The sequence below is a fragment of the Rhodopirellula sp. UBA1907 genome, from assembly GCF_002337565.1.
Lineage (GTDB): Bacteria > Planctomycetota > Planctomycetia > Pirellulales > Pirellulaceae > Rhodopirellula > Rhodopirellula europaea.
In genome coordinates, this window is the sequence record NZ_DDGH01000066.1 from 48,130 (window position 1) to 103,476 (window position 55,347).

Consider the following 55,347-nt stretch of genomic DNA (forward strand, 5'->3'; position numbering starts at 1 on the left):
TCGCCGTACCATCGATCACACGCTTCGTCGCACCATTGGTCGGTTTTCGAAATCGCCTCCGCAACCTCTTCGTCGCCTTCCGAAGCTGCCAACAACCAATCTTGGTACAAGTCCAGCGACTCACGCTTGTCTGCCGAGATGTTCTCAAGCTGATCTTTCACATGGCAACTGCTACATGCATTCGGAGTTCCAATCGAAACCGACAAGTCCGGTCGCGGCACACGCAAGCTGTGATCGCGGCGTGGATCGACTTCCATGTATGTCGTGTGGGGCATGTGACAATTGACGCACTTCGCACCCTCGGAACCAACCGCATGGTGATGGTGCGATGGAACGTCGTACTTTCCTGCGGCATGCTGATGGCAAGACGTGCAGGTTTCGTTGCCCGGATGCTTCAGTTCCAGCGAATGCGGGTCGTGGCAGTCAGTGCAGCGGATGCCTTTATGAAACATCTTGCTCTGCACAAACGATCCATACACGTAAACTTCGTCTTTGATTTGTCCGTCGTCGTGGTACGTGTCGCCGCGAAGCAGTTCCAAGTTGAAGTGGCTGCAGAACGGATCGCCCGCTTGGTAATCCGCATCCATCAGGCTCCTGCGACTGTGACACGGCGCGCACGCTTCCAATTGTCCCGTGGCGTCTTCGCCTTTCAACTGAGCCAGCCCGTAACCGTGGTGTCGATCCCAGAAGAGCGAGTTCCCACGGGCCATCTCGATGTGCAAACTCGCGGGGCCGTGGCACGCTTCGCAACTGACGTCGATCTCTGAAAACGTTGTGTGATAGGTCAGTGTTTCAACATCGTGGTTTGTCTTCAAATTGGTCGAGTGACAATCCGCGCACATGGTTTGCCAACGCTGAGCAACACCGGTCCAGTGCAATGGATCGTCGGGCTCAAGCTTCTCGGGCACATCCGGCGGACGCAGATAGAACCATTCTTTGCGATGGGTGTCCCAACTGATCCTCAAGACTTGCAATCGTCCAATCTCGTCATCGCTCGATTCGGGGTCGCGATCGAACTCCACCATGTATTGCTGCAGTGGATCCACTCCGAAGACGTACTTCACCTCGAAGTCTTGCATCTCGCCATCGGGTCCCTCGGTATGAACCATGAACCGGTCACCGTCTCGAAACAGCCGGTTCTGCAATCCGTCATGCTCGAAGACGACATCGTTGAAATCGCCGATCACGCTTTCGTCGGTTGCCACATCCATGGCCAAATCATGGTGAGAACCTTTGAATGCCAACGATTCGGTTTGATGGCATTCGACGCATGCATCTCGCCCGACATAAGTGGCAACCGCGGATTTCGGCAGACCGGTGAAATAGTCCGCTGCAACGACGCCCGTGATCAACACGACCAGAGAGACGAAGACCAGCGTCAACGGTCGCTTGAGTTGATTTCGAAGGGCGAGAAGCATGAAGAGAAGACGGGGAAGGGAGGGGAGGACGGATCACGACCGATAGCGATCCGGTCCAAGGCGAGGCGGGATCCTCGAGTTTACTCTCTGGAGGCGTTCAGGCCACTCTGCATCAGTTGAACCGCACGCAACCGCATCTGATAAACAAGCGTCTCGACCGGAAGCATGTCCGCTCGAGGTTTCGCAAGATCATCGCCGCTAACGATTCGCGGGGCGCGATTTGTTTTCGAAAACTGACTCGCTTTCTCCAATCTTCGTGCGGTCGCCAACAATTGTTCAGCCAAACGGAACGTCTCGATTGGCCCGGACGATCGTTTGGAGACAGATTCGCCCGATTCTGGACTGGTCGAATTCTCGCCAGCGACATCGCCGAGAGGATCGATTTGAGAGTCCAAGACGGATCCATCCAGCACGCTGCCACGTCTTTTGATGACGCTCAGCACGTCGTCCAACATGCCATCACCGGTTGAATTGAGCGGATCACCATCAAGTGCTTGCTGAATCTTTTCTGCCGCTTTGTCGGGAGGTGCACCGCTGGGCGTCTTCACCGTCGGCAACTCAGCTTCTTTCCAATCGTCCGTTGGCGGCTGAGCGATTGCCGCCGTGGCAATCGACATCAACATCACGGCGGGAGTCATCCGGCCACCAAACCAACGACTTTTCTTCGCAGAGTGATCCATGGGTCCATCCGTTGGGAGTGTCATCGGGTTCCATCTTGTTCGGGACGCGGTGCTTTACGGCCTGGCATTTGAGCCGGCGGCACAGCAACGATTCGTCCACCGCCGGGCGTGCTCGCCGAAACCAATCGAGACGTTGCGGCTGCTCTTCGGCGAAGAGGAGCTAAAGCTCGATCCGCGTGCATTGTGACGTCTGACAACAACGCATCCACTCGGTTTCGCAAAACACCGGATGCGGCGAGAGCGGGAATCGCAACCAGCAGTCCACCGACCGTCGTGACCAACGCTTGATAGATACCCTCCGCGAGATCCCCGGCACCGGCGGCTCCGCGTGTGGCCGCGACCTGACGAAAAGCGAAAATCATTCCGGTCACCGTTCCGAGCAAACCGACCATCGGCGCCAAATTCGCGATCATCGCCAAGTAGTCGATCCGCCGAAGCATTCGAGAGGATTGGTCAACCAATGCATCTTCGACCGACTTTTCAACTTCTGGCCATCCATACTCGCGATGATTCAATCCAACTGCGATGATCCCCGCCAATACGCTGGGCTTCTGACGCAGCAACGTCTCAGCTTCCGTGACACGAGAAGACTGCAACGCAGCCGCCACGTCTTCACTCAGTTTCTCAGGAACCACATCCTGACGGCGCAAGGCCAAAGATTGGTCCACCACCAAGTAGACGGCCGCGACACTGAACGACAACAGAACAAACAGGATCATCAAACCGGGGATCCCACCGCTGGTCACGATCGACCAAATCGACTCCGGCTTTCCGGCTGGTACTTCTGTCTGCGAGAGCATTTGCGTCCATAGCATGTTGCTCGCCAGGTCTTGCAGCATGGTTGCAATCATCATTCTCCATCCACCGCTCGACCAACCGACAACAAAAACTCCGCATCGTCGAGCAACGGATCGCTCCATGCCAAACGCAGCACACCGTCCCGCTGCAATCTCTGAATCAATTGCTCGTGTTCTTCTCGCAACCGATTCTCGATGCGATCAACTCGCCCCTTCGCTTGCACCCACGATAGCACCAACATCGAAAAGATGGCCACCGGCAAAACGGACAAGAGCAAGCTGGTCAACATCATCGATACATCTGGCCGAGGAAACTTGCCCAGATCACCCGCCACGCCTTCGGCTTGCAACACATCTCGCATCGTCGAATAACTGGCGTCGAAGTAGCCCCGGTACAGTGCCACCAGCGGCCCGGTCATCAACAGCCAAAACAGCAGCGTTCCAGCCAGTCCCGCAACATTGGCGAACCAAGTCGTCGCGGAACCTTGGCTGATCGCGGTATCGAATGACTTCTGCGATGACTCTTGCAACGTCTCGATACCCGCCAACGACGCGACAGGTGCATCGGGCGATGACTCGATCTCCGTTTCGATCGTTCCGTGACGAAGCTTATTCAACTCGGCTCGAAAACGCCTTGCCATCGGCCCCAACCGATCCGCCACCGAGGCCGCAGTTCGTTGTCGCAATCCGGTTCGCAAGTCCATGTCAGCGGCTCGTTGATCACTCATGTTTCGAGCCCCCGCGTAGACAGCACCAATCAGCGAAGGCAGTGATCCCGACAATGACAACAACACACGATCCCATGCGCCGTGAGTCAAATTCAACAAGGACAGCAGTGTTCGATAGGGAAACCAAATCGCGGCAGTGTCGGCCATCAGCGAAAGGCGAAGCCGACTGCGAATCGCGGCTCGCAGCGGTGTTGTTCCACCGAGCAACGTTCCCGCCACCTCAGATGGCAAACGCGTTGCTTCCGCATTCAATCGATCGACGGCATTGGTCAATTCCGGCAACTGAGTCTGCAAGACAGATGCTACCGCTGCGGAGAATCGTGCGTCCAACGCTGACAGCCGAGTGCTCCGCCGCTGGTCACCTCCGCCCGATTCACTAATGGCTTCTTCAATTCGACGTCCCAAAGTTTCAGCCAGTCGAATACCGATCTCGTCTTCACCACGCTCATCAATTTCAAAATCGCTGACGATCACCGCGGGAGCGATCTGGCTTTGTGGTGCCGTCGATCGCAAACGTGCGACCAAAGCCTCCACGTCGGCATCCAACGAATCATCATTGACGTCGGCCATGTTCACGACGGGAATGACGACAGTGCCTTCGGAGGCGGCCGCCAATCCTGATACGCGCTGACTGCGCAATTGATCGCGGCGAATGACCATTACCAATACCGATGCGGTCGACAACGCTCGCTCGGCGACTCCCGCGATCGCGCGTCGGTCATCGGTTGCCCCCGGAGCGTCGACCAGCAAATAAGGTGACCCGATCGATCGCATTTTGGCTGCATCGCATGCCAGAAAACGTTCGTGGCGAGCATCCAAATCAGCGGGAGGCTTTGGTCCGATCCAAGTCAGTTTTTCAGTCGCCTCGTCAAGCGAGTTGCCGCTTCGAATGGCGTCCACCGGACCGCCTCGAATCATTTGGCGAACCAACCAAGACTTGCCTTGTCCGGTTGCTCCCACGACTGCAACGACAACCGAATTGGATGCTCGATCGGTCAAGATCATTTCGCGAGCTTCCGCATGATCGCGGCATAGCTCGCCAATCTCTCGCCCGGTTTGGCTGTTGCCCAGCACACGGTCCGCCGCGCGGTGAACACGTTGCAAGAAACGATCGCCCGAGTCATCCATCACAATTGCGTTCATCGCGTGACTCCTGATTCAGCGGGCGAGCCAGTGGCGCGTTTGCTCGCTGCGTTTGGCCGAGGCAACAATCGCTTCAGCTCAGCAATGAACTCATCCCGAAGCCGATACAGCGACACCATTCTTTCGGGAGGTTCACCACTGGCGATTCGCGACGGCGGTAAGGTGACGTCAGCGTTGCCAACCCGCACATCCATCGGCGGATCTGGTCGAGCCACACCGAGCTCATCACACAACACGGCGAGGAAGTCGGCAAGTTGCTGACGTGCGGCTTGTTGGCTGACGTCTTGTGTTCCCCGATTGGCCGCCCACATCGTCGACATGATTGTCAGACCGCCGGCCGCCAGCATCTCTGGAATCGACGCGGCCAGGATCGCATTGGCACCTAGATCAACCGGGATCATCAACACCGCACCAAAGGTCGCAAACAGTGCCGCGAGTGGAGTCAGTCCCGTCGCGATTTTTCGGTGCATGGGAACTTCCGACCACATCTGTCGAACCGCGGTATCCAAACGTCGCGGGTCCAACGTCGTGAAGTCGTCTTGTTCAAACCGCAAGACCGCTCGCTCGACCGGTTCACGAAACGCAGAGACACCGTCTTCCGACGCTGAACCGCCGTCCGAAGCCGCGGCAAGATGTGACAAAACCGACGTTCCACCATGACGTTCAATCTCGTTGATCAAACCGGTTGGCTCGATCAGCCCACCATATTCGCCGCTTCGGAATCGACCTTTGATGTCATCAGCAGCGCGACGTGACACGGCTGTCGGTGTCAGATTGCGGATAAAGTCCCCGGCTCCTCCGACCACGCGCCGAAGCGTCGCATTCAGGCGTACTCCCCAGCGAGCATACCAAGGTGCGGTGGCCGCAAACGATTCGCTGAGCTGGCGAATGATTCGTTCGCTTTGATGCAAACGCAGCTCGATCACTTCACCGCCAATCTTTCGATGAGCAAAATATTCCAACGCCGAGTCCAACAACACCTGTTGGCACTGACGCGTTTTTTCAAACGACTGATCTGCATCCCGTCGTATGGACTCCAAGCCTTGGTTCCAAACCGCATCTTCTAAGTTGATTCGAAGGGCTTGATGCAGTTGCGAAAACAAAACGCCGCGATCGAGCTTGGATGGCAACGCCTGCAACAATCGATCCTCGTCGATCGCTGCGGGTGGATTACTATCGGGATCTTCACTGACGGAAAAGAACACCGGCAAGGGATCGGGATCGTCTTCTCCTTGCAGATCAGATTCTGACGCGGAGATCGCATCGTGTTGCGGATGCTGATCGCCAAACACCGGAATAAATGGACGGCTCGAAGGAACGTCAAAGTCATAAGCGGCGTACAGCGTTCCCACACCGTACTTCTGAACCAACGGTGCAAACGTTTCGTGGACTTGATCCGGTGTTTGTCGCGGACGCACCTTGTTGACCGCCAACATTCGCGGCACACCGGGCATCAAGTCGGATGCGATGCGAAGCAAATCCGCCAGCGTCGTGTCGCGCGATGATTCAGCGCCGGTCACGATCAAGAACGCGGAACACAACGTCGCCGCGCGCCCCAACAATTCGCGACGTTGTTCGGGAGATCCCAGCCCGAACTCTTCGTCCGAAACGATGTCAGGACAATCCAGCAAACCGACACCAACTTCGTCGAGCCCGGGATCGGTGCCCAACAAAGGCACGGACAGCAACGACGCATCACCGTCCCGATTGTTGTATTGTTCGGCCGCGATCTCCGGATCAAGCGACAGTTCCTCAGGAGCGTTGCCCAGAGAGTCACCAATTCGCGTGATCAGCAAACTCCAAAGCTCGACATCGGATCGCCAACTCTGTGGCAACCACAAAACAAAACGATGGGTCCCGTGCCGATTGCTCGTTCCCCGCAGCGTTCGGCGTTGGCCAGCTTCCGATAGAAACGAACTGACCAGACTCGTCTTGCCGCTGTTCAGCATTCCTGAAACAGCGATCGTGGGTCGATCAATCAGTTTGGAGGCGGTGTGAAGCCGTCGCCCCGCTGCCAAGGTGGCCTGAGATTGTGCGGTTTCAATCCGCCGCAACGCAGTCAAATAGCTTTCGCGTCCTTCACTCGGCGCAATACGCGAAACCGCTGCCCGTCGATCATCGTCTTCCAACAAAGACAGCAACGCCGGCCAATCCACCGACGAGTCTTTTGAGGAACGTCGCAATGGAAACATGAACGATTCGACGCCAACGACTTAGCAATGAAACTGAACTTGGCGAACCGAACCCGCCGTGACCTCTATCATCATGATTCAATTCGACAACGACAACCAGTCGGAGGAGATCACGGGGCAACCCAACCCCACCGATTGGTACGTATTGTGACGAATTAGGATCGCCCGGTGAACTCGATTCTGACCTCAGCTCGATGGCGGAAACGGCCGCTCAAACGGTGTCGTAACCCTGGGGGTGCGTTTGATGCCAGTTCCAAGCCGTCTTCACGATGTCTTGGATGTCCGTGTATCGAGGCTTCCACCCCAGGACTTCTCCCGCCAACGTCGCATCAGCAATCAACTCAGCAGGATCGCCAGGGCGTCGCTGGCCCATGACTTCAGGGATGGGATGTCCAGTCACAGTCCGGCACGCATCGACAATCTCGCGGACGCTCGTTCCTCTGCCGGTGCCAAGATTGACCTGGATGCCTTCCCCCGGTTTCAGTCGATCGAGGGCTCGCAAGTGAGCGTCGCCTAAATCGTCGACGTGAATGTAATCACGAATGCAAGTTCCGTCCGGCGTCGGGTAATCGTCGCCGAAGATCGAGATCGATTCACGCTGCCCCAACGCGACCTGCAACACGATTGGGATCAGATGTGACTCAGGATCATGATGCTCGCCAATCGTTCCATCGGGACGAGCACCGGCTGCATTGAAGTATCGCAGTGCCGCGTAGGCGAAACCGTATGCATGGGCATAATCCGCCAACGCCTTCTCGATGACCAACTTAGAGAATCCGTAGGGATTGATCGGATTCTGTGGAGTGGTCTCGGGAATTGGCACGGTATCCGGTTGGCCGTACGTCGCGGTGGTGCTGCTGAAAACAATCTTCTTGACGTCCGCCGCACGCATCGCTTCCAGCAACGACAAAGTCGCGACAACATTGTTTTGGTAGTAGATCGCGGGGTCTCGAACGGACTCACCGACTTCCGCAAATGCGGCGAAGTGCATCACCGCATCGATCGAGTGCTCTTTCAACAACGATGTCAGTTTCGCCTGATCGTTCAGGTCGCCCTCGACCAGCAAACCCTCCGGAACCGATTTAGCATGCCCGCGAGACAGATTGTCGAACACGACGACTTCGTGACCGGCATCAAGCAACAAGGCGACCGCGTGTGATCCGATGTATCCGGCACCACCGACGACGAAAACTTTCATGGAAGAATCTTGAGAAGGAGATGGTTCGAGAAGAATTGACATTGGCGGCGACGAGCCTCCAAGACGATAACTCATTGGAATCGATCCAATGAAGAGCACATACGTTGTGCGTCCTTGAACGCCGTCGAGCACACCAGAGTGGCTAAACGACTCACAAAACTGCAGCAATTGAAGTCCGGACAGACAGAATCCGTGGCTCCTTCGGCCGGTCAAGCGGTTTGTGATGAATTTTTGGTTTATCTGAAACGCGAATGTCATCTCGCCGACAACACCGTTGCCGCCTACGGACGCGACATGAAGCGTTTCGTTACCTGGATGGACGGGCGCCGCCCCGCGGACCTGACAATCACTGAATTGTCTGATTTCGTCGCATCACTTCACGGCGAAGGCCTGGCCCCGGCGTCCATCTCGCGAGCAATTGTCGCGATCCGGACGTTCTTCAAATACCTGCAGCTCGAAGGCATCACGGTCGACAATCCGGCCGAACTGCTGGCAACCCAGAAGGCTTGGCAACGAATGCCGGGCGTCCTGTCGCCCAACGAAGTCGAGGCCTTTCTTTCAGCGGTCAAAAAGTCCGATTCGTTTTGGCAACGAGATCGTGCCCTTCTGGAAGTGCTCTACGCCACCGGATGTCGAGCTTCGGAAGTTTGCACCCTTCGCGTTCGCGACCTGACACTCGATGAGAAGACGCTTCGCTGCCACGGCAAAGGCGACAAGCAGCGGATGGTCCCGATCGGCGGTCGAGCGATCCAGGCGATTCAGCTCTACCTTGAAGAAAGCCGCCACCTTCTGGCCGATCGAAATCCGGGGCAGATCGACGAGCTGTTTCTATCCCGAGGCGGCAAAGCACTCGACCGAATTCAGTTGTGGCGTCTCGTAAAACGCTATGCCAAGAGAGCGGGGATCTCTGACGAGATCAGCCCACACAGTTTGCGGCACAGTTTCGCAACTCACTTGCTGGCCGGCGGAGCTGACCTTCGGCAGGTTCAAGAGATGCTTGGACACGCCAGCATTCAGACGACCCAGATCTACACGCACGTCGAACACTCTCGCCTGCAACGCGTGCACCGGGACTTTCACCCGCGAGCGTGAGCGTCCCTGAGTTCGCTACCAACGCAACAAAGCGGTGCCCCAGGCCAAGCCCGCACCAAAGCCGCAAAGCAACAACAGGTCGCCTTCTTTCAAGCGGCCGGCACGTGCGGCTTCGTCCAATGCGAGCGGAATGCTGGCTCCGGATGTGTTGCCGTACTTGTCGAGATTGACGAACACCTTTTCAGGCGGCACGTTCAGATCGGAAACCGCTGAATCAATGATTCGCTGGTTCGCTTGGTGCAAAACAACCAAGCTCAGTTGATCCGATGAAACGTTGGCCGCTCGCAAAACGTCCTTGGCACTCTCGTCGAAGACTCGTACAGCCCACTTGAAGACACCACGGCCATCCATCTGCAGATAGCGACTGACAGAGTCTTCGCCATCGGTGGTGATCGGCGATCGGGATCCACCGGCGGGTATGCACAGCATTTCACCACCGCATCCTTCACTGCCCAACTGATAAGCCAACAGTCCATCGGACTGGACCGTCGAATCAGCCGCTGCCCCATTGCAATCAGATGACTGGCATTCGTCTTTGGTCGATGGAACCAACAGAGCAGCACCGGCGGCATCACCAAACAACGGATAGGTTTTCTTGTCCTCAGGATCAACCGTGCGACTCATCAAGTCAGCACCAATGACCAACACGTTGCGAGCGTTTCCGTTGGAAACAAATTGGGCACCAGTGACCAACGCGTACATGAACCCGGCACATGCGGCGCCAATGTCCATCGCGGGTGCAACCGCACCGAGACGGCGTTGCAAGTGACAAGCGGTCGATGGGGTAGGGTGATCGGGTGTGATCGTGGCAACCAGAATCAAGTCAATTTCGTCGACCGAAACACTCGCGTTCTCAAGACAACGAAGGGCGGCCTCATAGCAAAGATCGCTGGTCGCTTGACCAGGCTCCGCGTGCCGACGTTGCAGGATACCGGTTCGGCGAACGATCCAGTCGCTGTCGCAACCCAGCGCGGCCAAGTCTTCATTCGTGACGATGCGTTCGGGAACATACGATCCCGTGCCTGCAATGCGAACCCCTTTCAAATTTCCCATCCGGCCGCGGGTCGTCGCATCGCCGGGCATCACTGTCGAAGCAGCTTCGGTTGGAACAGCAGTCGATTCAGCGGAGGATTCTTCGTTCACAGATTTCGCGGCCAAGTCAGTGGCGGTGACGTTCGAGGATGTTTCGATCATGTTGCCGCCGAGAAAAGATCATGGATGAAAAGCGGGTGAAGTATAGCGGCATTGCCTCTCGCTGGCATCCCGATTCAACGATCGCTTACCGGAACGGTGCCTCATGGCGCAATCGTTCCGCCCACAAACGAAAACTGCCCCGCAACGCAGAACGCGATGCAGGGCAGCCAATTCGAACTTCGAAGGAAGCTGATCAACTGATCAGATCATTTCCTTCAGGCCCTTCAGTGGGCGGATGGTCAGCTTCTTGCTGGCGGGCTTAGGAGCCAACCAGATTTCTTCGCCGTTGGCAGGGTTGCGGCCTTTGCGCTTTGGCTTGGCGGGAACGTCCTTCAACACGATCTTGCAAAGACCTGGGATTGCGAATTGTCCGGGGCCACCCTTTTGCAGCGACTTTTCGATCTCAGCGGCCAACGAGTCGAGGACTGCAGCAACGTCTTTCTTGGTCAGTTCGGTCTCTTCTGCGATGTTGGCGATGATTTGAGTCTTCGTCGGTGGTTTGGGCGGTACTTTGGCCATGAGCGGCACCTGCAAAAATGGGAGAACTAAATAGTGAGTAGGAGTTAGAACGTTGGGATTCCCCTCCGATGCGGCACAAGTGTTATGTCCCGCGTGGTCGCTCCGCAACCCTTCCAAAGGCCAAAAACCCCGTGTTTTTCAGCCTTTTCCGGAATTCGAGGGTCGAATTCGGGTCAGTTCGACCCAGAAACGCCTGTCAAGACCTCATCCACGGCTTCGCCGAGCAATTGAGGCTGGCCGGTCACGCCGCTCGCAACCACGTCTTCGGCGTCCGAAATTCGGGTCAAACTGCCGGTGACATCAGGCATCGCAGCGTCAATCTGACTGGTGTCATCCGACCCCGCCACGACCTTCTCTGAGTCCCCTGAGAGGACCTCGATTGGCTCACCGGTTGGCTCCACGCTGCTCTGAATTCGAGAGGTTCCCAGCTCGCTGACCGGAACCGTTGCGTCGGCCATCGTCACGGCAGAAGCAAGTGGTTCACCAGAAGCTTGGGTCGAGGATGATTCCGTGCTGGCAGTCGAGCTCGAGGCTGGTGTTTCCAGCTCGATCCCGGTCTCATCGAAGTTGAGAATCAACAAGCGGAAGTCGCCAACTTGTCCCCGTACTTCCAGTGCACTTCCGTCGGCCAAGCTAGCGGTACCACTGACCTGAGCCGTGGTGGTTGCGCCGTCAGCCGTGGTCGATTCCGTGGCGTTAACGGTGATGCTGGTGCCGGCCGCATTGAGCGACAATTCCACGTCACTCAAACGCGAATCCGCAGCGTCGCTGGACTGCATGTAGAAAGCATTGCTGCCCGGCAAAACCGCAGCGACCACTCGGCGAGCCGGTGCGGAACCGAACCAATCATTCACGCGAATGTACTGAGGCAACAATCGGCCGAAGCTCAACGAAAGGTTTTCGTCCGATTCATCGGGATCGCTTTCGATGTCAATTTCGCGAGCTTCCTCGCCACCTTCAAAGAACGGAACCGCCGGGATAGTCAGTTTGTAAGAACCGGGCAACATGTCCGGAACACTGATCGTGCCGCCTGAAACCACAACGGAAGAATCCGACAACGGAATCGAAACCGATTCGCCACGTGCGTTGGTACCAGTCAAGATCGCCGCGTCGTAGAAGCTGCTCGACAAAGCACCGATCGAATCAAATTCGAAGTTGAAGGCTCGAGCGAGATAATCCGCAATGTTCACCGTGATGGTAGCGGTTGAGCTCGACAATCCGCCCGCGTCTTGCACTTGGTAAGTGAATGTGTCGGTGCCGGTGAAAGTGCTGCTCGGCGGCGTGTACAGGATGCTCGAACCGTCTGAGCTAACCGTCACGGTCCCGCCCGCCGACGGCGTGCTGAGATTAACAAACTGCAACACTTCGCCCGCGTCGACGTTCGCAGGAAGATCGTCTCGCGTCATCACCGCTTCGTTGCTCGTACCGCGAACGGTGTCGACCGTCACGTTCTCGCTGAGAGGAGCATCGTTCACCGCAGTGACGGTGAAGGTCACTGTCGCCGTCGACAACCCACCGCCGGTATCCCGGATGGTGTAGGTCACCGTCTCGGTGCCGTTGAAGTTGGCAGCCGGCTTGTAAGAGATTCCCGTTCCGCTGTTAACGATCGATACCTGGCCTCCGTTGGATGCAGATCCAACGCCGGTGATCGTGAACGATTCGTTGTCCGCGTCCGCCGTGTCATTCGCGAGAACGTCGTAGGTTGCCGCGTCGGAGTCTTCCAAGATCGTTCCCGATGCGGGGAACGAATCATTCACCGCAGTCGGTGCGTTGTCATCGCTTTGGATGTTAACGGTCACTTGCACCGTGTCAGTGCTGGTTCCATCGCTGACGGTGTACTGGAAGGTATCCGTCCCGACGAAGTTGGCCGGAGGCGTGTAATTGATCGACAAACCGTTGGACGCAATGCTCAACGTGCCTCCGTTGCTGGCCGTACCAACGGCCGTGACCGTCAGCGTTTCACCAGGATCGGCAGTGGACGCTTCATTGGCCAAGACATCCAACGTGTTCTGGCCCGAACCCGAAATCACCGTGAACGTGTCATCGACACCAACCGGTGGATTGTTCGTGGTGACATTGCCAACGGTGAGCGTGGTGCTGCCATAGTTGACCGAACCGGCGGGCAAGCGATCATTGTTGAAGAACAACAAGGTCTCGTTTGCACTGACGTCAGCGGGGTTGGTGGTGAAGGTCAACGAACCGTCGGAGATCGCACGCATGCGAACCGTTGCCATCACAGAATCTTGCAAATTGGTTGGCGAGAATCGGCTGCTCGCCGCACCAATCTCATTGAACAGACCGCTGGTCAAAGTTCCGCGGGGCAAGAAGTCGAAATCGCTGTCGTACTCGATTGAAGTTCCGGGGACAAAATCAGCGATCGAAGAATCAAATTCGATGTCAGCGTACGCGGAGTAGATCCCGCCACGCTCGCTCAGGTCTCGAGCGTCGACGCCAATCAACTGCAGGAAAAACTCCTGGCCGACGTCGACCGAGTCGATCACGTTGCCGTCCAAGTCCGTCAGACGCACTTCCAAGCGGGCCAAGGCTTCTTCAGCGACCGTCACGGAGAACGATTCCGTGTAAGTGTTGCCAGCCAGGTCGCTGATCTCGACCGTGAAGTCGTTCGATCCAAGTTGAGCCTCAGTGGGCGTCCAATTGATGATCCCTGTCGATGAGCCAATCGTGGCTCCGGCGGGGAAAACAGTCAGGCTGTAAGTTGCACCACTGCCTTCTTCACTACTAGACAGGTTGGCTTGGTAAGCAGCACCAACGTTGCCCGTGGTGGAGTTGGCAGGCAATGTGAATGAAGGATCGGTTCGATCCAATGCAACGGACAAAGCCGTCGATGTACCACTGGTGACACCGTTAACAATCTGGCGAGCAGCCAAGCTGTAGGTGCCATCGCCGATCGCGGCGAGGTTGCTGGTCGTGATCGCGATCGATCCGCCCGTCGCCGTTCCAACACCGACAACCGTGTTGTCCGCTGTGTTGATGATTTGAACCGTTGCTCCCGTCGTGACACCGGAAACATCAAACGTCAACGACGCTGCGTTGGTCAGGTTGTCGCCGCTTCTGTTGCCCGTGTCAGACGAGGAACGCAGATCCAACGACGATGGTGCGGCAGGCGTTTGTGTGTTGCTATCGGTGAACGTGAAGACCAGGCTTTGCAAGTCCGAATTCGACCCTGCATTGGATGCAGCAGCGACTCCAACGGTCAGCGAAACGGTTTGCGTCCCCGAAACATTCGCGGCCGGCGTCACTTGCAACAAACCGGTCGATGCATTGACCGTGGCGGTACCACCGGTCACGCCACCGCTGACGAAGTACTGCACCGCGTCGCCTTCCAGGTCAAAGCTTTCCAGTTGCAGTTCAACCGGAGTCGTTTTGGGCGACGAGGCCGGAACGTTGATGTCTTCCAGGTAAGGCTGAGCATTGCGTCGATCGGACGGAGGATCCGTGATGGTTACTGGAACCACCTGATCGAACGAATTGCCGTCCGAATCCGTGATCGTCACCGTCACCGTCGTGCTACCCGTGCCGCCCAATCCTTTCAGCATGATCACCGAGTTCTCGGTGTCGTCAAAGATCGTCGCGTTGTTGATCACGATGTCCGTGGTCGGCTTGTTCGACGTGCTGTTGTTGACCTGCATGTTGCTGATCGCTTCACGCACGTCTTCTCCTTCAACCAACTGGCCAAACACCGAGTGGTTGAAATCGAGGAAGTCCGTTTCGACTTCCGTGATGAAGAACTGCGAATCATTCGTGTCATCCGAAGATTTCGCGAATGACAGGACACCCGTTCGGTTGTGCTGCAGATCAGGATGAAATTCGTCGTCGAAGTCACCCAGAGTTGATCCGCCAGTTCCGGTGCCGGTGGGGTCACCACCTTGAATCACGAATCCGTTGACGACTCGGTGAAAAATCAGACCGTCGTAAAAGCCGCTGTTGGCCAAGTCGATGACTCGTTCGGTCGGACGCTCAGCACGCTGCTCGAACAACTCGAACACCATGTCGCCAAAACCATCCATGTCCAAACGGAGCGAACGGTTGCCACTCAAAACCGTCGCTTCGACCAAGTTCGGGTTGGCGACCGAGACGGTCACGGTCAGCGGACCGCCTTCCGCATCGTATCCGTCGATCGGAATGTGCAGTGGTGAGCCAAGCTCAACCGTTTGTGCATCAAGCGTTTCAAACGATGGGTTCTCACCATCCGAAGTTGGAATCGCAACGCCGCTTCGAGTGCTCAGGGTTTGGAGCGACTGAACCCCGGTCAATCGAGTTCCATCAGGGAAGACCCAAGTTGGATACTCGCTGATATTCAACGAAGAAAACTGCGGATCCTGCGTCCGATCCGGCAACGTGACTTCGACGAACGGAAGATCATCGCCACCATCCTCGAACAATTGTTTTTGCTGAGTACAAGCCGGGCACCAGTGGGCACCATAAAACGTCACGCCAGCCGCATCCAAATCTTTCGCGAACTGCACCAGATCCTGGCCGGGTTCGCCTTCCGCAGCGCGGTCAGACGTTCCACGATCGGTCGAAGAACTTTCCACCGCCGCCGAAGATTCGCCAGCTGAACCAAAGAAGCCTTCCGTCGCGAAAAGATCCACGTCGCCAGCCATCATCTGACGTTTTTCCAATGACTCCAGCTGCAAACGCCCTCGCTGGACTGGTTCACCAGACGGTGCAGCGGACGTTCCTTGGATCCAAGACATCAAACGTCGTCGAACCTGACCTTGGAACGAGCGTTTGGAAGCAGATGGACGGCGGGAAGAATTGTCGAAGTTCATCGGCGGAATTTTCTTCAGCTGAAGGAGTTCCAGTTTTGGTCGCTGCCCCTGAAAGCTCAGGGCCCAAAATCCGGGGGATATCGGTGGTTATTCGACGACGCGGAGTCGTTGTGACAAGCTTTTTCGGCACAGCCGCGCCGGTCAAGCTAATCGGTACGGTTTAACGCACCGTTTCAGGTTAAAGCCGGCACGCAGGAGGATCCAAACCCAACCAGCACTTCAACCAATTTCTCAGCCAAACCCGTGTGGAATGTTTCGATTTTGAGGCTTGCCGAGCGCACGCCTGCCGCAGCAATGACGACACGCTCTATTGAAAAGGGGGACTTTCACGTCCTCAATACGACGTTTTCCGTCGCAAATTGGTTCCAATTGATCTGGACGCTCAGGCAATTCTTGCCGATCAGGCAGGCTGCCCTACGGGAAATCCCTCGGATCTCCCTCGCGATGCTTCCCCAGGGGCGCCCAGTTCCTCAGAGGGGCCCAGCTGGCCGATGCGGGTCGACTCGACCACCGTTGGCAGTCATGATGAAACAGTGGCGAAGCCGTCCTGGCCGCGAACCATCCACGGAAGATCGACGTCGAAAGATTGGGGCCAGGCCAATCTCGCCCGTTTATTGCCAGAACCACATCCACCGAGGAGCCGCCGGGATGTCTGCCCAAGTCGACCAGTTTTCTGCTTATTTGGACCGTGGAGAGATCAAATACGAACAAGACAGCGAAAACAGCTTCTTCCGGATGATGTTCGACGGAAAACACGGTGACATTCGCGTTTTGATCGTGGTCGAAGACTCTCTCATCCAAGTCTTCTCTCACCCGGCCAACAAAATTCCCGAAAACAGCCGACGGTCGATCGCCGAAGCGGTTTGCCGCGCCAACTACGGGCTGAAGGTCGGAAGCTTCGAACTCGACATGGAAGACGGCGAACTGCGTTACCAAACCTCCATTCCTCTGGGCGATGACTTCCCAGACGACGATGTCCTGGATCACATCCTCTATGTCGGTGGAGCCATGGTCGATCGTTACGTACCCGCATTCCTGTCCATCATCTACGGCAACGAAGACGTAAAATTGGCAATCGAAGCGGCGGAAATGTAAACCCGCTTGCGACACACGGCGCCAACCTACGAAAACAGCCGACCGGGATTTTCCCGGCCGGCTGTTTTTATGTGATAGAGCCACAAATCTTTGTGGCTTTTTGCCTGCCTGCTTCAGCCGTGGGCGCACTCATCGGATGGTGGCCCACGTTCTGGCAAACGTAGCTTTCTTGCGAGAGCCCACGTCGTCCGCAGCAGCGGCCTAGTAGCGGTAGTGGTCTGGCTTGTATGGGCCTTCGACTGGCACACCGATGTAATCGGCTTGCTCTTGAGTCAGCTTGGTCAGCTTCACGCCGATTGCTTCCAAGTGCAGACGAGCAACTTCTTCGTCCAATTCTTTTGGCAACAAGTAAACCTGAACGCCGTACTTGTCATTGTCACGGTTCTGGTACAGCTCCATTTGAGCGAGCACCTGGTTGGTGAACGAGCTGCTCATGACAAAGCTTGGGTGCCCGGTTGCACATCCGAGGTTCACCAAACGGCCCTTGGCCAAAATGATGATGCTTCGGCCGGTGTCACTGAAAGTGAAACGATCCACCGCACCGATGTCCGATGGTTTGATCTCACTGACGGTCGCTTTGCCATCAGCAACTTGTTGCTCGGCCCATGCGATGTCGATTTCGGTGTCGAAGTGCCCGATGTTGCAAAGAATTGCATCGTTGGGCATTTGCTTCATGTGCTCGCCCAAGATGATGTCTTTGTTGCCCGTCGTGGTGACGTACAAACGACCTTCTTTGCAAGCTTCTTCCATCGTAGTGACTTCGAAGCCTTCCATCGCAGCTTGAAGCGCGTTGATGGGGTCGATCTCGGTAACCAAAACGCGGCAGCCATAGCTTTTCAGGCTGTGTGCACAGCCCTTTCCAACGTCGCCGTAACCGCAAACGACGGCTACTTTACCGGCCAACATGACGTCGGTCGCTCGCTTGACACCGTCCGCCAAAGATTCGCGGCAACCATACAGGTTGTCGAACTTGCTCTTGGTGGCCGAGTCGTTGACGTTGATCGAAGGAACACGCAACTTGCCCGATTTGTTCAACACTTCCAAACGGTGAACGCCAGCGGTGGTTTCTTCACTGATGCCGTAGATGTTGTCCAGCAATTCAGGGAATCGATCGTGAACCATGGCGGTCAAGTCACCACCATCGTCCAAAATCATGTTGAGTTTTTCGCCCGATGGGAAATCCAGCGTTTGCTCGATGCACCAATCGAATTCTTCCTCGGTCATGCCCTTCCAGGCATAAACGGGAATCCCAGCCGCTGCGATGGCAGCCGCCGCGTGGTCTTGGGTGCTGAAGATATTGCAGCTACTCCAAGTCACTTCGGCACCAAGCTCAACCAACGTTTCAATCAAAACGGCGGTTTGGATGGTCATGTGCAAGCAACCAGCGATTCGAGCCCCTTTCAAAGGCTTCTCCGCTCCGTACTTGCTGCGAAGTGCCATCAAACCTGGCATCTCGTTCTCAGCCAACTCGATTTCTTTGCGACCGTAATCGGCCAGCGAAATGTCTTTGACCTTGTAAGGCAATTTTGTCGTTTCTGCTTGGGACACTACTTCTGTCTCTCAAATGTCGTGGAAAAGCCAGCACATTGAAAACAGCCCTCAAACGACGGGCGTCAGAGGGGTTGGGGACCGATCACAGGGACTCCTGCTGGTCCACAATCCGCCGCACGCAGCGTCGTCTTGGTGGGCTGATCGGGAAAACGCCCGATCGGCTGGCTTCGAAAGCGCGCAAAGTATAGACGAACCAGTTTTTTTGCCATCCCCATTTGAGAGTTCCGATTCAGATCTTTCGTTTCGCAAATGCGAGTCGATAGGCTATACTGGCTCTCCGAAGACACCTAAAACTCTAAGAAATAGCGTCACCGCCTGTTTTCCCACCTATCTCGCCCTCACGAGTCACGCATGAACGCGATTTGCGGTCCCACCCTCATGCTCACCAAACCGATGCCAGTTCACCTGCAAAACCTGAACAAAGCCCAGGCGGCAAAACGGATTCTGCGATTCGCCGTCGTCGTAGCATGCTGCTTCTGTTTCAGCACAACTGCTCGAGCGGAAGTCGACTACGCGACGGAGATCAAACCGTTGCTGGCAAAGCGATGCTATTCCTGCCACGGACCCGATCAGGCTGAAAGCGGCTTGGGGCTCCACAACGCTGAAACAGCCATCATCGAAGGCGACTCGGGCGAGCGGCTGATAGTGCCAGGCGACGCAGATGCCAGCCACTTGCTGGAACGCATTGTTGCCAATGATGACTACGAATTGATGCCACCGGAGGGCGAACCGCTCGACGAAGCAGAAGTCGAACTCATTCGACGTTGGATTGAAGAAGGTGCCACGTTCACCAAGCACTGGGCGTATGAGCCAGTGCAGGATGTGTCGCCGCCAGACATGTCCGATGCAATCCAAAAGCACATCGTGGCCCAAGCCAAATCAAATGACGAACCGGCGAAAATTAGTCCCGTGGTTCAGGACTGGAAAAAGTCTGGCCATCCCGTCGATGCGTTTCTACTGGACTCGCTACTCGCCGCGGGACTGACACCAAACGCACCCGCAGATCGCCGAACATTGATTCGCCGGGTGACACTCGACCTGACTGGATTGCCACCAACACCAGAAGAGGTCGCCGACTTCCTCAGCGACACCGCCCCCGACGCCTACGAGAATCTGATCGAACGCTTGCTGCAGTCACCTCACTACGGTGAACGCTGGGGACGTCACTGGTTGGACTTGGTCCGCTATGCCGAAACCAATTCGTTCGAACGCGATAACCCCAAACCCAATGCATGGAAGTATCGCGACTACGTCATTCGGTCATTCAATGAAGACAAACCGTACGATCAATTTGTTCGAGAGCAACTAGCAGGTGACTTGCTTGATGAAGTCACCACCGAATCGCTCACCGCAACCGGCTACTACCGACTCGGTATCTGGGACGATGAGCCCGCCGATCCGTTGCAAGCTCGCTACGACGAGCTGGACGATTTGGTCGCGGTAACAGGTCAGACGTTCCTCGGTCTGACGATCAACTGCGCTCGCTGTCACGATCACAAGATCGATCCAATTCCGCAGACAGACTACTACGGCATGCTGGCATTCTTCGCCGACGTCAGTCGTTACGGAACCCGAGGCGACCAAACATCGAACAACCAAATTGATGTCTCCGAACCTGGGCTGAACGAAGCCTACGCGAAACTCGATGCCGAGCGACGCGAGCTCGAAGAAGAAGCGACAAAGATCGAGCAGGACGGCATCACCAAAATGTCGGCTCCCGATCAACGCGCAACCGAAGGCCCCAAGCGACAACGCGAACGCATCTTGAAAAAGAAACTGCGTCCGTTGCTCTCAAAGGAACAACGCAAACGATACGACGAAATCAAAGCGGCACTCAAACTCGTCGCAGAAAAGCACAACGATCTTCCTGATCGCGCCCAAGTCCTCGGACTCGGTAAGCTGCGTCCGATCGAAGAAACGTTTGTGCTGTTCCGCGGAAACCCTCATTCACCGACCGATCCCGTCACACCTCGGTTCCCGGAGATCTTCAAAGAGACTCCACCTGAAATGACGCCAGACGAACGCCGCCGCGTCTTCGCCGACTGGGTGACTAGTTCCGACAACCGGTTGTCCTCACGAGTGATGGCGAACCGAGTTTGGCAGCACCACTTCGGGCGAGGCATTGTCCGATCGCCAAACAACTTCGGCGGACTTGGCGTTCCTCCGACCCATCCAGAATTGCTCGACTACCTTGCCAATCGTTTGGCGGACGGAGGCTGGAAATTGAAGGATCTGCATCGCTTGATCTGCACCAGCAAGGCGTACCAAATGTCTTCCGAGATCAACGAGTCATCCAGCTCGATCGATCCGGCGAACGATTTGCTCTGGAGATTCGATTCCCGCAGATTGAGTGCCGAAGAAGTTCGCGATTCAATCTTGGCCGTCAACGAATCGCTCAATCGCGAAAGTTATGGACCGAGTTTTTATCCAAGTCTTTCGGCCGAAGTCCTGGCCGGCCAATCCAAACCCGGTCAAGGCTGGGGCAACTCCAGTGAAGCGGAACGCAACCGACGCAGCGTTTACATTCACGTCAAACGATCGTTGCTGACTCCACTGTTGTCCGCGTTCGACTTCCCAGAACCTGACACAACCTGCGAGGCTCGTTTTGCGACGCTTCAACCAGGTCAAGCCATGTCGCTTTTGAACAGCGACTTCATCCACGAAGAAGCCGACAAGCTGGCTAAATCAGTCCGCTCGCGGTTGCCTGCCGACGCGGACTCAACGGCATTCGTTTCGGCGGTGATCGAACAAGTCCTCATGCGTCCGGCACTCGACATCGAAATTGAAGAAGGTGTCGAACTGATCGATGAGCTGATTGCCAAGTACGAAGTCGGCCCGGAGCGAGCCAACGCGTTGTACGCACTGAGCGTAATGAACTGGAACGAATTCGTCTTCGTTTTCTAACGGTGACGATTTAAAAAGGCCGCTGCTGTATCAGCCACCAAGATCGCGTCCCCGGGATGCCGGATCAAAAGATGATCAGCCCCGGAGAGCGTGACCACGCTGCATCCGGGTTGACCGTTTTCGCTGCTGATCAAACTCGAGATCCGCAAAGCGTGATCGTATCCAACGGTCTCGTCAGCGGGTGAATGAAACGCGATGACCTGAGCACGCACCTTCGGCAATTGGTCGGCGAGTTGATGGGTTCGGAAATCATCCAGCATCTCGCGGCGTATCGTCCAGCGACGACCGCCGATCTCAACTTCACCCAGTCCTTCTTCCTGAATCTTTGGATTCATTCGGTCCAGCAAATTGGCCAAATGAACCGTGTCACTGGGTGCCGCGATGGCAACGACGGCTTTCAACGTTTCCGGTCGAGCCGATTCATCCGAAGCAACCGCCAGCGACGCGGCACCACCAAAACTGTGTCCAATGAGCCCCGTCACCGCACCCAACTCGGTTCCGGCAAACTGAATCGCAGCCCTCAAATCAGCTTGGTTCGATGTGAAATGCGTGCGTGAAAAATCGCCGTCACTTCCGCCCAATCCAGTCATGTCAAATCGCAGAACGCTGACGCCCAGTTCCGCCAAACGTCGCGAAATTCGTGCGATGGCCTTAAGATCTTTGCTGCAGGTGAAGCAATGACTGAACACGGCCACGGGAGCATCCGCGAGCAATTCGCTCGTCGATCGCTCCCGAGGTCGATCGACAATTCCTGCCAACTCAAAACCGTTGCCGCCACTGAAACGCACTCGATAAGAATAACGTTCAAAAGGTCCCTCAACCGGTTCACCGGCCAAAGATCGAATGTCCGAACTCACGCCGAGCCTTCCGCCGCCGCACCGTTGACTACGTTTCCGATACGGCCGGCTTTGAATGCTTCGGCGAGTGCACGCGGAACATCGGCTTCCGCCAGTACCAAACGCGAACGGTTTTCGGACACGCGAGCGTTCATTTGTTGCTCAGCAGCAATGGCCTCTGCTCGGCGACGTTCTGCCTGAGCACGAGCGACTCGAGTATCCGCTTCCGCTTGATCGTTCTGCAAACGAGCACCGATGTTTTCTCCTACATCAATGTCAGCAATATCAATCGAAACAATTTCGAACGCGGTTTGAGCGTCGAGCCCACGCGAGAGAACCACGCGGGTGATCATGTCTGGGTTTTCCAGAACCTTGAAATGCGTCTCAGCGGATCCGATCGAGCTAATGATCGCTTCACCCACGCGAGCGATCACAGTGTCTTCGGTTGCCCCACCAATCAATTGCTCGATGTTCGTTCGAACCGTGACGCGAGTGCGAACCCGCAGTTCGACACCGTTCTTGGTGATCGCGCTCAGTGTCGTTTTTCCACTGCGTTTTGGATCGGGGCAATCGATCACCTTTGGATACACACTGGTTTGAACCGCGTCCAACACATCGCGACCAGCCAAATCGATCGCCGCCGCCTGATCGAACTCCAAAGGAATCTGAGCTCGATGAGCAGCGATGATCGCATGAATAACATTCATCACATTGCCACCGGCCAGATAGTGAGCCTCCAACCGATGCGTGCTGATTCCATCGCGGCGCCCGATGTTCAATCCGGCTTGCGCGACCATCACCTTCGCTTGCACGATCACGTTTGGATTGACCTTGGTGAAGTGCATGCGAATCAAATTCAGCAATTGCACATCGGCATCCGACATGAATGCCTGAAACCAAAGCTTCCCGTAGCGAAGGAAAAAGAATCCCAACACCGCGGCGAAGAACAGTGCCAAAAAAACGCCGACGAGCAGCAGCAACGAACTGGAATTCAATCCGCCCGGTGGATTTTGGGCAAGCAACCGCCAATCGTGAGTCAGATCAATCATCGCCATGTTGTTTTCACTTGGTGAGTCAATTCAAAAACCTGACGTTCCATCAAGAGTTTGATGACGGCAGGCGTTCTAATGATAGCAGTTTGCCTATGGGCAAGCGAAGCCGCTGCAAAACACGATTTCGCCCGGTCTCACGAGCTTTCCGAGGTGCGACCAGCACCCATTCCCGGCAGCAACGCGGAAGCGATCAGAAACGCCGAATAGCCTTCTGAAACGAGTCCGCGAACGTCCTTCATATCGCGAATCCCGCCACCGGTGATCCAACTCATGTCGCCAAACCGCGAAACGATGTCAGAAAACACGTCGCCATTTCCTGGGCCGGATTCGCTGCCAACCGAGGCGACATCCAACAGAATTCCTTCCCGAATATTTCTTTCTCGAGCGGCCACGGCCCAATCGGCGGCAGTTTTGGGACCGACAAACAGCCCGGCTCGAAAATCCAAACTGAGAGTCAGATTGGAAGCGTCAATAAACTCCAACATTCGGTTCATCACGTCGATCGAGTCCGCTGTTTCGGTGGCGATGATCCAACGCAAACTCGCACCATTCGCGATCGAGCGGTTCATTTGCTTCAACCAATCCTGGTCGACTTGCGAAACCGAACCGGCCCATCCACAGTCGATCCAAAGGATTTCATCGCGACGAACTTCTCTCGCCAAGGTGAGCAACGCGTTTCGCTGGCGGCCTGATCCCATCAAGCCGTTCAGATCCGCGACATAGAAACGTCGAATCCCAATCGATCGATACCAATGCAGCAACGAACATTCGTTGTCGGACAGTTCACCGATTGGTTGGTACTGCGAACGATTTCCCGCGATGCCGTGCACCGCGATGCCATCCATGAGATCGATGACGCCGATCAAGCGATCGAGGACCGACTTCCACTGCCGGTGCAGTTGCTGAGAAAGAAAAGCTCGCGTCGTGCTCAAGCCGAAGTTGCGTCGGCTTCTGGCAGAGTGAACAGCGATTCCACTTTGACGATCGCGTAGTCATCAGGAAAAGTATGGATCGCCTGAATCAGCATGGAACGTCGGCGTGTTTCGATGTTGACGTAACTGATTGCTCCGAGTGCCATCCGACCGCTCGAATCAAAACGGTGCAGCAAACCTTCGGTCGGCCCGGTTCCCAATTGCTGGCCAACCATCCAGAACATTTTGGGATCGACCGTTTCGAGCTGGAAGTGTGACCGGTAAGACAATCCGGATCGGCAAGTCGCTTCTTCCGTTCGGCTTCCCTTCAGCGATTGCCGAATCAAACAACGACGCGATGGCAAGGGCTGATGAGCGCTGGTGGCAACCTCACAAAGCGTGGTCGCCGCGGACTCAGCGTTGGATGCTGAATTGAACGTGACCACGTGACCGCAGTTGGTCACCTCGATCTTGGCATCGTAGCCATCTCGTTCGATCCTTCGCGTTTGATGCACAACGAGAAGTTCCGGGTGCAGCGATCGACTGAACAAGTGAAACGCAAGTTCAGCAACTTTTGGGCGAACCGAAAGCACGATGAAGAGTCCAAAGAAGAGTTCGTATCTATCTCGTCGCGAAGATGCCTTCGCGTCGCGGTCAGTCACCCATTATACGCTGTCCGGCTAAACCTTCTAAAGAGCGTTTACGTCTTGACTCGGCAAGAATATCCTTTCCTTTTGAATGTCACGAATTCATCTTGACATTGCCGTTCCGCCTGATTTGTCGCTCCGACAGAATCCGCCTTGCCACCACTTCCGCAACCCAATCGGTTGCCACTCGGATTTGCCGCCATGATTTTGGTCATCGATAACTACGACTCATTCACCTACAACCTAGTTCAGCGAATGGGTGAAATTGATCCGTCGGCGGAAATCCGAGTCCATCGCAATGACGATCTGTCTCCAGACGAAATTGAATCCCTATCCCCTGAACGGTTACTCATCTCTCCGGGACCGTGCACTCCCACCGAAGCCGGGGTCAGCGTCGAATGCGTGCGACGCTTCGCGGGCAAGTTTCCGATTTTGGGAGTTTGCCTCGGGCATCAATCAATTGGCGAAGCCTTTGGTGCGACAATCATTCGGGCTCCCGAGTTGATGCATGGCAAAACGGACGGCATTCATCACGACGATGGGGGCTTGTTTGCGGGGCTGACGAATCCATTCACCGCGACGCGATATCATTCGCTTGTGATTGATCCCGATACCGTTCCCGATGACTTAATCGTCGGAGCGTGGACGGACACGGGAGGAAATCGGCAAATCATGGGAGTCCGACACCGCCAACATAAATTGGAAGGTTGGCAGTTTCATCCAGAAAGTTTTTTGACCGAGCCGGGCATCGAATTGATCAAACGTTTTCTGGCTTGGTGAGCCGACGTCCGACTGAAGGAAAACGCAATTTCGGCCGCCTGAAAATTTGGGCGAATCCCGTCAACCGGTTGGCTCTCGTCGGTATTTAGATTTTCTGGAACAGGAACGCCTGCAATCCAATCAGCGTCTTTGCGTCGCGAATTTGACACGTCTGCACGAGCTTTAAGAGCTCTTCTCGGTGCATCAATTTGGTCTCAATCCGCTCGGTCGTCTCAAGCTGTTGTTCCCCCGCGGTGAGGTCTTTGGCAACGACCAAATGCATCAGCTCGTTGCCCAACCCGGGTGCCGAATAGAACTCGCAGGCGACGCTCAAATCACCAGCTTGATAGCCGGTTTCTTCCGTCAATTCGCGGGCCGCTGTCACCAGCACCTCTTCACCGGGATCGCGTGTTCCCGCAGGCAATTCCAGCAAAGTTTCGCCCACCGCCGGACGTTCATTCTCGATCATCACCACGGTGTCTTCGTCGACCAAAGGCAGCAACACCACGGCGCCGGGATGCTGAATGAATTCGCGTCGGTGTGACTGACCATCCCGCCCCGGTAAGTCCAAAGCAATGACGTCAAAACGACTACCACGCAACAGGATTTCAGGTTTTGACATGGCGACAGCCTCCAATGCGGAATTGATTCATCGTGATCGAAACAAACTTAGAATGTCACCATCGAGAAAGACGATCTTGGTGACATCGATCGAAACAATAGGCAGCCAACCAACAATTCGCAACGAAGCGAACTGGCGGATTGAAACTCCAGAAAACGAAGATCAATCCCCCCAGAGGTGGCAAGGGGCTTCAACCTGAGTATTATACGCGAATGAACACTTCATCCTCTCCGATCTCGTCTCCGCTTGGCTCGCCAGCGCCGGTCACGCCAGGTTTGTCGGCTGGAATTCAGACACCTGAACCGCAACCGAGCCGGCCGGCCTCCGGTCCCGACCGCCTCGAAGAAATTTCGGTGGTGATACCTGCGATGAACGAAGAGGCGTCATTGGCCGAACTTCACGGGCGCATTGTCGATGTTTGTGCGGAACAAAACGTTCGCGTTCAAATCGTCTTCGTTGATGACGGATCGACCGACAAAACATGGCAGAAGATGGTCTCGCTTTGCGGCACCGAATCGGACCAATCCCATTCAACCAGTGCGTTGCGCTTGCGTCGCAACTTTGGAAAGGCGGCTGCCTTGAGTGCCGGCTTCTCCGTCGCTCGCGGGTCGATCGTCTTCACGATGGATGCGGATCTGCAGGACGACCCAACCGAGATTCCTCGCTTCTTAGAAAAGATCCAAGGCGGACTCGATGTCGTCAGCGGTTGGAAGCAAACTCGCCATGATCCTTGGCACAAAGTACTGCCCAGCCGAGTCTTCAACGCGCTGGTCAGTTCGCTGACTGGTGTTCGGTTGCACGATCACAATTGCGGCTTCAAAGCCTATCGCCGAGAAGTCTTGGCCGAAGTCGATCTGTACGGCGAACGTCATCGGTTCATCCCAGTGCTCGCATCCGCCCGTGGTTTTCGAGTGGGCGAGATTGTTGTTCAGCATCACGCTCGACAACACGGCGTGTCGAAATACGGCGTTTCGCGACTAGTCAAAGGATTTTTGGATTTGCTCAGCATCCACCTCGTGACCGGATACGGTCGTCGACCGCTTCACCTGATTGGCACCGCTGGTTTGCTGTGCTTCGCGGTGGGCTCGGTGGGAATCACCTACCTTAGCATCAAATGGGTTTGGTCCCGCATGGGCGAGGGCGAAGTCCTGCACCTTCATTCAACCGCAATCTTCTACTACTGCATCCTGGCCGTCCTGCTTGGTGCCCAATGCGTACTGGCTGGATTGCTGGCCGAGCTGGTGATTTCCGTCGCCGCGGCTCGCGACCGCAGAGAAATGATGAACATGAGCGACGCTCAAACAAATTCCATATTGAACACTGACGATAGTTCTCGTCTTCTCCCCAATGCATCGGGATACAGCGTTTCGGATTGGGCCGGCTTAGGCGAACCCAACCATCAGTCGACTTCGTCGAGTGATGTGGATTCGACGGGGCCAACTCACGATGCGTAAACACGAGATACCGCGACAACATCGTCGCAACACCTACGCGATCATGATCGTCGCGACGCTTGCGATTGTTGCCGGACGTATCGCCGTCGTCTCCAGCAAAGAAGGCGACACGGCGTTCCTGAGTGCAAACGATCGCAGCCGTTGGTGCACGGTTGCTTCGTTGGTGGAAGAACACACATTCGCGATTGATGGCCCCATTTCGATTCGATCCGAAGACGGCAAACGTCGACCTTGGAACACGATCGACAAGGTGCGCCATGTCGGCTCCGACGGCCAACTGCATTACTACAGCAGCAAGCCAACTTTGTTGGTCACGATGGTTGCGGGCGTCTATGGCGTGGTGCACCACACGACCGGTCTGACGATGACCGAGCAACCGATCTATGTGCCTCGGTTGCTTTTGATGCTGATCAACCTGCCAGTGCTCGCGATATTCTTGGTGACGATGGCGTTGATCGTCGAACTGATCGGCGCGTCGGACTATGCGAGACGAATGGGAGTTGCTGCCGCCTGCTTTGGCACGATGATGGTTCCCTTTGCAATCTCGTTGAACAATCATTTGTTCGCCGCAGCGGCGACTTCGTTGACGCTTTGGTTGTACCTCCGAGCTGCCGACAAGATGAGCGATTCGTTCTCTGGAATCACCTACCACCCCAAGCTCGCCCCTTGGGTTGTCGCGGGAGCCTCAGCCGCATTTGCGGTTGCCTGCGAACTGCCCGCCCTTTCCATGTTGGCTCTTTGGGCGGTGTTGTTTGGCTGGATGAATCCTCGATCGATTCCGGGTTTTGCTTTGGGTGCCAGCGTTGTCTTGATCGGAATTTTCGCAACCAACATGTGGGCTCACGGCAGCCTGCGTACACCATACGCCCACCGAAGTGCAGGCGAACAGATCGAGGTGATCGAACTTCCCTCCACACCGTCGATCAATCAAATCGATGTGTCGTCGTCGCACAGCGAAACGCTTCGGACCGCGACTCAAATCGACCTCCGCGAACTCAACGAAGGCGGTTACGAGGTCATCGCTGAGCAGAAAGACACGAAAGGGAATCCAGTCCAGACCCAATACAAACTGGCTCGATCCGGTTCCGGATGGTCCTTGTTCGTTTGGGACGACTGGTACGACTACCCCGGAAGTTACTGGCGGACAGACAAACGTCGCGGGGTCGATTTGGGTGAACCCAGCCGGATCGCGTACCTGTTTCACGCGACTCTCGGTTACTACGGTATTTTCTCCATCACACCGCTTTGGTTCCTCGTTCCCGTTGGCATGGTCGCGGGATGCCGTCACGGGCCCGGCTATATGCGTCGACTTTCCGCTGCGATCGCACTGGCGAGCGTCGTGTGCCTGCTGTTTTACGTTGCACGTCCCGAAATCGACCGAAACTATGGTGGGGTCAGTGTTTGCTTCCGCTGGATGCTCTGGTTTGCTCCCCTATGGCTCTACAGTCTGGTTCCGGAGCTGAGTTCGCTGAGTGAAAAGATCCAAGGCCGGTATTTCACGCTCGTGCTGCTGGCCGCCAGTGCATTTTCGGTTTCGACCAGCCTGTCCTCCCCCTGGCAGAGCCCCTGGATCTACCGTTTTGCGAGCTTTTTGGGGTGGTTGGGCGACGAAATGACCCGGTAGGATCGAGCCCAACGCTCATCCGTGTCTCAAGGAGGAGACAGGCCTTTGACCGAACCGGGTCAGGAAAATCCGCCTCGCCGCAAAGCCGGCCGTTTCAAAACGGCAGTGGTACTGGTGATCACGTGCGCCCTGACGGGTTTCCTGATTCAATCATTGCTGCCTCAAACCGTCGGTGAACAAGCCCGGCGTTACTTCGAGAAGTCGCTCGCCGAACACTACGCGGATTGGGATGTAACGATCCAGCGGGGAACGTTCCAAGCCGGAACTGGATTGATCTTTGAGTCGATCGAGATCAGCCCCAAAACCAGTCGAGCCAACTTGGTTTCGAAATGGTGGTCGCAACAGCCCGCGGTCAAGATCGAACGCCTCACCGTTTTCGCTGACCTGGATCCGCAAAAGTGGATGTCAGGAGACAGCCCTCTTTCCACACGTCGCATCGCGATTGAGGGTGTCGTCGCGAACGTGCAAGTTGCCCAGGACAATGCGATCTCGTTGGAGACCCTCTACCCGTTACCGCAAATGGGACCGGCCTGCCCGCAGATCGATCTGTATGGCGTGGTAACAAACGTGACTTTCGAAGCAGCCGCTTCTCGCGGATCCTCAGACGGCAACGCAGAACCGGGAAGCACTTCGGCGGCAATGCAGCCGATCCAACTTCGATGGTCGGACATCGCCATCTCAACCGAAACAACAAACGACGATGCGGCACTGATTGCAGGAACATCTCGCGAACGCAAAATGGTGTTCGCGCGCGGCGACAGCAACTTCAGCGGCCCAATCGAATTGGCGTACGACAAGTTGCTGGATGGAACCAACGAACAACTGCGACTGAAGACGACGATCAAGGACTGCCACATCGATGATGCGATCATCGCGCGAGTCCGTTCGCGAATCTCCAAATGGCTGCCGGCGAAAGCACGCGTTCGCTTGCATGGTGACCTCTCCGCCGAATACACCAAACAAAACGAGACGGACCAATTCGAACTCGACTTGGTTTTGCACGATGGCAACTTAGACGACCCTCGCTTGCCATCCAAAATTCGCCAAGCTCGCGGACGAATTCAAATCACGCCTGAACAAATCAAACTCTTTCCAACGCAAGCCAATTTTGGCGACGCCCATTGCACGCTCCGCGGCACCGCGGCCCTGGTTCGTCAATCTCGCACCAGCTTTGACCTTGGACCGACGAACTTCCACTTCACAGGAGAAGGCCTGACACTTGATCGCCCCTTCGCGGAAGCAATGCCCGAAAAGCTGCATGACCTTTGGCAGAAATTCCAAGCTCACGGACGATTGAACCTGCGTGCCCACGCGACCAATCCTGCTCCACTTCGATCCAAAGCATGGACTTTGCAATCAGAAGTCGACATCCGTGGAATCGATGTGCAGTTCGACAAGTTTCCTTACCCGGTCGAACAACTCGTTGGCACGATCCGAATCGACAACGGGTTCGCCACTGCCGAACAACTCACCGGACGCGCCGGCGGACAACGAGTCAATTGCGGCTTTCGCGTTCCAGTTCGACTCGATCCCGACGCTCCCAAAGTTCATACCAAACAAGTCACGATCCAAACGGAAGGATCGGTCCTGATCGACGATGCCCTGATCACATCGCTGACACCTCGCGAAGCCCAATCGAGCGACCAAGGCAGCGTATCCGCGACCACAAGTGAGTTGATCGAAACTAGCACGTCCCGTTCGGTATCCAAGGTTGAGCAGTTTGTTCGTTCGTTGCGTCCACGCGGCGTGATCGAGTGGGCCACAGCAACACTGGAAACTGACGCCAACGGAAACTCATCCCGTCAGTTTGATTTTCGTGTCTCTGGTGGAACGCTTCGCTACGACAAGTTCCCCTATCCTCTCTACAACGTCGAAGGCCGAGTGCAGATCAAAGACGATCTGGTGCGAATGATTGGTTTCACCGCCAACAACGCTGGTTCGGCAAAGGTCGATTGCAATGGCCTGTACCGGATTCCAAATCCAACCGCAGCGACCAATGCGGATTCGGAATTGAACCTTCGTTTCCAGATCGCGGATTTGTCGATGGACCAATCGCTCCGCGTGTCACTGCCCGAATCAACCCGACACATTTGGGATTCACTCTCACCAGGCGGAACTCTCGACCAATTGGATGTCCACATCCATCAGTCCGGCACCAATCCGCTGGACTTGACGTTGGTTGCCGATCAAAACGATTCCGGTCAAGTCACCCCGGACTCGCTCAGCCTTCGTCCCGTGGCGGTCCCTTACCGCATCGATATCGTCGGTGGTCATGTCGAGTACCGGGACAACGAAGTCCGTATCAGCAACCTTCGCGGCCGACATGACGGTTCAAGAATGGTTGCCGACGGCACATGCATTCAACATCCATCAGGTCGTTGGTTGTTGGCGATGGATCTGCACAGTGGTTGTCGCTTGGTCCCCGACGAGGAATTGATCGCAGCAATGCCGGAACAAGTCGGCCGCGCGATGCGTGCTCTCGATTTGCGTGGTCCGATCAGCCTCCGCGGCAAAACAAATCTGCTGATGGCGAACGATGACACATCGACACCCGTGATCGATTGGGACCTGCTGCTTCAACTGGAAGGCAACCGAATCGCGGACGTTGGCCCGGTCCATTCATTACGAGGCGAGATCCAAGTGCAGGGCGTCCGCGATGCAGAAGTGCTGCAGGCGGTCGGGAACATCGCTTTGGATTCCATGCATGCGTATGGATTGCAGATCACTTCGTTGCGTGGCCCGTTCTCGATCACCAACGAACAACTTCGCCTGGGTGAAAACGCACGGTTGCCTTCTCCAAATCCCGACCCTAACGGCAGTGGTGTGCCGATCGTCGGTGCTTTGTTCGGAGGCAAGATCAGTCTTAGCGGAGGCGTGTTGCTTTCTTCAGGTGACTTCGAAATCGATGCCGCTTTGGCCAACGCACAAATCGCGACTTGCCTCGCCGAGATCGGTCAGCATCGCACCGGCATCACCGGACGCTTCGATGGCGACTCTCATTTGGAGGGCCGCTTGGGTGATCTGGATTTGCTGAAGGGCAACGGTCGCGGCAGTGTCAGCGGCGCGAACTTGTACCAGTTGCCATACCTTGTTCAGGTGTTGAACTTGCTTCGCATCAAAGCCACCGAAGACGTCGCCTTCACGAATGGGGAGACCGAATTTTCGATCTTTGGCGAAGACCTGAACTTCAACCGCTTGGTGCTCTGGGGCGATCTGGTGGCACTCGAAGGCGGCGGCACGCTAAGTCGTCGCGAACACCTCGACATGTCATTCAACACTCGAGTGAGTCCGCAGAACTTGTTCAGCAAAGTCATCAACCCGCTGCGAGACAATCGCTACACGCTGTGGACGATCGAGGTTGACGGGCCAATCGAAGCTCCCACGATCCGCAGAAAATCGCTCAGTGGGATCACGCAGACGATGGAAGATTGGTTCCCCGGAATGGTCCGGTCCACCACCGCGGATGGCGGAAACGTCAACCGATAGAATTGGCTGACAGGGTGATCGTTGAGTTGAATTAGAAGTTCGCCGCTAACGCGAGCGAGACATCACCTCGCACGCCTACAGAACAATCCTTCCAAGACTCGACCAAACTGTCCAATCGTCGAGAAATTCTCTTCGATCTGCCCCGGATAATTCTGATCGAGCCTTGGAAGGATATTTGGTTACTCGTCAACTTGAGCAGTTGATCTTGATACGGAACCACGCAGCGCCATTGGGCGTTGGAAGGCACGTCCGACTTCCGCTGAGTCGAATCGGTGATAGCGATCCAAGAGTTTCTCGACAATGCGATGCTCGCCCACCACTGCGGTCAGTTCAGCGGTCCCACCGACGCCAAAAGCAGAAAGCAGATGGCTTCGTTCAAATTCGATCAAACGTTTCGAGACGTTGTAGTTGGCCGCAATCGCTTTGGTCGGCATCCCTTCCATCACGCAGTTGAGCACTTTGCGTTGGCGTTCGGTCAGACCATCGATGATTCGATTGCGTTTGCGATGTGCCTTTTCCATTCCCACTTGGAAACGATCCCAGTCAATCGCTTGGCGAATGTGATCACGTAGCGAACCGCTGAACTTCTTTGCGTTGTCCGCTGATTTCAACACGACCGTCCACGCACCATTTTCAAACGCATGAACAACGGTTTCGATTGGCAATTCGCCAGCGACCAGGATGAGCGGCGCACTGCAACTCGCTTCGGAAAGAGCCTTCTGCACTCGTTGAAAACCGTCTCCGATCAATTCAACGTCCACGACCAAACAACCAGGACGTTCCAATCGACCTTCCGAGATCCATTCCAACAGTTGATCACTCGAAGAACACGGTATGACCGACCAATCGGATCCCGTTTCGATCAACGACTTCAGGTCGATCGGTGCGGTCTCTCCGTTTGTTTGTCGAGTCAATAAGAAAACTGCTGCACTCTCGTTCGCAGAATCAATCACGGTCAGCCCCTTCCCAATGATGGGATCATCCAAGCCTTGAAAAACGCCAGAAGTCGAACCCTCACCACTTTCAAGTCGGTGGTGATGGTGACCTGTCAAGGCTAGCACCTCGCTAGGAGTGCGTAACGGATGCTTATCCCGCAACAAAGTGCGCATTATCGCACTTCGATAGCGAGATCCGAAAGTTTTCGGCCCCCCGAAAGGTGCACGCCCATTCACTTGCCGACCATTTAGGCCAATTCTGCTCGGTGGCGACCTTCTCAACGGCTCCGGCGACCGTTTTTTCAGAGATGATCCGACTCGAGCTAAAAAGGCAACGCGGCATTGCGCGGGGGCTGTCACAACTTACTTTTAGAGCAGTGGACGAGGCCACGAGTCCCGGTCTGGCGTCAAATTCAAGGACTCGTGGCCTTCGACTGCCAACGCGATCGAGTCGACTGGAATCAAATCGTATTCTGGACCGAACCGCAACCCTCCGGATGGCCCAATTTGGTCGCAACAATCAGCTGCCATTGGGCAAATCAAAGACACCCATGGCGAGTCAGCCGGGCCAGCCTGACCGAGACACAATCTCGCTCAACTAGAGCGACTGCTCGCAGCTGTTGTCAGATGTTTCAGGCGGTGCCGGCATACAACGCAGAGAGCATGCCGATCATCGTTACGTCGGCCGCCTATCATGATTCACCGCCAAACACATCCGCTTAATGAGCGGAGTGCTGGAGATCGATCCCATAGGTTCATCGATCCCGCGAGCAAGACTTCGCCGTCTGCGGTATAGCAATCAACGACAACACCACGACGTCACTGTTCAAAACAGCGAAGTCGGTTCAGTACTGCAGAGCTCGGTCGACGAACCGGCAATCACCGGCCTCAAGAAACCAATTCGGCGGAATCCGTGGAAGCTTCGGCGGCCTTCTTTTCACTCGCACGACGGCGACGCTTCTTCGGCTTTGTGATGCCCCATTCCTTCGTCAGCATTTCAAACACCTCTGGCGTTTCGTAGCGAACGATGTTCTTGCCTTCCGGCATCGGCCCGATCAGGCCACGAAAAACCGGCATCCCTCGAAGAGCGAGGTCCGTGCTGCAGTCATCAATCCCGACTTGCTCGTGATGATCCGTCAAAGGATCGAGCGATGTGTAGTCTCGAATTTGAAGTGAACCATCTCGGCCGCGAGCGACAACGCGAAAAGTATCTTTTTTGGTCATGGCGGAATCATTCCGTTGGAGAGGTGAAAGCAAATCAATCCGATGGCGGCGAAAATTGGGAGGTCACCGCCGCGAAGCTGATTTCATCGGTGCCATGAAACTCTTATCGACCATCGATCATGCAAACCCAAAGAACTGGTGATTGCCCGATGCACATGGAATCGCCGCTTTGACGTGCGTGACCGGTCGAACGCGCCCCCTCCGAACAATCGTCGCATTTGATTCCATCAGCCGATCGCCGATCCCGACCACCGGCAACACTCGCAAAGCCTTGGGACGATCACAATTTGCCATCGTCCTACTGTGGACTGTTTCCAAGACACTCAACGCCAGACGCGACTTCCCACCATGGCTAACTGCAAATACATCGTCGTCGGTGCCGGTGGCGGCATCGGTACCGCACTCTGCAAACAACTCGTCGCGGCTGGTCATCAGGTGATGCTGGTTGGTAGGAACGAAGCAAAGCTGCAAGCACTCGCCAACGAACTCCAGCAACCATTTCAGGTCTGCGACGCGACAGATTGGGACGGACTGGCCGGAGTCGCGGACTACACGCTCGAACAATTCGGCGGACTCGACGGCGCGGTCAACTTGGCCGGATCGATCCTATTGAAACCAGCTCACTTGACCAGCAAAGACGAATTGCAGTCCGTGATCGAAGCCAATCTGATCACCGCATTTGGATTGGTTCGCACGATCGCACCTCGATTGAAAAAACAAGGCGGCGGTTCGATCGTTTTGATGTCCAGCGGCGGTGCCGCGATCGGACTGACCAGCCACGAAGCCATCGCCGCGGCGAAGGCGGGCGTTGCCGCCATGGCACGCGCCGCTGCGGCAACCTACGGAGCCAGCAACGTTCGTATCAACACGGTTGCACCGGGCTTGGTCGAAACCGACCTGACCTCCCGAATTTGGCAAAACGAACGTTCCGCCGATGCCAGTCGAGCCATGCATCCGATGGGTCGACTTGGAAAACCAGAGGACATCGCATCGATGATCGCGTGGCTCCTGGCTCCTGAGAACTCTTGGATCACCGGGCAAGACATCGCGGTTGACGGCGGACTCAGCTCGATCAAATCAGCCACTCGCTAACTCGAGTTGCATCCGCAGATAGCTTCGCGACTCGGGCGATTTCAAACCTAGCTCCGAAGCCAAGTCCATGACTTCCCCGCGAGCCTTTTCAACGGCTTCATCGCTCGGCGTACGTTCATGCAGCACACGTTCGATCTCTGCAAATTCGCCCAACCCTTCGACACGGTCGATCGTGACCGTCATCGGGTTTGAAGATCCCAAGTGAAACGTTTCTCGCTGCTTGGTAACCGTCGCGACCTTGCGAAAACCGAGTCGATCAAACAACGTCTCCATCGACTCGCCAGTTGGATCGCCGGGATCCAAACGCCATTCCAATTCTTCGCGTGCCTTCACCGCCCCCGGCCGTTTGGATCCCTTGTAAGTCACCAGCGGCGTTCCATCAATTCGGCGAACCCGCAACGCTTCCCCGGACTCGGCGAAGTCACGTGACGGATGGTTGTAATACGTGTCTTGGTTCTCATTTTCCGAGACCAACACCGCGTCATTCTCCGCCAATCGTTCTCGCAGTTCGCTAACATTGGCGACGCGAAATTTCAGTTCGATTTCAAACATCTGTCTCTCTTCTGTTTTCCGTGACAATTCAATTCGGGAAATCGCTTCCGGCGATCTACATTCATTATTCAGCGAATATTCAATCGAACCAAAGGAGCGGGGCTGCCTTCGCTGGTGACCCACACATCTGATTTTGAATCGACTGCAATCGCTTCGATCTGTTTCAATTTTGGCAAATCGATTGCGTTGGGAGTCTGAGACATCTGGTGTTTCAACGTTGCGTGATCCGCCTTGGCAAATTTGAACGCTTGCCAGTACGTCGAAACCCAAACGTCGCCTGTCGCTGGATCGCGATCCGCCGCCGTGGCCATGGCCAGCGGCAACCGTAAGATCAATTCGGCCTCAACGTCTTCATTCAACTCGCCGCTCGAACGATCCACCAATGCAACCCGATACAGCCCCACCCAAGGCGTGAATCGCTTGCACAACAAGATCAATTCTCCGGACGGTTCGTCAAACCAAATCGCTTCGCAATCTTGCGGACCATGCGGGTATTTCACGCGGAGCACATGAACGTGATCTCTCGCCACCTCGCCTGACTTCCGCGGATCCATTTCATCGACGATCAATAGTTCGATGTGGTCACGCTGTTGTTGATTGTCGCCGCAATCCGCGATCACCAACCTTGCCGGCCCATCGGCTTGAAGTGGCGGAAGGATCGCGAGGTCTTCCCAATCAACTGCCGTGACACCTGTCAATTCCCAACGCCCAGTCGCTGCGCCAGTCTCGGAATCAAAAGCAAACAACCTCGCTCGATCGCCCGAATCATTGTGCGACCAAATGCAGCTTGGATCCTTCAATGAAAAGACCATTCCACTGCTTTCATTCAACTCTGGATCACTCAACTTAATCGAAGTGACCGAGGGTTCGTCCGCGAATACGTTGGACTGCGTCGCGATTGCAATGAGTATCCACGCAAGCGTTGCTGAAACGAAGCAAAATCGACGAGTACTCACAAACGTTCCTTCGGCTCAACCATCCGGATGGGAACAGACATCACCTGAGTCGGGCGTCATTCGAAGCGGAACACGCTCCAAGATTTCTCGGATGCCCAGTGCTGTCTGATGCAGCCCTTCATGAGAAGCCAACGCTCCCGTGACCGCAACTCGTCCGATCCCCGACTGCGCGACCTTCTCGATGTTTTCCAGTCCAATGCCGCCAATCGCAAAGGCCGGTAGATTGTGATCGCCCGTTCGTTCCTCCTCACTGACCTGCTTCAAAAATTCACAACCTGGAAAGTGATCGAACGACTTGGTCTTTCCCGGGAACGTCGGCCCACACCCGATGTAGTCCGCCGTGGTTCGAGCGGCCTCGCGAACTTGCTCGATGTCATGCGTGGACAAACCGATTAAACGACCCCGCCCCACCACGCGCCGTACCGCATCCACGGGCACCTCTTCTTGTCCCACATGAACCCCATCGGCGCCCGCCGCCACCGCGATGTCGGCTCGGTCGTTGATCATCCACAAAATGTCATGTCGTTTCGCAATGACCGCTCCCAGAGTGGCCTGCTGATACAAAGTCCGGTCATCAACGCTCGAATCACGAAGCTGAATCACGTCGACTCCAGCATCGACCAACTCATCAATCCGGGCTTCCAAACGTTCCGCGTCGGGCTCACAAGCGATCAAGGCATACAACCTCGCCTCACGAATTTTTCGCGAACGATCGTTCACACTCGCGACCTTCAATTCCAAATCGCGGAACGTGGCGTAGCACTGGTAGCGAATGGACTCGATGCTCGCCGCGAATTCTGGATCCGTTGTCTTTCCGTATTCTTCCAAGCATCGCAACGCTTGCTGGGTCCGAGTCGTTGCGGCAGCAACCACCTCCGATAGATCCGCTCGAGACTGCTCGCTTGCAGTCGTCACCCCCGTGCCCACGTCCCCCGGTGTGTCGCGGGATTCGATCAATTGCAACCGGTTCCAGCGTCCCATTGCAATCGCCAGATCATGGCGGTGCGTCTTCAGGCAGTCCGTCAGATTATGATCGTCTAAGATAAAGCGAGCGAACTCCTCGAGCGTCCGAAGCCCTTCGCCAGCGCGATTCGCGTTGGCATCCAAGATTCGCAACACGGTTCTGGATTCGGCATGCGTCATTCGTCTCGTTGCTCGCTCTGTTTGTTCCACTTGAATCTCACCTTCCGTCCCTCCTTCCACCTGACCGCCTCACCATGACCCACCGTCGTCTCAGCATCCTCACCGCCGCCGTCTTGTCGATGGCAACTTTCGTCCCATCCGGTTTCTTGAAAGTCGGGCATGCCGATCAACCGACCCAAAAGGCGCCGCCACGTCAAGCACGTGCGAACGACCCATTTGCCCCACCCAAAGTCGATCCGTCACTCAACAACGTCTTGCTGATCGGTGATTCCATTTCGATCGGTTACATGCTGGACGCCCGACGAGCCCTCGAAGGCAAAGCAAACGTGTTTCGTCCCGGAACGAACTGTGGTCCAACGACTCGCGGTCTGGAACAACTCGACTCGTGGTTGGGTGACCGCAAGTGGGATGTGATTCACTTCAACTTTGGTTTGCACGACCTGAAATTCATGGGGCCCAACGGGAAGAACTTAGCCGATCCGAAGCTACCGACCAGCAAACGACAAGTCCCACTCGACGAGTACGTCGCCAACCTAGAAACGATCGCGAAAAAGTTGAAAGCCACCGGCGCGACCGTGATCTGGCGAGAAACCACTCCGGTTCCCGAGGGAGCCAGCGGCCGATTGCCCGAGGACGGACCACGCTACAACGAAGCCGCCGCCAAAGTCATGGAATCGGTCGGTCGCATCCAAACCGATCCATTTTACGACTTCGCGATGGAGCACGCGTCCACACAGCGAAAAGCCAACGTGCACTACACGCAAGCCGGCTCCCAACTGCTCGGCGAACACGTCGCCGAAGTCGTCGCAAAGGCGATCGCAAAATAACACGCTCAGTGCGGCCGAGGCTTCCAGTCACTGGATCAACACACTGGGAGCCGAGGCAGTGGTACCAAACCCGATACTTAATCGCATTTTGGATTCTCACAACTGAACGCGAAACAGACTGGCCAGCTTCTTCCCCAACAACGAAAGAACTGGCCAGCAAACCCATCCCCACCCCAATGCCATCAAGAACACGGTGATGGGATCGATGGTCCACGTCACGGACATTCCCACCGCACACAATGTCATCGACGCCAACAAAATGGCGACGGGAAAGCGAAGCACAAAGAAGACTTTTCTTGGCTGCTATGATTCGATCTCACTTGTTTGCTGGTAGGGGTTTGGAAGCAACACGCCACCATCTGAATTGAGTTGGAACGGGTCCAAACGTCACGCACGCTTCTTCTGTTTCGAACCGCGTGACGAACTCGATCAATCCGTCAACCAACTTGGTTCGCATTTTCCAACCTGAGAAACTAAAAAGCGGAGGTCCGCAAATGCTGACACCCGCTTCTTTGTATGAACAATTTCTTCTGGCAAACTCGGTTCTAGCTGGAGTGACGTCAAGCAATTTCGAACTCAAGTTCGTCGTCGACGTTGCGAGAAATCAGCAGGAACAAAGCTATTGCTGATTCAAAGCTTCTTCCATCGCATCGTTGTATTCGTCTTCCGTCATCCCATCCATGGATGATTCTTCACTGACGGGAGGCGCTTCAACAACGCTACTTTCTTTTTCACAACCAACTGGAATGGAAAACAACAGGGCAGCGACTGCCGCGAGTGCGAGCTTTTGCATGACAATGGATTCGCTTGAGTAAAGAGACAACGTTCGACCAAACGGAACTTCAACAGAAAGTTGTTCGCCGTCTTGTTGAAAATGACCTGAAACCAAACGTCATGGCAACACGCAAATCAACAACAAAGATGCGTAATTTGCATCGTTGCGACGCTCTTTTCTCGCGGGGTACGATTACATCCCCTACAGAGGCGTAAAGGGGCTTGGCAAGCCCGTTCTTCTTTTTCGTTACTTTTCTGAGTGGAGATACCGCATGAAATCCCAAACGCAGAAGTCCGCTGGGTTCACACTGGTGGAACTCCTGGTCGTCATTGCGATCATTGGAGTCCTGGTTGGACTGCTACTGCCTGCCGTGCAAGCGGCCCGAGAAGCTGCACGCCGCATGAGTTGCAGCAACAATTTTAAACAGCTGGGTTTGGCCCTGCACAACTACCATTCCGCATTCAACCAGTTGCCGGTTCAGGGTGGTGGCACGGGAATTGGGCTGCAAAATAATCGATGGTGGCAGAGAGGCCACGATGCTAACCATGAATGCTTGAGTGCATTGGTTGGACTGACATCGTTCTTCGAACAGCAGGGGCTTTGGGAGATGATCGCAAATCCCAGCACATTGACGGTTACCGGTGCGGCACCTCCCGGAAACACGGGACTGACCAATCCACCGCGCTGGCCCGCGATGGGCCCCAACCCGCGGAACTACGCTCGTAATCCAGGATATATCCCGTGGGCAACCGATATTCCGACGTTGCGCTGCCCCAGCGACCCGGGCAAGGGTCTGCCTGCTCTCGGACGAACCAACTACGCACTGTGCCTAGGCGACTCACCTGGTCAACAGCACCACCAAAGCCGAAACGGAAATCTCACACCACGTACGCAAAACTGGGCCATTGGAAACTACAACTCCGTTTCGCGAGGAGTGTTCATGATTCGCCGATCGGCCCGTTTCCGTGATATTTTGGATGGCTTATCCAACACAATCGCAATGGGCGAAATCATCACCGACTTAGGCGATCGAGACAAACGGTCGGCTGCCTCATGGCGCCGTCAAGGTTCCAACGCGGTGAACGACAACCCATTGTTCTGCGTTGACAACAATGAAATTGATCCTGACCGACCACTGTTCTGGTGCAACGGCGGCCCCAACTGCACGGACCCTGCGGTACTGAGTTCCAACAACCACGAGGCTCGTGGTGCCAACTGGGCCAACTTCCGTGCGATGTGCACTCAAATGTTCACAGTCCGTCCACCCAATGCAGAACTCTGCGTGGGCACGTGGATTGACAGCAGTGGCACTCACACTGCAAGTAGCCGACACCAAGGCGGAGTTCACGTCTTGCTGACCGACGGAGCAGTGAAGTTCATCACTGAATCGGTTGACGCTGGCAACCAGAGTGCTGGAGCGGTTCGTCGCAACCAGCCTGGTCCACGTGCACCGGGTTCCGCTAGCCCATACGGTCTTTGGGGAGCACTCGGGACGAAAGCGTCTCGCGAGACGATCGAAATGGAGTTTTAGCTTTTAAGACTCTGATCTATTTCACAACCAGTTTTCAAAGGAGCCTTCTCGAACACTTTCGGGAAGGCTCCTTTTCGTTTCAGATTGTTCAGTCGCGTTTGCAAGCAACATCGTCTCATTCTTCACGGACGCGAATCCAGTGATCGTGAAAGCGAAGGCCCTCATCCATCTCGAGCGGCGGCATATGGCATCCGATGCAGCCGCTGTCAGTAGAAACGCTGCAAACCACATGCTCGGTGTTCTGATTGTCGTGGCATTGGATGCAGGCGTGAATGTGCTGGTCTTTCGCCACCGCTTGTATAGTTTGGTGGGGGTTGTGACAGGTTGTGCATCTCATCTGCCCATTGGATTCCAGATAGCAACGGCTTCGAAGCATCCCGACGGGCTGAAAACGAGCCAGAAGATCCGGATACTCTCGAACTTCGCGTTCGGAAAGATTCTTGGGCAACCGATGGCAATCCCCACAAAGCTGAATTTCTGATTCACCATCCCAATCCTCTCGCCCAACGGAGTACTTCGGCGGCGTGGGCGTATTCCGGGCAACGCGAACGTGTTCGCTACCAGGCCCATGGCATTTCTCGCAATTCACATTCGCAACCAAGCCCTTCACGCTCGCATCCACCACTTCGCCCTGAGTGGTGTGACAATCAACACATCGCTGCAGTGGTTCACCACGCTGCATATCACCAAATAACTCAAGGGCATTGCTCGGGATCTTCTTGGAATGCCCAGGAGTGATGCCGACCCTCTCGTTGTGATAGCAAGTGACCCGATGCTCGATTCCCTCGGTCTGTCCATCGGCTGATGTTGTCAGCGTCAACATCGTTTGTGCATGCTGTCCTGATCCTAGGGCGTACTGAAGCGGAAACGCCTGTTGGCCAAACTCTGCGGGAAGACGCACATACAACGCCTGTTGGTCATCGGCGAAGTATTCGTAAATCCCGTGATTTGCCCCGCCGTCGAACTTCGTGTCGGCAAAAATTTCGGGCAGGTCTGTTTGAGAAACCTGGTGAAACGTCGATGCATGACCATGATTGGCATGCAAATCAAAGTTGGTCTCATGGCATTCGCGACAGACCTTCCGTCCCACGAACTTGGCATCCGCACCGGTTTGATCCGATCGCTTCGCGTCACCGAATTGGGTCAACGAGACCTCCGGATGTTGCAAATCGAATGTACCGATACCCGGCTCATTGCTTGAAATCAACGTCGCTGAAGCCACAACCAAACCAGCGACTCCCATTCCAATCACTCGGATGTTCAATTTGGCAACCACAATTAACTCGAATCGCATGAACGTCTTTGCAAAGCCTAGCCTCTGCTAGCTGACCTTTAAAAAGATTCTAACACTGATCCCACCAACGGTTTGACGACTTGTCGTTCAAGTCGCAACCACAAGACTTTCGTCCGCGTGAAAGCGAGAAGTGTACAATCGAAACCAGGGTTCAGCAGAAACGCCGAGAACAACGAGACCAACGCATCTCGTCTCGCTAAGTCTCGATTGAAAAATACAACTGACAAGTAGGTGCAACGAAGGTGCTGTCGTCTCAACCAAATATGTATCGGAGTTTGATCCTTCGAATTGGAAACGCAATCGCGCTTAACGCTGTCGGTTTGATGAAGGCTTGCTTCGTTTTAGCACCAATATTCTTCATCACAGGCTGCCATACAGAGAACTCTGAATCTGCTTCAAAGCGAGCGGCCTCTACCAAAACAGACAGTCACCGGAACGGGGCGTCTCCCGAAATCGCAGGAGCTACCAAAGAACCAAATCCAGAATCAAAGACTCAGCCTTCCACGTCACAAGTTGATAAAGAAGAAACACCCGAGATCGACGTGTTCACGTTGCACAATGACGCTGCGGTAGCGTTGCAGGCAGACGATCACGACAAAGCCTATCAGCTCGCACGTCAAGCCATGCGTATCGCACCAAGCGACCCGACCTCCGTCTTTCTGATGGCTCGAGTCCTAGGGAGACGCAACCGCTTTCCGGAAGCAATCCAAATGCTAGACAAGCTGGCACTAACCACTCCGGACGCGAGACTTCCTGTGTTGGGGCAGACTGCCCAGTGGATGGTTCAATTTGGAATGTGGAAGGAAGCCGAGCAGCGTTTTCAGACTCTTTTGCAGGAAGCTCCCGACGCGACATTGGTTCACCGCAAGCTTGCCGAGTTGTTTGTCCGGCAAGGGAGAGCTTCCGAAGCAACCGAGCATTTAAAAACACTTTGCAGGCTCGGCGACATAGAAGAAATCGAACTTCGTCATTTGCTTGCTGGAGGACAACCGCTTCATGGTGACACTTCGCTCGATGAGCTTTCTCCAATCGGGCATCGAGGAAAAGCCATGTACGCTATCAGTCGAGAGGAGTGGGAACTGGCTAGAACTGAACTCGAAGCACTTGAATCACGTTCCGCTGAAACGCTATCGATCCTGGGACGCGTCTACGTCCACCTCGATGACAATGATTCGCTGAACAACTGGAGGGAAGAAGCGACCCAAAGTGAATTGCCTGACTCTGAATCGTCTTTTCCTAAGGGAGCAATCCTTGCAGGACAGGAAACTCACGCTACTGCGGTTCGGCTACTATGCAAGGCGGTGTTGTTCGATCAGACAGACAGCGATGCCTACCGTCTGCTCAGCCACTCCTTGTTGGCGGTCGATCGACCAAACGAATCGAAAGACGCCGCCAAGCGATTTAAGCTAATTTCTGAAACAAAGCGTATCGGTCGCGAGATGTCTTTGACCGAAGACCGCGACGACAGCAAGTTTCAAAGCCTGATCGACAGTCTCGACGAGTTGCAGCGTCCCTGGGAATCCTTGCATTGGAGCAGTGTGCGTCTGGCCTATGCAAAAACAAACAACTCACTGACTGAAAACGAACTTGATCGCCTCGCATCCCAGATTAAAGAACGCAGCATCAAACTCAACAGTGAGGGTTGGATCCCAGACCGCCAATTTGTGACTTGTGGGATCGACCTGGATTCTCTTGAGCAGACCGACTCACCAATTGATACACTGCCGCGAAAGTAATCCGTGCGAAGGGACTGAACTGGGTGTTGAAGAATGAGCTGGACAAATTTTCTGCTGGCTCTCATCGGAGGCATCCTTTGCTGGGTGGTATGGATTGTTTTGGCCGATGCCACTCGGACCGATCCGGTGGTGATCTCGACGGGCTCTGAGCAGGGCATCTACTTCCAAGTCGGAAAGGAGATCGGCGACTCGTACATGAATCGCCACCAGGCGATCCGCTGTGAAGTGATCCCGAGCGAGGGAAGCCACCAAAACGTCGCCCGCCTGCAAGATGGGACGGCGGACGTTGCGATCGTGCAGAACGATGCCGTTGCCGATGAACGAGTTCGCAGCTTGGCGATTCTTTACACCGAAGTGCTGCACTTGGTTTGCCGGAAGGATGCGGACGTCGAATGCCTGAATGACCTGACAGGACATTCGACAAGTCTCGGTTCGCGGTCGGGAGGGACCTATTCTTTAGTAGAAGAATTGCTCCGATTCTCCCGGGTCGAAATTCCGGCGGAGCACCAGCGGAACCTGGGGTTTTCTCAATCAGCCGAAGCATTGCGTTCGGGCGACCTCGACGCGGCTTTCTTTTTGGTGGGCCTCGGATCCGAAATCATCGAGGACTTGATCGCGAGTCCTGAATTTGAACTGGTACCGATTCAAATCCGCGCTGTGGGAAGCGAAGGAACCTTCGTTTCAGAGCGGGCATTCATCGACGGATTCCGCACGCACTACCCTCACGCGAAAGTGGCCGAAATCCCGTTGATGTCATACGAAGGGAGCCCAACCGGTCCAATGCCTTCTGTCGGCATCGGTGCCGTTTTGGCTTGCCGTGCCGACTGGGATGAAGAACTTGCCAACGATTTGGTTCAGACCATTTTTGCTCATCGCGCGGTCCTCGGGAGGAAGATCTCACTTCTCAGTGGACTCGACGAACAATCCAGTCAGACCCAATTGCAGTTCCCACTTCATCGCGGAGCGGAGGCTTACTTTCGCAGGAACGAGCCCGGGTTCCTGGCCGAGAACGCCGAGTCGATCGGGGTGTTGATCACGGTCGCGTTGCTGCTTGCCAGTGGCTTGCATGGGATCAAGAAATGGATTGATCAGAGACGCAAAAACCGAGTCGATGTTTACTACGGCCGAGTCCAACAAATCCTCGATTCGATTGGACACCAACGGGTTTCCGATTTTGGCGCCGCACTGCTAGATCTGGAAGAAATCGAGTCGACCACGTGCCAAGAACTGATCGAAGAGCGACTCGATGCAGACCATTCATTTGTCATCCTGCAGAACATGATCAGTCGCTGCCGAGCCGAAATCGAACGAGCCGAAACGGCCACGGGGCGAACCTAAAGGATTCCCAGGGAGGTCGTCGTGTGAGGTGGCGGGGCGAGACACGGTGCCGATGCGTGCCAGCTCGTAGGCCAGGTCTCACCTGGCGATGGTTCTTAGCCAGAGCAACACCGCTCTCGGCATTGAAGGTTGGCTGGACGCCTCGCTTGGTTCCCAAGCATCGGCTCGGTGCCAGGTGAGACCTGGCCTACGACTCGGACGCCCAAGAATCGCATCGGGTAGACTCGTTCGAGCGACCGGCAGCGTCCCGATCGCTAGGTCGCCCGAAACTCATTGCGGCGACAAAGTTCACCCTCGCACTACTTCGTCATAAAACGATGCCTTGCCCTTCGTTGCGAGGCCGATTAGCTATAGCAAGCGGATAACCATCGCGATCTGGAAAGCAGCCCGGTGGCGTGGGCGGGCCTACGAACTGGCACTGCGGTAACTGCTCAGTGCTCGGCGAAAGACCCAACGGCTGAAGGTGACGCTCATCACGGTGGCGATCAACGCCCAACCGACCAACAGCCATTCTTCGTTGGTCCGTGGATCAATTGGCTTGGCCAGCAATCGAGCCGGGACGTTCACGACCACCAACACCGGCACCACAAATGTGAAGAACCCGTACATCGGCGTGCCCCAACCGCGGTTGTAAATCTCCATCGGGTAGCGGCTGAAATTGGTGATGTAGAACCAAAAGTTGTAGAGCGTCTGATTGCGTCCCAACCAAATGCTGGTTGCGGAAAGGCAAATCATCAGGCTGTACATGATCACGATGCCGCACATGCAGAAGAGCACATACAGCACCAGCGAAGTGACCGACGGTATATGCGGATCGACCTCGCGAGTTGCCAGCTTGGTCAGTGCCACCCCCGCGATCACCAGTCCCGCCAGGAAGTTGGCCAGCGATGACCAACTGACCCGTCGAAATGAAATCAAAAACTGAGTGTCGATCGGTTTCAGCAAGGCGAAGTCCAACCCACCCGTTCGAATCAACTCGCTGAATTCTTCCGCGTTGGGCATGAAGAACGCTTGCACGATCGAATTGATGAACCAGGTCGTGGCCAAAAACAAGAAGAACCGTTCACGATCCCAACCCGTGTCCGCTCCGATGGATCCGGTGAACTGAAAGATGATCAGGTAAAATCCGACGTTCATCAGCGTCCAACCGATGCTGCTCAGACATTCGATCACGAAGTTCGCACGGAACGTCATGTCGCGAACCAAACTGTTGCGAGCGAAGGTTCCGAAAACTCGGACATAGCGCATCCACTCGGAACCCGCCTCTCGGTCCGCACTCCCCGCTTCGTTCATCCATTGGTCGTTCATGGCTGGTTTGTCTTGATTCGAACCATCGGTTGCTAGCTTGGATTGCATGGAATCAACCTCCATACCCGCTGTAACGAGCCACACCGCGGGAATAGGACCAGCGACAGACAACGATGAAGAACGTCAGCCAAGCCGCTTCGATCGCCATTTCCATCGGTAAATCTTCGTCGGGAATTTTGCCGAGGAAAACAGCCGCGGGGAAATAAGCGAGGTACTTCAGCGGCAACAAATTGACGAACCATTCAATGCTGTCGGGCAACAACGAAATCGGAAACATGTGCCCCGACAGAAAGAAGCTGAACAACATGTATAGGAACAGCAGCGACGAGACTTCCAGAAACCAAAAGCCGATCATTCCGATGGCGGCTTCGAGGAAAAAGCCGATCAAGAACCCCATCACCAACGATCCGACAAAAGCCGCGAACAAATGCGGCGGCGGGAACCCACCGACGAAGTAGTCGCGGCAAAGAAAGAACACCAAACCGAATGGCGCGAACGCGATCGCGTAGTAAGCGACCTTGTGAGCGATTCGGTTGATTAACAAGAAACCGATCAAGTCGATCGGCTGGATCAAGTAGCGTTTGATTTCGCCTTCGCGAATTTGCAGAGCGATGCCGGATGCCAAACCTGGCATGCTGGAGAATGCTCGAGCCAACATGGTGATCAAGTAGTACGCCACCATATCGCGAAAACCGAATCCGCCAATCTGAACCGCCTCGGTTGCTGAACTAAGCTCCGAATCACTTGCCTCGGATCCACCGACAGCCGACTCGACCATTTGCTCGGCTGCTTCGCTGGCGGCGATCGAATCGTAGATCGCCCACCACAGAAAAATCTGGGTGACGATTGGTAGGAAACGCATCAACGTTCCGAGTGCGAAATCTCCACGGTAAACCAACCGTTCTGACAGAGCGGTGGAGAAGATTTTCTTCCACACTCGCACGCGACTGCTCCACGTCGTTGCGGCGACGTGATGCGAATCCGGATCTGGGTCGTCAAACGACGAAGTTGCGGTCGCCATGAAGAATTACAGAAAAGCTTACGAGGATGGCAGGCGGTCGACGTGGCACCGGCACCGGACAATGGGCCCATTCGCCGTCTCAAACCAAAGTAGCCGAGAGGCGAGAATCTTCCGATGCCCCTCAGGCTGAGAGCCCCCGCCCAGAACGCTCGATCGTGCTAGCAAATCTGCTGTTTGCGATCGACGGCTTCCTCGTTTTTCCCTGAATCAAACGTGATTTGCGAGCATCTGATTCAAAAGAGCTTTCGCGTTCTTTTTTGCCTCTGATTGGTATTGACGCGTCCGTGAAACCGCAGCAAACTTCTCGCATGCTTGTAACGAAGCGGGCAGCCTGCCATTTGGGGAATTCCACCCACCGCGGCTGACACACTACGCTACAGGGATGTAACCGGACCGAAATTTGCCTCGGCACCTCACTTTCCCAGACTTTCGCAGGGAACGTCGAAACGCCGGTCGCTCAGGAAGAGTGACGATCACTTCGCAGTCGCGAAGCCGGGTTGACCGTTCCACTGACCGCATCCAATTTGGATCGGCAGCCGTTGACAAGCCAGCAAGGAAAATCTTGCTCGACTTGCCCGCCGCATGTCGTTTCTGGAGTGGATGTTCCCCGCGTTCGTGCTGGTTGAATTTGTCGCCAACGACATTTTGATCCGGCCTTTTGACAGGAGCGTTCGTTTGTCCCCTTCGACGGACTTCGACGTCAAAGAGCGAGTTCGTGCAGCGACCGACATCGTTGATGTCATCGGGCATGATCTGGAATTGCGTCCGCAGGGCCGTCACTTCGTTGCCCGCTGCCCATTCCACAACGACACGCGTCCGTCGATGACGGTCAACCAAGAACGTCAATCTTGGAAGTGCTGGGTTTGCGACATCGGCGGGGACATCTTCAGCTTTGTCATGCAACGCGAGGGCGTAGACTTTCCCACCGCACTGCGAAGCTTGGCCGAACGAGCCGGGATCGAAATCCCCGAATTCAATCGCGGCCCCAAAACTCAACCGGGCAGCCCCGACGACAAAGCCACCTTGATGAAGGCGGTGGACCTGATCTGTCGAGCCTACTTCGACGAATTGGCCAGCGGAACATCCGATGATGCCAAGATGGCTCGGGACTACCTCGCCAGCCGAGGCATCGATGACAGCAACCGTGAACTATTCAAGATTGGCTTCGCACCTGACTCGTGGGACTTCGCCGTCAATCTGCTGAAACGAAACAAACTCTCCGAAGCGGTCGCCCAAGCCGCCGGAGTCGCGATTGGCCGCGATGGAAAATCTGGTTGCTACGACCGGTTCCGTGGTCGACTGATGTTCCCGATCGACAACGCTCAAGGGCAAGCGATCTCGCTGGGCGGACGAATCATTCCCGCGATCGCCAATCGCATCGCAGAAGCCCAAGGCGATGGGTCCAACGGCGGCGCGAAGTACATCAATGGTCCCGAGACCATGTTGTTCCGCAAATCTAACGAGCTTTACGGATTGCACCTCGCTCGTGACGCGATGCGTGCCGCCGATGAAGTCCTCGTCATGGAAGGATACACCGACGTGGTCGCGACTCGCATGGCGGGCATCGACCACAGCGTCGCGGTGCTCGGAACCGCCTTGACCGCCGCCCACGTTCGCGTGCTCAAACGCTTTGTCAATCGAGTCGTGCTGGTCCTCGACGGCGATGAGGCGGGCAAACGTCGGGCAGAAGAAGTCCTCGAATTGTTCGTCACCGCCGACGCGGACTTGCGAATCCTGACGCTGCCCGATGGACTGGACCCGGCCGACTTCCTCGCACAGCAATCCGCCGCGAATTTGCTGGACATGGCCGGCAAAGCTCCCGATGCGATGGATCACAAGCTGAATCGTTTGACCGAAGGTGTCGATGTCACTCGCGACACGCATCGCGTCACGACCGCGATCGAAACCATGCTGGGCGTGCTAACGAAGACACCAGCCAAAAGCGATAAGACCGAACTTAAGATCGATCAGTTGCTGGTTCGCATGAGCCAAACGTTTGGTCTGCCTGTTGAACGTTTGCAACGACGCCTCGAAACGGTTCGCGAGGAAAACGCAGAACGAGAACGCAAGCAAGCCCGGTACCGCAAAGCCAACACGAGCAACGGGCCTCACGACCCAGCGCCGCCCAACGCACCAACCAGATTACCGGCATCGCAAAAGCCTACCACTCGACCGCCCGCTTCCGCATCAATGGACGACTTCGATCCATTCGCGCAAGCGGCCATGGAAGACGCGGCCGCGTTTGGCATCGACGAAGGCTTTGATGACTACGCTCCATCGACGCCGAGCGACTTTGGAGCATCGAATCATCCAGGCCGGAACTCTGCGAGTGGACCGCCACGACGACAGCCACCCGAACAAGGCACCGCGATTACCGGCGTCGATCGCGAACTATTTGAGATCTTGATCGAGTCACCTGAAGTCGCAGCGATGGCGGTGGAAGCAATCGATCCATCGTGGCTGCATTCCAACACGGCAAAGATGTTGCTGTCCGCCTACCAAGACTTGGATTTGCAGGGCCGCGACCTGGACGTCGACTCCGTGCTTGTCCTGCTCGAGAATGATTTTTTGAAAAATCAAATCATCACTTTGCAAGAACGAATCGAGCAACGCGCCGGTCACGTTTTAGACGAGCCACACCTACGATACACGGCGATCCTGACACGTTTTCGCGAGCGAGAATTTGACGCTGAAAAGACTCGCCAAATCGAAAAATTACAATCTGCATCCTTGCCCGAAGACGAAGAGCTCGCGATGTTAGAACAACTGTTTGCTGCCGAGCGAATTCGGCAAACGCCCCGCTAGGACAACCCTTCCAAGGCCACCACTCAAAGGAGCCTCGACACCCGACCCAACTGAAGCGTTCGCGATTCATGATGAATCGCATTTGAAAAGATTTCAAACACGACACTCACAGTCATTGTTGAACTGAATCACGTGATTCAGGTTCCCGCAAACACCAACATGACTGACCGTTCCACGAAGGAACGTGACCCATAACAGGAGGTTTTTCCGATGCAATTGATGGACCAAGATCTTTCACAACTCATCGCCCGCGGAACCAAGGACGGTTTCCTCACCTACGATGAAGTCAACGCGTACTTGCCCGATGAAGACGTCAACCCAGAGAAGCTGAACTCGCTTCTGTTGGCTCTCGAAAATCGCGGCATCCAACTGATTGAAGTTTCGGAAAAGAAGGCTCGCGACGCCGCTACACGTCGCCCGTCACCCAACGTTCGTGGACTGCGTCCGGTCGACATGAACGCTGACGAAGAAACGCCTGAACAAATCCTGGCAAACGAAGTCGCATCGCAAAGCTTTTCTTCGGCTGACCTGCCAAAAGCCAGCGAAGATCCCATTCGCATGTATCTTAGCCAAATGGCCGAGATTCCGTTGCTGTCTCGCGAAGAAGAGATCGCACTGGCGAAGAAGATCGAAATCACACGCAAGCAATATCGCCGCTCGCTTCTGGAAACCGACTACGCTTTGCGAGCCACCGTCGAGACGCTGCAAAAAGTCCACTCGGGCGAACTCCCTTTCGACCGAACGATCAAGGTCTCGCTGACCGAGCGATTGACCAAGGAACAAATTTCTCAGCGGATGCCGCACAACTTGCGAACGCTGAATGACTTGATCGCCAAGAATAAAGCCGACTTTGAAATCCTGGTTCGACGCAGTGCATCGCCACGTTTGAAAGCCGAAGTCCGCAAGCAATTCCTTCGTCGCCGCCGCAAATGCTTGGAACTCGTCGAGGAACTTTCGCTGCGAAGCCGCCGCGTCACACCGCTGCTGCACCAACTCGAAAAGATCTCCGGCCGAATGACATTCATTCGTGAGCGTCTGGCCGACCTTGGCAACGACGCGATGAGCCGCGACGAAGCAGCCGATCTGCGTCAAGAACTTCGCGAACTGATGCTGGTCACGCAAGAAAGCCCGACCAGCTTGCACAATCGCATGGCCAAAGTTCGCCGCCACTTCGATCAATACGAAGCCACCAAACGCGAACTCAGCGCCGGCAACCTTCGCTTGGTCGTTTCGATCGCGAAAAAGTATCGCAACCGCGGCCTGTCGTTTTTGGACCTGATCCAAGAAGGCAACACCGGCTTGATGCGTGCAGTCGACAAATACGAATATCGTCGCGGTTTCAAGTTCAGCACTTACGCAACATGGTGGATTCGCCAAGCAATCACGCGAGCGATCGCTGATCAGGCTCGCACGATCCGAATCCCTGTGCACATGATCGACGTTCTCAGCAAGCTTCGCCAAGCACAAAAGCGACTCACCCAAACGCTCCGTCGCGAGCCAACCTACGAAGACATCGCCGAAGCAACCGATGTGCCGATCGAAGAAGTCCGCCGAGTGATGGACATCGGTCGTCACCCCGTCAGCCTGGACCGTCCCGTTGGCGAAGGCGAAGACAGCAGCTTTGGCGAGTTCGTCCAAGACAGCGAAACGGATAACCCGGTCCGCATCGCCGCCAGTGGCATGCTGCGAAACAAGATTGACGAACTGTTGAAAACGCTGACCTTCCGCGAACGCGAAATCATTCGCTTGCGATACGGTCTGGTCGACGGATACAGCTACACACTCGAAGAGTGCGGTCGAATCTTCAAAGTTACTCGTGAACGCGTCCGCCAAATCGAAGCCAAAGCGGTCGCGAAGATGCAAAGCCCATCGCGTGCCGAGCGTTTGTCGTCTTACCTCAAACCCGCTGCTTAACACATTCAGCACGCTCACCCTGAACCGGGTGAAATGAAATTCAGAGAGCCTTCGGGGAATCGTCTTGCCCAGACGAATTCCCGAAGGCTTTTTTTGATTGAAACGGCTCGCTGACGTTTCACCTCCACCACCCACATTTCGCGATTTGTGATACAACCCTGCGACAACACCGGCTCGCTGCAGCTCGGGACGATTGGACTGATCCAACGGTGAAATACGTGGCGTAATGTCGCGGAAACCGAAATCTGCAGGTGTTGGTGTGGGTTTTTGGGACGACTAAGTTTTTAATATTGGCAGGTGACCTTCACTGATCACCGATGCCCGTGACGATTGCCGCATGGGTGTTGCCGCATTCGTGTTTGGATGCTGTTCAACTACGGAAATCTGAGGATAGAAATGGCGACTGGTACGCCGACGAACGGTCCGGATGACGCAGCCTTGTCATCGGACTCAGGCACAGAAGAAGTTCGGCTGGAACAGTTTCAATATGACGACGGCATTGTCCGCTTGTTTGCGACAGCCACAATTGTGTGGGGCATCGTCGCAACCCTGGTTGGGCTGATCGTCGCCGTGCTGCTGGTGCTTCCGTCGATCACGGGCGGATTGCCCTGGTTCACGTTTGCTAGGCTCCGTCCTCTGCACACCAACGCCGCCATCTTTGCATTCGCCGGCAACGGCATTTTCGCCGCGGTTTACTACAGCACACAACGACTTTGCAAAGCTCGCATGTGGAGCGACGTTCTCAGTCGCCTGCACTTCTGGGGTTGGCAACTCGTCATTGTTCTAGCGGCCATCACGCTTCCTTTGGGAATCACCCAAAGCCGTGAATATGCGGAACTCGAATGGCCGATCGATTTGTTGATCGCGGTCGTCTGGTTGTTCATCTTTGGTGGCAACTTCTTGATGACGTTGATCAAGCGACGCGAACGTCACATGTACGTCGCGTTGTGGTTCTACATCGCCACGATCGTGACCGTCGCATTGTTGCACGTGTTCAACAACCTGGTCATTCCCGCTGGTTGGTTCAAAGGCTACAGCGTTTATGCGGGTGTCCAAGACGCATTCATGCAGTGGTGGTACGGCCACAACGCGGTTGCGTTTTTCTTGACGACGCCATTCCTGGGCTTGATGTATTACTTCCTGCCCAAAGCCGCTGAACGACCGGTTTTCAGTTACAAGCTCAGTATCATTCACTTCTGGTCGCTGGTCTTCATTTACATCTGGGCAGGTCCTCACCACCTGCATTACACCGCACTTCCTGAATGGGCCAGCACACTGGGCATGTTGTTCAGCTTGATGCTGTGGATGCCTAGTTGGGGCGGAATGATCAATGGTTTGCTGACTCTGCGTGGTGCGTGGCACAAAGTCGCCGCTGATCCGGTGCTGAAGTTCTTCGTCGTTGGCGTGACGTTCTACGGGATGAGCACTTTTGAAGGCCCGATGCTGTCGATCAAATCGATCAACGCCTTCACTCACTACACCGACTGGACCATCGCGCACGTTCACGCGGGTGCACTCGGTTGGAATGGGTTCATGGTGTTCGGCATGCTGTACTGGCTGCTTCCACGGTTGTTCCAAACCAAGATGTGGAGCGACAAACTGGTCAGCCTGCACTTTTGGACGGGGACCATTGGGATCCTGCTCTACATCATCCCGATTTATGCCGCCGGCCTGATGCAAGGTTGGATGTGGCGAGCCATGGATGACACGGGCCACCTGATGTACCCGGACTTCATCGAAACAACTCAGTCCATTGTCCCACTGTGGTGGCTGCGAGTCGTCGGTGGCGTGCTCTACGTCAGCGGTATGTTGATGCTGGGTATCAATTCCATGATGACTTGGATGGGACGCCCCGCCGAGTATGAAAACCCGGTCCATACTGCACCGCGTTTGACCAAGACCTACGTCGACCACACGCCTACTCCGACCAGTGCGATTGACGGTGCTCCTGTGCTGGAGCTTGGTAAGAAGGTCAGCGTTTGGAGCCAGATGGGATGGCACCGACGTTGGGAACGGTTGCCAGTTCGCTTCACGGTCTTCACCACGATCGCCGTCGTGGTCGCCACTTTGTTTGAGGTGATTCCGACGTTCTTGATCCGGTCCAACGTGCCGACCATCGCGACGGTCAAACCATACACGCCGTTGGAACTAGCCGGACGACACATCTTCGTCTCGGAAGGCTGCTACAACTGCCACTCGCA

Annotated in this window: 41 protein-coding genes; 15 read left to right on the top strand and 26 right to left on the bottom strand. The window is 55.4% G+C overall.

Annotated elements, in window-relative coordinates:
* The 6 genes from B2R17_RS14490 to galE form a co-directional block, all read right to left on the bottom strand.
* A partial coding sequence (locus tag B2R17_RS14490; RefSeq protein ID WP_286764540.1) for a multiheme c-type cytochrome occupies positions 1–1,418 on the bottom strand: 1,418 nt, incomplete at its 3' end.
* A gap of 80 nt (positions 1,419–1,498) precedes the next feature.
* Positions 1,499–2,098 (bottom strand): hypothetical protein, encoded by a 600-nt coding sequence (locus B2R17_RS14495; RefSeq protein WP_286764541.1) that lies wholly within the window; start codon positions 2,096–2,098, stop codon positions 1,499–1,501.
* Between the two features lie 20 nt (positions 2,099–2,118).
* Positions 2,119–2,949 carry a MotA/TolQ/ExbB proton channel family protein gene (locus tag B2R17_RS14500; protein WP_039962790.1) on the bottom strand — a complete coding sequence of 277 codons (831 nt, stop codon included), beginning with the start codon at positions 2,947–2,949 and terminating at the stop codon, positions 2,119–2,121.
* Complete coding sequence (locus B2R17_RS14505; protein WP_286764542.1) at positions 2,949–4,766, bottom strand: hypothetical protein; 1,818 nt, start codon at positions 4,764–4,766, stop codon at positions 2,949–2,951. The genes B2R17_RS14500 and B2R17_RS14505 overlap by 1 nt, the downstream gene beginning before the upstream one ends.
* Positions 4,763–6,958 carry a hypothetical protein gene (locus B2R17_RS14510; protein WP_286764543.1) on the bottom strand — a complete coding sequence of 732 codons (2,196 nt, stop codon included), beginning with the start codon at positions 6,956–6,958 and terminating at the stop codon, positions 4,763–4,765. The genes B2R17_RS14505 and B2R17_RS14510 overlap by 4 nt, the downstream gene beginning before the upstream one ends.
* A 211-nt stretch (positions 6,959–7,169) precedes the next feature.
* Entirely contained in the window at positions 7,170–8,156 is a 987-nt protein-coding gene (galE, locus tag B2R17_RS14515) for a UDP-glucose 4-epimerase GalE (protein ID WP_286764544.1), read from the bottom strand.
* A gap of 138 nt (positions 8,157–8,294) precedes the next feature.
* Between galE and xerD the strand changes: the two genes are divergently transcribed.
* Positions 8,295–9,248: a site-specific tyrosine recombinase XerD gene (xerD, locus tag B2R17_RS14520; protein WP_286764545.1), complete on the top strand. Its 954-nt coding sequence runs from the start codon at positions 8,295–8,297 to the stop codon at positions 9,246–9,248.
* Positions 9,249–9,263: 15 nt separating this feature from the next.
* On the opposite strand, the gene B2R17_RS14525 is transcribed toward xerD, so the two are convergent.
* The 3 genes from B2R17_RS14525 to B2R17_RS14535 all read right to left on the bottom strand — a co-directional run bounded on the left by B2R17_RS14525 (position 9,264) and on the right by B2R17_RS14535 (position 15,754).
* Positions 9,264–10,442, bottom strand: coding sequence for a beta-ketoacyl-ACP synthase III (locus B2R17_RS14525; protein WP_286764546.1), 1,179 nt, complete (start codon positions 10,440–10,442; stop codon positions 9,264–9,266).
* 201 nt (positions 10,443–10,643) lie between these two features.
* On the bottom strand, positions 10,644–10,961 hold the full coding sequence (locus B2R17_RS14530) for an HU family DNA-binding protein (RefSeq protein WP_007329747.1): 318 nt from the start codon (positions 10,959–10,961) through the stop codon (positions 10,644–10,646).
* 173 nt (positions 10,962–11,134) lie between these two features.
* The gene (locus tag B2R17_RS14535) at positions 11,135–15,754 is read right to left on the bottom strand and encodes an Ig-like domain-containing protein (RefSeq protein ID WP_414707326.1); all 4,620 of its coding nucleotides are present in this window, start codon (positions 15,752–15,754) and stop codon (positions 11,135–11,137) included.
* A 648-nt stretch (positions 15,755–16,402) separates the two neighbouring features.
* Between B2R17_RS14535 and B2R17_RS14540 the strand changes: the two genes are divergently transcribed.
* On the top strand, positions 16,403–16,849 hold the full coding sequence (locus B2R17_RS14540; RefSeq protein ID WP_236615364.1) for a YbjN domain-containing protein: 447 nt from the start codon (positions 16,403–16,405) through the stop codon (positions 16,847–16,849).
* A gap of 201 nt (positions 16,850–17,050) precedes the next feature.
* Here the strand turns inward: B2R17_RS14540 and ahcY are convergent, their stop codons facing one another.
* A complete protein-coding gene (ahcY, locus tag B2R17_RS14545) occupies positions 17,051–18,397 on the bottom strand; it encodes an adenosylhomocysteinase (protein WP_008659636.1) in 1,347 nt (448 codons plus the stop codon).
* 354 nt (positions 18,398–18,751) lie between these two features.
* On the opposite strand from ahcY, the gene B2R17_RS14550 reads away from it, so the two are divergent.
* Positions 18,752–21,304 carry a PSD1 and planctomycete cytochrome C domain-containing protein gene (locus B2R17_RS14550; RefSeq protein ID WP_286764548.1) on the top strand — a complete coding sequence of 851 codons (2,553 nt, stop codon included), beginning with the start codon at positions 18,752–18,754 and terminating at the stop codon, positions 21,302–21,304.
* Here B2R17_RS14550 and B2R17_RS14555 read toward each other — a convergent pair.
* From B2R17_RS14555 to B2R17_RS14570, 4 genes are all read right to left on the bottom strand, one after another.
* Positions 21,301–22,161: an alpha/beta hydrolase family protein gene (locus B2R17_RS14555; protein ID WP_286764549.1), complete on the bottom strand. Its 861-nt coding sequence runs from the start codon at positions 22,159–22,161 to the stop codon at positions 21,301–21,303. The genes B2R17_RS14550 and B2R17_RS14555 overlap by 4 nt on opposite strands.
* Entirely contained in the window at positions 22,158–23,195 is a 1,038-nt protein-coding gene (gene floA / locus B2R17_RS14560; RefSeq protein WP_008659633.1) for a flotillin-like protein FloA, read from the bottom strand. The genes B2R17_RS14555 and floA overlap by 4 nt, the downstream gene beginning before the upstream one ends.
* 131 nt (positions 23,196–23,326) lie before the next feature.
* The gene (locus B2R17_RS14565; protein ID WP_286764550.1) at positions 23,327–24,124 is read right to left on the bottom strand and encodes a HisA/HisF-related TIM barrel protein; all 798 of its coding nucleotides are present in this window, start codon (positions 24,122–24,124) and stop codon (positions 23,327–23,329) included.
* On the bottom strand, positions 24,121–24,765 hold the full coding sequence (locus B2R17_RS14570) for a DUF2617 family protein (RefSeq protein ID WP_008659631.1): 645 nt from the start codon (positions 24,763–24,765) through the stop codon (positions 24,121–24,123). Before B2R17_RS14570 ends, B2R17_RS14565 begins: the two co-directional genes overlap by 4 nt.
* Positions 24,766–24,951: 186 nt before the next feature.
* On the opposite strand from B2R17_RS14570, the gene B2R17_RS14575 reads away from it, so the two are divergent.
* Entirely contained in the window at positions 24,952–25,530 is a 579-nt protein-coding gene (locus B2R17_RS14575; RefSeq protein ID WP_286764551.1) for an anthranilate synthase component II, read from the top strand.
* An 85-nt stretch (positions 25,531–25,615) separates the two neighbouring features.
* On the opposite strand, the gene B2R17_RS14580 is transcribed toward B2R17_RS14575, so the two are convergent.
* Entirely contained in the window at positions 25,616–26,131 is a 516-nt protein-coding gene (locus B2R17_RS14580) for an NUDIX hydrolase (protein WP_008659627.1), read from the bottom strand.
* A gap of 212 nt (positions 26,132–26,343) precedes the next feature.
* On the opposite strand from B2R17_RS14580, the gene B2R17_RS14585 reads away from it, so the two are divergent.
* From B2R17_RS14585 to B2R17_RS14595, 3 genes are read left to right on the top strand one after another with little or no spacing between them, the layout of a single operon-like run.
* On the top strand, positions 26,344–27,585 hold the full coding sequence (locus B2R17_RS14585; protein WP_286764552.1) for a glycosyltransferase family 2 protein: 1,242 nt from the start codon (positions 26,344–26,346) through the stop codon (positions 27,583–27,585).
* Positions 27,578–29,209 (top strand): hypothetical protein, encoded by a 1,632-nt coding sequence (locus B2R17_RS14590; protein ID WP_286764553.1) that lies wholly within the window; start codon positions 27,578–27,580, stop codon positions 29,207–29,209. Before B2R17_RS14585 ends, B2R17_RS14590 begins: the two co-directional genes overlap by 8 nt.
* A gap of 45 nt (positions 29,210–29,254) precedes the next feature.
* Positions 29,255–32,695, top strand: a complete 3,441-nt coding sequence (locus B2R17_RS14595) for an AsmA-like C-terminal region-containing protein (protein WP_286764554.1) — start codon at positions 29,255–29,257, stop codon at positions 32,693–32,695.
* 179 nt (positions 32,696–32,874) lie between these two features.
* Here B2R17_RS14595 and B2R17_RS14600 read toward each other — a convergent pair whose 3' ends face one another.
* Complete coding sequence (locus B2R17_RS14600; RefSeq protein ID WP_037249431.1) at positions 32,875–33,648, bottom strand: response regulator transcription factor; 774 nt, start codon at positions 33,646–33,648, stop codon at positions 32,875–32,877.
* An 870-nt stretch (positions 33,649–34,518) separates the two neighbouring features.
* Positions 34,519–34,854: a hypothetical protein gene (locus tag B2R17_RS14605; RefSeq protein WP_008662819.1), complete on the bottom strand. Its 336-nt coding sequence runs from the start codon at positions 34,852–34,854 to the stop codon at positions 34,519–34,521.
* 303 nt (positions 34,855–35,157) lie between these two features.
* Between B2R17_RS14605 and B2R17_RS14610 the strand changes: the two genes are divergently transcribed.
* Entirely contained in the window at positions 35,158–35,946 is a 789-nt protein-coding gene (locus tag B2R17_RS14610; protein WP_286764555.1) for an SDR family NAD(P)-dependent oxidoreductase, read from the top strand.
* On the opposite strand, the gene cyaB is transcribed toward B2R17_RS14610, so the two are convergent.
* The 3 genes from cyaB to B2R17_RS14625 form a co-directional block, all read right to left on the bottom strand.
* Positions 35,932–36,498, bottom strand: coding sequence for a class IV adenylate cyclase (gene cyaB, locus B2R17_RS14615; RefSeq protein ID WP_008662824.1), 567 nt, complete (start codon positions 36,496–36,498; stop codon positions 35,932–35,934). The two genes, B2R17_RS14610 and cyaB, sit on opposite strands and share 15 nt — an antisense overlap.
* A gap of 68 nt (positions 36,499–36,566) precedes the next feature.
* Positions 36,567–37,454: a hypothetical protein gene (locus B2R17_RS14620; RefSeq protein ID WP_286764556.1), complete on the bottom strand. Its 888-nt coding sequence runs from the start codon at positions 37,452–37,454 to the stop codon at positions 36,567–36,569.
* Between the two features lie 15 nt (positions 37,455–37,469).
* Positions 37,470–38,597, bottom strand: a complete 1,128-nt coding sequence (locus B2R17_RS14625) for a thiamine phosphate synthase (RefSeq protein WP_286764557.1) — start codon at positions 38,595–38,597, stop codon at positions 37,470–37,472.
* 74 nt (positions 38,598–38,671) lie between these two features.
* Between B2R17_RS14625 and B2R17_RS14630 the strand changes: the two genes are divergently transcribed.
* A complete protein-coding gene (locus tag B2R17_RS14630; RefSeq protein WP_286764558.1) occupies positions 38,672–39,424 on the top strand; it encodes an SGNH/GDSL hydrolase family protein in 753 nt (250 codons plus the stop codon).
* 96 nt (positions 39,425–39,520) lie between these two features.
* Here B2R17_RS14630 and B2R17_RS14635 read toward each other — a convergent pair whose 3' ends face one another.
* Together B2R17_RS14635 and B2R17_RS14640 are read right to left on the bottom strand one after the other, a co-directional pair.
* Positions 39,521–39,706, bottom strand: coding sequence for a hypothetical protein (locus B2R17_RS14635; protein WP_008662828.1), 186 nt, complete (start codon positions 39,704–39,706; stop codon positions 39,521–39,523).
* A 337-nt stretch (positions 39,707–40,043) separates the two neighbouring features.
* Positions 40,044–40,217 (bottom strand): hypothetical protein, encoded by a 174-nt coding sequence (locus B2R17_RS14640; RefSeq protein WP_236615367.1) that lies wholly within the window; start codon positions 40,215–40,217, stop codon positions 40,044–40,046.
* 253 nt (positions 40,218–40,470) lie between these two features.
* Between B2R17_RS14640 and B2R17_RS14645 the strand changes: the two genes are divergently transcribed.
* Positions 40,471–41,730 carry a DUF1559 domain-containing protein gene (locus B2R17_RS14645; protein ID WP_008659593.1) on the top strand — a complete coding sequence of 420 codons (1,260 nt, stop codon included), beginning with the start codon at positions 40,471–40,473 and terminating at the stop codon, positions 41,728–41,730.
* 115 nt (positions 41,731–41,845) lie between these two features.
* Here B2R17_RS14645 and B2R17_RS14650 read toward each other — a convergent pair whose 3' ends face one another.
* Positions 41,846–43,024: a multiheme c-type cytochrome gene (locus tag B2R17_RS14650; RefSeq protein ID WP_236618377.1), complete on the bottom strand. Its 1,179-nt coding sequence runs from the start codon at positions 43,022–43,024 to the stop codon at positions 41,846–41,848.
* A gap of 542 nt (positions 43,025–43,566) precedes the next feature.
* Here B2R17_RS14650 and B2R17_RS14655 point away from each other — a divergent pair.
* Positions 43,567–44,760, top strand: coding sequence for a tetratricopeptide repeat protein (locus tag B2R17_RS14655; protein WP_236618376.1), 1,194 nt, complete (start codon positions 43,567–43,569; stop codon positions 44,758–44,760).
* Between the two features lie 33 nt (positions 44,761–44,793).
* Positions 44,794–46,098 carry a TAXI family TRAP transporter solute-binding subunit gene (locus tag B2R17_RS14660; protein ID WP_286764559.1) on the top strand — a complete coding sequence of 435 codons (1,305 nt, stop codon included), beginning with the start codon at positions 44,794–44,796 and terminating at the stop codon, positions 46,096–46,098.
* Here the strand turns inward: B2R17_RS14660 and B2R17_RS28415 are convergent.
* The 3 genes from B2R17_RS28415 to B2R17_RS14670 all read right to left on the bottom strand — a co-directional run bounded on the left by B2R17_RS28415 (position 46,043) and on the right by B2R17_RS14670 (position 48,427).
* Positions 46,043–46,273 (bottom strand): DUF1589 domain-containing protein, encoded by a 231-nt coding sequence (locus tag B2R17_RS28415; protein WP_414707330.1) that lies wholly within the window; start codon positions 46,271–46,273, stop codon positions 46,043–46,045. The two genes, B2R17_RS14660 and B2R17_RS28415, sit on opposite strands and share 56 nt — an antisense overlap.
* Positions 46,274–46,503: 230 nt before the next feature.
* Positions 46,504–47,469, bottom strand: coding sequence for an ABC transporter permease (locus B2R17_RS14665; protein WP_286764560.1), 966 nt, complete (start codon positions 47,467–47,469; stop codon positions 46,504–46,506).
* The gene (locus tag B2R17_RS14670; RefSeq protein WP_286764561.1) at positions 47,459–48,427 is read right to left on the bottom strand and encodes an ABC transporter permease; all 969 of its coding nucleotides are present in this window, start codon (positions 48,425–48,427) and stop codon (positions 47,459–47,461) included. Before B2R17_RS14670 ends, B2R17_RS14665 begins: the two co-directional genes overlap by 11 nt.
* Before the next feature lie 582 nt (positions 48,428–49,009).
* Here B2R17_RS14670 and dnaG point away from each other — a divergent pair.
* The 3 genes from dnaG to ccoN all read left to right on the top strand — a co-directional run.
* Entirely contained in the window at positions 49,010–51,232 is a 2,223-nt protein-coding gene (gene dnaG / locus B2R17_RS14675) for a DNA primase (RefSeq protein ID WP_286764562.1), read from the top strand.
* Between the two features lie 210 nt (positions 51,233–51,442).
* A complete protein-coding gene (locus B2R17_RS14680; protein WP_286764563.1) occupies positions 51,443–53,146 on the top strand; it encodes a sigma-70 family RNA polymerase sigma factor in 1,704 nt (567 codons plus the stop codon).
* 396 nt (positions 53,147–53,542) lie between these two features.
* Positions 53,543–55,347, top strand: a 1,805-nt coding sequence (ccoN, locus tag B2R17_RS14685; protein WP_286764564.1) for a cytochrome-c oxidase, cbb3-type subunit I, incomplete at its 3' end; no start/stop codon positions are given.

Coding starts and splice junctions, on each gene's coding strand:
- B2R17_RS14495 (WP_286764541.1), bottom strand. CDS start 2,098: ATGGATCACTCTGCGAAGAAAAGTCGTTGGTTTGGTGGCCGGATGACT.
- B2R17_RS14500 (WP_039962790.1), bottom strand. CDS start 2,949: ATGATTGCAACCATGCTGCAAGACCTGGCGAGCAACATGCTATGGACG.
- B2R17_RS14505 (WP_286764542.1), bottom strand. CDS start 4,766: ATGAACGCAATTGTGATGGATGACTCGGGCGATCGTTTCTTGCAACGT.
- B2R17_RS14510 (WP_286764543.1), bottom strand. CDS start 6,958: ATGTTTCCATTGCGACGTTCCTCAAAAGACTCGTCGGTGGATTGGCCG.
- galE (WP_286764544.1), bottom strand. CDS start 8,156: ATGAAAGTTTTCGTCGTCGGTGGTGCCGGATACATCGGATCACACGCG.
- B2R17_RS14525 (WP_286764546.1), bottom strand. CDS start 10,442: ATGATCGAAACATCCTCGAACGTCACCGCCACTGACTTGGCCGCGAAA.
- B2R17_RS14530 (WP_007329747.1), bottom strand. CDS start 10,961: ATGGCCAAAGTACCGCCCAAACCACCGACGAAGACTCAAATCATCGCC.
- B2R17_RS14535 (WP_414707326.1), bottom strand. CDS start 15,754: ATGAACTTCGACAATTCTTCCCGCCGTCCATCTGCTTCCAAACGCTCG.
- B2R17_RS14540 (WP_236615364.1), top strand. CDS start 16,403: ATGTCTGCCCAAGTCGACCAGTTTTCTGCTTATTTGGACCGTGGAGAG.
- B2R17_RS14550 (WP_286764548.1), top strand. CDS start 18,752: ATGAACGCGATTTGCGGTCCCACCCTCATGCTCACCAAACCGATGCCA.
- floA (WP_008659633.1), bottom strand. CDS start 23,195: ATGGCGATGATTGATCTGACTCACGATTGGCGGTTGCTTGCCCAAAAT.
- B2R17_RS14575 (WP_286764551.1), top strand. CDS start 24,952: ATGATTTTGGTCATCGATAACTACGACTCATTCACCTACAACCTAGTT.
- B2R17_RS14580 (WP_008659627.1), bottom strand. CDS start 26,131: ATGTCAAAACCTGAAATCCTGTTGCGTGGTAGTCGTTTTGACGTCATT.
- B2R17_RS14585 (WP_286764552.1), top strand. CDS start 26,344: ATGAACACTTCATCCTCTCCGATCTCGTCTCCGCTTGGCTCGCCAGCG.
- B2R17_RS14590 (WP_286764553.1), top strand. CDS start 27,578: ATGCGTAAACACGAGATACCGCGACAACATCGTCGCAACACCTACGCG.
- B2R17_RS14605 (WP_008662819.1), bottom strand. CDS start 34,854: ATGACCAAAAAAGATACTTTTCGCGTTGTCGCTCGCGGCCGAGATGGT.
- cyaB (WP_008662824.1), bottom strand. CDS start 36,498: ATGTTTGAAATCGAACTGAAATTTCGCGTCGCCAATGTTAGCGAACTG.
- B2R17_RS14625 (WP_286764557.1), bottom strand. CDS start 38,597: ATGACGCATGCCGAATCCAGAACCGTGTTGCGAATCTTGGATGCCAAC.
- B2R17_RS14630 (WP_286764558.1), top strand. CDS start 38,672: ATGACCCACCGTCGTCTCAGCATCCTCACCGCCGCCGTCTTGTCGATG.
- B2R17_RS14640 (WP_236615367.1), bottom strand. CDS start 40,217: ATGCAAAAGCTCGCACTCGCGGCAGTCGCTGCCCTGTTGTTTTCCATT.
- B2R17_RS14645 (WP_008659593.1), top strand. CDS start 40,471: ATGAAATCCCAAACGCAGAAGTCCGCTGGGTTCACACTGGTGGAACTC.
- B2R17_RS14650 (WP_236618377.1), bottom strand. CDS start 43,024: ATGCGATTCGAGTTAATTGTGGTTGCCAAATTGAACATCCGAGTGATT.
- B2R17_RS14660 (WP_286764559.1), top strand. CDS start 44,794: ATGAGCTGGACAAATTTTCTGCTGGCTCTCATCGGAGGCATCCTTTGC.
- B2R17_RS14665 (WP_286764560.1), bottom strand. CDS start 47,469: ATGGAGGTTGATTCCATGCAATCCAAGCTAGCAACCGATGGTTCGAAT.
- B2R17_RS14670 (WP_286764561.1), bottom strand. CDS start 48,427: ATGGCGACCGCAACTTCGTCGTTTGACGACCCAGATCCGGATTCGCAT.
- dnaG (WP_286764562.1), top strand. CDS start 49,010: ATGTCGTTTCTGGAGTGGATGTTCCCCGCGTTCGTGCTGGTTGAATTT.
- B2R17_RS14680 (WP_286764563.1), top strand. CDS start 51,443: ATGCAATTGATGGACCAAGATCTTTCACAACTCATCGCCCGCGGAACC.